We start from the raw sequence: 57,301 nt of genomic DNA, 5'->3' as shown, positions 1-57,301 counted from the left end.
GCATGTTTTACTTGAGGCCATATTTCCACATCGAGTGCAATAAAAGCTGTGTTCAAAGAACAATGGAGTAATCCCCAGCTCTTCAGGTGTAAAGTGCCTGAAAATTTCCTGTGCTTCGTAGGTACCATAATAGTCTCCTACCCCGGCATGATCCCTTCCAACAATAAAATGGGTGCAGCCATAGTTTTTTCGCACAATAGCATGGAAAATGGCCTCTCTAGGACCCGCGTATCGCATGGCAGCAGGAAATACCCCCAGAAAAGTCCGATCAGCCGGATAATAATTGTCCAGCAGCACCAGGTAGCTCTTCATACGCACATCTGCCGGAACGTCATCTGACTTGGTTTCACCAACGAGTGGGTTTAGAAACAAAGCATCCACAATCTCCATCGCGCTTTTCTGGATGTACTCATGCGCCCGGTGTACCGGATTTCGTGTTTGAAAACCGACCACTGTTTTCCAGCCTTTTTCTACAAAATAGTCGCGTGTCTGTGATGGTGTATAGTAAAACTCACTAAATTGTGTGGGCTCCGGCCGATTCAGCACTTGCACAGACCCACCAACATACGTAGAAGGTCGATCTAACAGTTTGTTTACGCCAGGATGAGCAGGGTCATCGGTCTTGAATACTCGTCTGGCTTCCTCAGCCTGATCTACCTGATAAATACTTTCAATATCAAGTACAGCATAGATAGTATCGTCTGTTTCACCCACCAAAGCCACCTGCTGACCTAATTTCAGTTCACTGGCTACACTTTCTACAACTGCAAGAGTAATGGGAATACTCCAGACTGTACCATCGGCAAGACGCATATCTGTTACCACCGACCGATAATCAGATTCATTCATAAACCCCGTCAAAGGAGAGAAAGCTCCCACTCCAATCAAATCCAGATCAGAAATGGTCCATGAGTTTACACGGATAGGAAACAATTCTCCTGCAGCCTGCAAAAGTGCTTTTTGCTCCGGTCCTGTAATGATTTTATCAACAAGTGTTCCGCCATGCGGAAGAATTGCAGTCATAATGCACTTCCCTTCTCTTCATAAATACGACTCATAGTTACCTGAATACCATTTTATTGATGGAGCCCACACTCTGTTTTCTCATTGCCTGACCAGCGACCTGCACGAGGGTCTTCACCTGGTAGAACTTCACGGGTACATTGCTCACAACCGATACTGGGATAATTGCGGTCATGCAATGGATTATACAGTACTTCATGAGTACGGATATAGTTCCATACATCCTCGGATGTCCAGCTTGCCAAGGGATTAAATTTAACGAGTCCAAACTTTTCATCATACTCTACCTTTTTTGAATTCGCACGGGTAGGGGCCTGATCCCGGCGAATACCAGTAATCCATGCATCGTATTGTGACAAAATGCGTGTCAGGGGCTCAACTTTGCGTATACCACAACATGTGTTAGGATCTGTTTTCCACAGTTCCTCTCCATGCTCAGCCGCTTGCTCTTCAGGAGTAATTAAGGGAGAGACCCTGACAAAATCCAAATTATATCTGGCTTTCATCTGATCTCGCGTATCGTAAGTTTCTTGAAAATGAAAGTCGGTGTCCAAGTAAAAAATGTCGGTGGAAGGGCTAATTTTTTGAAGCATATCTACTAGTACTACATCTTCTGCTCCGAAGCTACAAGCAAAGGTAAGATTGGGAAATGTAAGAACAGCATACTGGATAACTTCCTCTGGCGTAGCCTCTTCCAGTTCAATTGCCTTGACTCTAATCAACGCTTCTTTCTCCAATAAATTCATTATCAATGCGCCTCCATATGAAGATTCATAAATAAGTGGCATTTCAATACCGACTAAACTAATAAGATTAAATACAGTATAAAACTTTCACAATCATTGTCAATCCAAGGCAAAATGTCCTGATGTAAGCATTTATCTACCCAAATTTGCAGGAATGTTGTTCTGTCAGCATTCTTTAATGCTTTCTTGCGTATCCAACCAAGTTCATTGGCTTTATATAAAATATTCTTATACCAAACACTTGAAAATGGTCCATAGGCTCTTTTGTTACTAAAAATAACTAGTGTAGCTGAAGGAATGCTTGAATGGAGGCTTTTTACGTCAACAAAGACGGCTTGTTCTCTACTCTGCCGAAGACAAAGGCGTACCACCAGTACGCTTTTAAACAAAGGGCTTTCTCATATAACAATATATGGTAATAGTTTGGTCCTTGAAGGAATACATCCTATAGTTTTGACTTTGGAAGAGCAAGCCGAACGTGCGGATAAGCATTTTTTTGACAACCTACCTTGCTACGCAAAATTACTTAGTTGAATGATTTCTATAGCCAAAATGTATTATTGTACTATACATATGCTTGTGGATCTTCTGAGTGAAATGCTTTAGAGGCATCTAGGAGCAGCGTATCCTAATCTTGGCCTAGTGCGCGGCAGCAATGCTGAACAGCTTTGGGTTGCTTGATCAAGCAAGAACCATCTGTAGAAAAAAGCAAGCATCGTTTCTGAATCTAAGATTATCGAAGGGTGCTAACCGAGGGAATTGAAAATAACTTTAGGTTCCAAAGCTCTTATTTTGCTTTCCAAAGATGAAGTCCGTATGTGGACGAGTTCAGATGAAGGCAAACTAACCTTTACTCGAATTTTTAGCCAGATGAAATCGACTACACTATTCTGGAGCTCTGGCGTCAGCGATGCTTTCATTGTGGAAATTATAAAAGAAATAACTGCGCGCTGAACTCTTATTATGCCTCTATCCCATCCTAAAGCGCTTGTAGAGGCAATTCCCGAGGAATTGATCCACTGGACACAAGCAAGACTCTTATCGCTACTGGAAGCCTATTTAAAGCCTGTCATCAAGGAGGGTCAATTTTATGAGGGTAGACACAGTCGGACAATACATGGTGCTCCCGGTTATAGTTTGGAGCGATTGCTGTGTAGACTATTTCCATTACCAGTAACATGTAAATCGCCGTTGCCATTGCAGTAGCCTAGAAAGCGGACAGTGCCAGGCTAAAGAGCGTCCTTCTCTCAGTGCACACAAATAAAAAGAGGTATTCCTTGCCGTATCCCTAGCTGCGCCCAAAACAGCTGTACAAGAGGCATAGACAATACCAGCCAGAACATATCAAGGGACTTTACATAAACAAGTGAAAGCAAAGTATCTAGTGAAACAGCACTTAGCAGAGAATATTAAGATGAGGCTATATTGAATAGTCGAACATTATATTTTAGTCACAGGTTATAAACATTACAGAATAAACTCCGTGGAAATAGCAAACTGTATTTGTGTATAACAATATCGTCTTCAATTACATCGTGGATAACTTTTCGTGTTCCATGCATTTGCATGCGGTTATTTATGTATTCGCAGAAACATGCTGAAGCCTATGAATTTTAGAGTAGGTCTACTTATCCACATGTGGATAATAATCAGGAAATGACTAAATAAAAAAGAACCCTTTCCATAAGGAAAAGGTTCTTCTGTATTCGAAATATTAACGTTTCGAGAACTGTGGTGCACGACGAGCGGCTTTGAGACCGTACTTTTTACGTTCTTTCATACGTGGGTCACGAGTCAAGAAGCCTGCTTTTTTCAAAGCTGGACGGAATTCCGGATCTGCTTTCAACAGAGCACGGGAAATACCGTGGCGAATTGCGCCGGCTTGACCAGAGATACCACCACCATGAGCGATAACGAGTACGTCATAGCTGCCAACTGTTTCTGTCAGGTTCAGTGGTTGTTTTACGATCAGTTTGAGAGTTTCCAAACCGAAATATTCATTAATATCACGCTTATTGATGACAATGCGTCCTTCACCCGGTACGAGACGAACACGAGCTACCGAATGTTTACGACGACCTGTCCCATAGTATTGTACTTGTGCCATGAAACTGTCCTCCCTTTTAATTATCCGCGAAGTTCGTAAACTTCAGGTTTTTGTGCTGCATGTGGATGCTCAGTGCCTCTGTAAGCTTTAAGTCTCAGCTTCATTTTCTCGCCTTGACGAGTTTTAGGAAGCATACCGTGAACAGCCAATTCCAACATACGCTCAGGCTTGTTCTTAACCATTTCTTGTGCAACCGTTACTTTCAGACCACCCGGATGCAGGGAGTGACGGTAGTATTTCTTGTTCTCCATTTTTTTACCGGTTAATACGATTTTTTCCGCATTGATTACAACAACAAAATCACCTGTGTCCACATGTGGTGTAAATTGTGGCTTGTGTTTGCCGCGAATCAACGCAGCCGCTTCGCTTGCCAGACGGCCGAGCGTTTTGCCTTCGGCATCAATGATGTGCCAGTTGCGCTCAACTTCATTTGGCTTCGCCATATACGTAGTACGCATGAAAAGTATCCTCCTTAAGTTCGTTAACAGAAATCATCATTTATCTTCGTTCGTTAAGTTGCTGCATTATTGATGGATTAGATGTTAATTTAAAGTGATTATCTTAATTGGGGCTGTGGGAAAGCCATTAAGAAAACACAACTTTTATATTACAGGATAACCATCAATTCCGCAAGGGTAAAATCAATGTTTTTTGATGTTTTCGTCGTACTCTACATTCCAGAGCGTTAAAGCGTGTCCAACGGCCGTAGGTCCGGCCTTTGAACGATTTTTCGCCTCTAAAATGGAAGGAATATCATCCGACGATTTTTTGCCTTCTCCCACTTCCAGCAAAGTACCCATAATAATCCGAACCATGTGCTGCAAAAATCCGCTACCTGTAATATAAGTATGGATAATTCCCTGATCATCCGAGTCCGGACGTGAAAAGGAATGGTCTACTGTCATATAGGCTTCGTAAATAGTGCGAACATGATTCGTCTTTTGGGAACGTCGAGATGCGAACGAAGTATAGTCAAAGGTGCCAACTAAATGAGCTAACCCTTCCTCCATCGCTCTTACATCCAGACTCGTTGGATGATGGGCCTGTGTACGACGGTGAAAGATGTCCGGAAACCGGTTCGCATTAATACTGTACCGATATGTCTTCCGCTTCGCCATGCGGCGTGCATGAAAGGACAGTGGCACCTCTCTCGCATCCGTAACGATGATATCACGAGGCAACCAGGCATTAAGTGCCAGACACCAGCGCTGTAACGGAATCGGCGATTCAGTGTGAAAATTGAATACCTGCCCGTATGCATGTACACCTGCATCTGTACGGCCTGAGCCTGTAATTTTAAGACGCTCGCCCGTCAATGAGTAAATAGCATGTTCAAGGCAGTCCTGAATGGTGTTACCGTTAGGCTGCGTCTGAAAGCCATCATAGTGGGTTCCGTCATAGTTCACCTTCATGCACAAGTTCCGCATGCTTCTCACACCTTTGTAGGGGTAGTCTCTGGCCTTGCAAGGAATAACCGAACATAACAAAGGAGAAGCCCCTCAAGGACTCCTCCAAGAGAAAAAAAGGGTTGTTCAGAATCAAGCCGATTCTGTCCACCCTTCCCTCATCTTCACCTGTTTACGCGCGGTCAACCAATTCCAGATATACCATTGGAGCGGCGTCGCCACGACGAGGTCCCAATTTCAGGATACGAGTGTATCCACCTGGACGCTCAGTGTAACGTGTAGCCAATTCGCTAAACAGCTTTTGGATTGCATCCTGCTCACCATCCAAAGTTTCACGGCGAACGAACGCAGCCACTTGACGACGTGCGTGCAGATCTCCTTTTTTCGCTTTGGTGATCAGTTTTTCAGCAATAGAACGAACTTCTTTCGCTTTAGCCTCAGTAGTTTGGATACGCTCATACAAGAACAGATCGGTTACCAAATCACGAAACAAAGCTTTACGGGCACTGGAGTTACGGCCCAATTTTTGGTATGCCATGTAATTTCCCCTCCTTCACAAAAACGTTGCTGTACTATTCTTCCGTACGAAGTCCTAAACCAAGTTCCTCGAGCTTCTCTTGTACTTCTTCCAAAGATTTGCGACCCAAGTTACGGACCTTCATCATATCTTCTTCAGATTTAGTCGTGAGTTCTTGTACCGTATTGATACCAGCGCGCTTAAGGCAGTTATAGGAACGGACGGAGAGATCCAGCTCTTCGATCGTCATTTCAAGAACTTTTTCTTTCTTGTCTTCTTCTTTTTCAACCATAATTTCAGCATCTTTTGCCTCGTCCGTGAGACCCACGAACAACATCACATGCTCGGTCAAAATTTTGGCTCCAAGGCTCACTGCTTCCTCGGGACGAATACTTCCGTCAGTCCAAACCTCAAGTGTCAGCTTGTCATAATTCGTAACCTGGCCGACACGCGTATTTTCTACGCCGTAGTTCACGCGTGCAATCGGAGTGTAGATGGAGTCGACGGGAATGACGCCGATCGGCTGGTCATCACGTTTGTTCCGATCCTGCTTAACGTAACCGCGACCGCGATTGGCAAAAATACGCATGTGAAGTCTCGAACCCGGTCCGAGCGTAGCAATGTGAAGATCCGGATTAAGAATTTCCACATCACTATCCGCACGGATATCTCCTGCCGTTACAACTCCTTCGCCTTCCGCATCGATTTCGAGTACTTTCTCTTCATCCGAGTGGATTTTAAGCGATAAAGCTTTCAAGTTCAGAATGATCTCCGTTACGTCTTCCTTCACACCGGGAACCGTTGCAAACTCGTGCAGAACCCCATCGATCTGAACCGATGTGACTGCTGCCCCCGGTAACGAGGATAACAGAATACGGCGAAGCGAGTTTCCCAGCGTCGTACCGTATCCGCGTTCCAGCGGTTCTACTACGAATTTTCCATAGGTGCCATCATCATTGACGTCAACCGTCTCAATTTTCGGCTTTTCGATTTCTATCACTGCAATATCCCTCCTTCAAAACGTCGCTCCTATATGAAACATTCACCTTATCCATAGTCTATCATGCAGTATACCTAAACATCCATTCTTGGCAGTTTGTGCCGGATCTATACTACACGCAGAGGAGAAATCTCATTAGACGCGACGACGTTTTGGAGGACGGCATCCGTTATGAGGTACCGGAGTTACGTCTTTGATCAGGTTAACTTCCAAACCAGCAGCTTGCAAAGAGCGGATTGCTGCTTCGCGACCTGCACCAGGTCCTTTAACCATGACTTCGACAGTTTTCATGCCGTGTTCCATAGCAGCTTTAGCAGCAGTTTCTGCGGCCATTTGCGCTGCAAATGGAGTAGATTTACGGGAACCACGGAATCCCATGCCGCCTGAGCTGGCCCAAGAGATTGCGTTACCGTGTGGATCTGTGATCGTAACGATCGTGTTGTTGAACGTGGAACGGATGTGTGCCACGCCAGTTTCGATATTTTTACGGTCACGGCGTTTTGTACGTACAACTTTTTTCGGTTTAGCCATTGAATGTTATCCTCCCTTCTTATTTCTTTTTGTTCGCTACAGTCCGACGAGGACCTTTACGGGTACGAGCATTAGTTTTAGTACGTTGTCCGCGAACAGGCAACCCACGACGGTGACGAACACCACGGTAGCACCCAATCTCAGTCAGACGTTTAATATTCAAGGAAATTTCACGACGCAGATCGCCTTCTACTTTAACTTCTTTGTCGATCGTTTCACGTAATTTGCTCACTTCATCTTCAGTCAAATCACGAACACGCGTGTTTGCACTGATGCCTGTTTCCTTCAAGATTTTCTGAGAAGTCGTTTTACCGATTCCGAAAATGTAAGTCAAGGCGATCTCAACGCGTTTGTCACGTGGCAAATCCACACCAGCTATACGAGCCATTTTACGCTACACCCCCTTCTATTAACCTTGTTTTTGTTTGTGTTTCGGATTTTCGCAAATAACCATTACGTTCCCTTTGCGGCGAATGACTTTGCATTTTTCGCAAATAGGTTTTACAGAAGGTCTTACCTTCATGTTGATTACCTCCTCCAAGCTTTACCCTGGTAAAACTCGCTTCGTGAACATTCACATCGTTTTGCCGAGCAAAACAAGTTTTTTAAATGACATACGTTTAATAAAAACCTGCATGAATTACTTGCGGTACGTTATACGGCCTTTGGTTAAATCGTAAGGCGATAACTGTACAACCACCTTGTCGCCTGTCAAAATACGGATAAAGTGCATCCGCAGCTTTCCGGAAACATGAGCAAGAATTTGATGACCGTTCTCCAGCTCTACCTTGAACGTAGCGTTCGGCAGTGGCTCGATTACCGTACCTTCAACCTCAATGACATCTTCTTTGGCCAAAGTCAGTCTCCTTTCTCTTCAGCTTGGTATTCGGACGAGTCCAGGAAAGTTTTCACTGCATGGCGCAGCTTTCCATTCGTCACCCGACCGCTTTCGTTTAAACTGTTTACAATCTCGCTACTAATCTTTGGCTGAGGCACCAAATGAAGAACATTTTTCTTCTTCGCTTGATCAAACTTTCGTTTATCCCCATCCGCAATATATACAAACCTGCTATCTGCTACTGAAACGACAACCGCAATCTGTCCGGCACCTCTGCCTTTCAGAATCTTCACCAGCTGACCGATTTGCAGGTTTCCTTGCTGAACCATTACAATCACCTACGCACTCAGTTTCGTGAAAATGTCCATGCCGCCCGTTTCGCACGTCACCGCTTGCTCGTTATGAGCACATGAGGTTACGTTCATCGTAACGACCGTCCAGTTGTCTTCCAGCGTCCCTACATGGTGAGAACCTATCTGAATCATTGATTCAATAGCCAGCCCAATGCCGGTTTTCAGCCTCGGCCCCTGCTCAGGAATACCACGGTTTGGATTCTCAATATATTGCTGAATGGCATGCGACATTGTAAACTGGCGAGTTTTCGCGATGATATCGCCTTTGTTTAACTTGCGTTTGCCGGGAAATCCGTGCACCAGTTGTTCGTTGACTGAAGCGCAAATGCTAGCAGGAAAACCGTTATAACCTTTAAAAGACGGCACAGCTCCCTGACTGCGAATATACCGATCAGCTAAATGATCAAGTTCACCGGTCGTAATACCGGGCTCGATGTGTCCTGCCAAGAGATGATCCGTTTCCGTATCTATTCTCTTAGCTTTCCTCATAAAGCTTGATTCCGTCCCCGACTTGCAAATGATCATTACAGCTAACCCCGCAACAAGGACACGATATTTTGGGAAACCACATCAATATCCTGTTCTCCGTCAATATGACGCAGAAGATTCTGGTTCTCATAAAACGTGAGGAGTGGTGCTGTTTTATTACTATATTCGTCAAGTCGTGTTCTTACGCTATCTTCATTATCGTCAGGACGCTGATAGAGTTCCCCACCGTCTTTATCGCAAATGCCTTCAACCTTAGGAGGATTAAAGACAATATGATAGCTAGTTCCGCAGCTTTTACAAACCCGCCGTCCTGTGATTCGTGCCAACAAGTTGTCACTATCCACTTTCAGGTTGATGACGTCATCTAGCTTCGTATTCAAACGACCCAAAATTTGATCCAAGGCTTCAGCTTGAGCCAAAGTTCTTGGAAAACCGTCCAGCAAGAACCCTTTCTTGCAATCTGGCTGTTGTAGCCGTTCTTCAACGATACCGATTGTTACGTCATCCGGAACAAGTTCACCCTTGTCGATATATTCTTTAGCTTTAATGCCAATAGGTGTTCCCTGTTTCATCGCTAGGCGAAAAGCATCACCTGTCGAGATATGAGGAATGCCGAATTCCTTCACAATGACATCTGCTTGTGTACCTTTACCAGCCCCCGGAGGGCCCATGATCAAAATATTCACAATCTGTCACTCCTCAAGACGACCCCTACACAAGAAACAGCACAAAAGGTGCCGGTAAGCATGCGAACATCCTAAGCCGGTACCTATTGCCTATTTGTTGATGAAGCCTTTGTAATGGCGTTTGATCAGTTGGCTTTCGATTTGCTTCATTGTATCCAATGCTACACCAATGATGATGAGCAATGAAGTACCGCCAATTTGCACGGAACGAGGCAAGCCCGAAAGCGAACCGAAGAATACCGGCAAAACGGATATGACTGCCAGAAACAAGGCTCCTGTCATTGTCAAACGTGACATTACTCGTGTCAAGTATTTCTCCGTGGCTTTACCCGGGCGAATTCCCGGAATATAACCGCCGTTTTTCTTCATATTGTCGGCCATTTGCTGCGGATTCATCTGTACAAAGGTATAGAAGAATGTGAAACCGATAATCATTACGACATACAAAACCATGCCCAGCGGCTTGTCATAATACAAGTAAGTGGTAACCCACTTAGCCCAAACATGATCTGCCCAGAAACTCGCAATAATTGTCGGGAATTGCAGCAATGATACCGCAAAGATTACCGGAATAACGCCTGCCGCATTAATTTTCATCGGAATATGCGTATTCTGGCCACCGTACATTTTGTTGCCAACTACACGTTTCGCGTATTGTACCGGGATTTTCCGAATACCTTGCTGGATGTAGATAACACCAACAATAATCAGAACAATCACCAGGGCAATTATAATTGCCTTCAGAATATTCATAAACAGCTGATCTGCCTGAATAAACTGAGATTCTACAACCGTCCGAATATGTCTTGGAATACCCGCTGCAATCCCTGCGAAGATAACAATAGAGATACCATTGCCGATTCCCTTTTCGGTAATTTGCTCACCGAGCCACATAAGGAACGTAGTTCCTGCTGTAAGCACAATGGCAATGACCAGATAATCTGCAAAAGTGGCTCCTGGAATCATCGCTGCACCGTACAGTCGATTAAAGCCAATCGACGTTCCGAATGCTTGAATCAGGCCAAGTATTACCGTACCATAACGCGTAATTTGAGCCAACTTCTTTTTACCATGCTCTCCTTGTTTAGCCCATTCCGCAAGTTTCGGAATCACGTCCATTGACAGCAACTGTACAATGATGGACGCTGTAATATATGGCATAATCCCGAGGGCGAAGATCGAAAACTGATACAATGCGCCCCCTGAGAAGGTGTTAAGGAGTCCAAACAACTCGCTTCCTGCCTGATCCTGAGAAGTAAAGACTTGCTTGTTCACGCCGGGAACCGGCACAAAGGAGCCAATACGATATACAAAGAGTATAAACAGGGTGAACAGGATTCGGGTTCTAAGATCCTCAACCCGCCATATATTTTTCAGGGTCTTGAACATTAGATCACCTCGGTTTTACCGCCGGCAGCTTCAATTTTCTCTACCGCAGATTGAGAGAACTTGTTCGCTTTAACTGTCAATTTTACAGTGATTTCACCGTTACCCAGAATTTTGATTCCGGATTTAGCGTTTTTCACAATGCCATTGTTCAGCAAAAACTCAGGGCTTACTTCTGTACCCGCTGCAAAACTGTTCAAATCTTCGATATTCAAAACCGCATACTCTTTACGAGTAGGATTTACGAAACCGCGTTTAGGCAAGCGACGATACAGTGGGTTTTGACCACCCTCGAAGCCCGGACGTACACCACCGCCGGAACGAGCGTTTTGACCTTTATGACCACGACCAGAAGTTTTACCCGTACCGCTACTAGGACCACGACCCAAACGTTTACGTTCTTTGCGGGAGCCTGGAGCTGGGGAAAGCTCATGTAACTTCATCGTTCGTTGCACCTCCTTGATTATTGTTAAAATACTTTATTTCTTAAGCCTCAATTTCTTTAACAGAAACCAAATGGCTAACTTGATTAATCATCCCGCGAATAGCTGCATTGTCGGGTTGAACTACTTTATGGTTGATTTTACGCAAGCCGAGCGTTTTAACAGTCGTTCTCTGATTACCAGGACGGCCGATCAACGAACGAACGAGGGTAATTTCTAATTTCGCCATGATATTCCCTCCTTAGCCCAGCAGCTCTTCGATGGATTTGCCGCGCAATTTTGCAACTTCTTCAGCGCGTTTCAAGCGGGACAAACCTTCCAAAGTCGCATTGACCATATTCATGGAATTCGAAGAACCCAAAGATTTTGTCAAGATATCACCTACACCAGCAAGTTCCAGTACAGCACGAACCGGACCACCAGCGATAACTCCAGTACCTTCCGATGCCGGTTTCAACAGAACCCGGCCAGCACCGAACTTACCTGTAACAAGGTGAGGAATTGTTGTTCCTACGAGTGGAACGTGAACCAGGTTTTTCTTAGCATCTTCAATACCTTTGCGAATTGCATCAGGTACTTCGCCAGCTTTACCGATTCCAGCGCCTACCCAGCCGTTGCCGTCGCCCACTACTACCAGAGCACTGAAGCTGAAACGGCGTCCGCCTTTGACAACTTTAGCTACACGATTAATATTTACTACTCTTTCAGTCAGTTCCAAAGTATTCGGATCTACACGCAAGTCGTTAACCTCCTTTTGAGAAATGTCTTAGAATTCAAGGCCTGCTTCGCGAGCTGCATCAGCCAAAGCTTGAATCCGTCCATGATACAAGTATCCACCACGGTCAAATACGATGTTAGCATGGCCTTTTTCTTTCGCACGTTTAGCAACGAGTTCGCCAACTTTACGAGCTGCTTCTACACTACCGCCGTTTTTGATTTCGCTGCTCAGTTCTTTATCCATAGTGGATGCAGATACCAATGTTACACCAGCTACATCATCAATCAGTTGTGCGTAGATATGCTTGGAAGAGCGGAATACGTTCAAACGAGGACGTACAGCCGTACCTTCGATTTTCTTACGTACACGCAGATGTCTTCTGACACGTGCTTTATTTTTATCTTGTTTTGTAATCATCTCAAGTTTTCACTCCCTTCAGTTTGCCTTTTAAAACTTTATACTAAGACGCACTGGGTAAAAAAGAAGTACGAAGTCTTTCCTGCAGAAAGACCGCACAAAGTCGGTAAGAAACTTATTTCTTCTTACCGGCTTTACCTTCTTTACGAATGATGCGCTCGCCTTCGTATTTAATCCCTTTACCTTTGTACGGTTCAGGTTCACGAACGGAACGAATTTTAGCAGCGTAGGCACCTACACGCTCTTTATCAATTCCGCGAACGATGATTTTAGTGTTCGAAGGAACTTCGAATTCGATGCCCGCTTCCGGTGTGATTTCAACCGGGTGAGAGTATCCAACGTTCAGAACGATTTTATCTCCGGATTTGCTTGCACGATATCCGACCCCAACCAGCTCCAGAGATTTTGAAAACCCTTCAGTTACACCACTTACCATGTTGTTGACAACGCTGCGGGTTGTTCCATGCAAAGAGCGGTGAAGTTTGTTGTCCGAAGGACGAACTACATTAATTTCATTGTTTTCCACAGTAACGGACATGTCTTTATGAAGCTCACGAGTCAATGTTCCTTTAGGACCTTTAACTGTGATCGCTGTGTTGTTCAAAGTCACGTCAACACCACTTGGTACTGTGATTGGTTTACGACCAATACGGGACATATCTGTTGCACCTCCTATCTTTTAAACGTTATCTTACCAAACGTAGCAAACAACTTCTCCGCCGGCTTTGGACTGACGTGCTTCTTTGTCGGTCATGATACCTTTGGATGTTGAAATGATTGCGATCCCGAGTCCACCCAATACGCGTGGAATCTCATTGCTCTTCGTGTAAACGCGAAGACCTGGTTTACTGATTCTTTTCAAACCTGTAATAACACGCTCGTTGTTCGCACCGTATTTCAAGAAAATACGGATAATCCCTTGTTTGCTATCTTCAACAAATTCCGCATCACGAATGAATCCTTCACGTTTCAGGATGTCGGCGATTTGTTTTTTCATTGTAGATGCAGGCATTTCTACTGTTTCGTGACGAACTGTGTTCGCGTTACGAATACGAGTAAGCATATCTGCAATTGGATCAGACATAGTCATTGTGTATAAACCTCCTTCCCAAACAGGACTTTTTACCAGCTTGCTTTTTTCACGCCAGGAATCTGGCCTTTATAAGCTAATTCACGGAAGCAAATTCTGCAGATCTTAAACTTTTGCAGTACCGAATGTGGACGACCACAACGCTCGCAACGAGTGTAAGCACGAACTTTAAACTTTGGTGTGCGTTGTTGTTTGACTTTCATTGAAGTTTTTGCCACTTAGCCTGACACCTCCTAAATAGTTTCGGAGAACAGGGTGTCTTTAAAATCAGACGCCCGAAACGTTATGCCAACATTATTTTGCGAAAGGCATGCCCAGCTGAGTCAGAAGCTCACGGGACTCTTCGTCAGTTTTGGCAGTCGTTACGATAACGATGTCCATACCACGAACTTTATCAACTTGATCATACTCGATTTCCGGGAAGATCAACTGTTCTTTCAGACCAAGCGTGTAGTTACCACGTCCGTCGAAAGCTTTTGTCGATACACCATGGAAGTCACGTACGCGAGGAAGAGTAATGTTGAACAATTTGTCCAAGAAATAATACATACGCTCGCCACGAAGTGTTACCTTTACACCGATCGGCATGTTTTCACGCAATTTAAAACCTGCAATAGATTTTTTTGCGCGAGTGATTACTGGTTTTTGACCAGCAATCAGCTGCATGTCGTTGAGAGCTGAATCAAGTACTTTGGAGTTTTGGACTGCGTCGCCAACACCCATGTTGATTACAACTTTCTCGATTTTAGGCACTTGCATCACTGTTGTATAGTTGAACTTCTGCATCAAAGCAGGAGTGATTTCTTTCAAGAAACGTTCTTTCATTCTTGTTGTAGCCATGAATCATATACCTCCTTTCTTCAAAAAATAATTAGTCGATCACTTCGCCAGAACGTTTTGCAATGCGCACTTTTTTTCCGTTGTCCAAAACTTTGTAACCAACACGGGTTACTTTTCCGCTCTTCGGATCAATGTGCATAACGTTGGAAACGTGAATCGGAGCTTCTTTCTCGATGATGCCGCCTTGTGGATTCAGCTGATTAGGCTTTTGGTGTTTTTTAATCATGTTAACACCTTCCACAAGCACACGGTTTTGACGAGGGTAAGCAGCGATAACGCGACCTTTTTTACCTTTATCTTTACCTGTAATCACCAGAACAGTGTCGTCTTTTTTGACGTGAAGCTTGTTGTTATGGGATTCCAGAACTTTTTTCACTTTTGGCATTTCGTACACCTCCTACGGGCACATTTTAAGGTGAGTTTAGATCACTTCCGGAGCCAAGGAAACGATTTTCATGAAGTCCTTGTCACGAAGTTCGCGAGCAACTGGTCCGAAAATACGAGTACCACGTGGGCTCTTGTCTTCTTTAACGACCACTGCTGCGTTCTCGTCAAATCCGATGTAGGAACCGTCTTTACGGCGGATAGAACGTTTAGTACGAACAACAACCGCTCTTACTACATCACCCTTTTTGACAACGCCGCCTGGTGTTGCTTGTTTTACGGAACAAACGATCAGGTCACCAATTTGAGCTGTACGACGTCCCGTACCACCGAGCACACGGATACACATCAGTTCCTTCGCGCCGGAATTGTCAGCTACAGTCAAACGTGTAAATGGTTGAATCATTTATTTATCCTCCTTTCGGAAAAACTACATTACATTAGATTATAACAGCTTTTTCAACGATTTCGACCAGTCTCCAGTTTTTGTCTTTGGACAAAGGGCGAGTTTCCATGATTTTAACAGTATCACCAATTTGTGCAGTGTTGTTTTCATCATGAGCTTTGAATTTCTTAGTTACTTTAATACGTTTATGGTAGAGATCATGTTTTTTGTAAGTTTCTACAGCAATCACAATCGTTTTATCCATTTTGTCGCTGACTACTTTACCGACTAATACTTTACGGGCATTACGTTCGCTCATTGTTGGCCTCCTTCCTAATTACAGGCGGATTTTCCACCCGGTCTGATATCTTAGCTAATCCCAAGTTCTCTTTCACGGATCACAGTTTTAGCACGAGCAATTTCCTTACGCACAGCGCCGATCCGAGTCGGGTTATCAAGCTGACCGGTAGCGAGTTGAAAACGAAGGTTGAAAAGTTCTTCTTTAAAACCGGAGATCTTTTGTTCGATTTCAGCAGTGGTTAGGTTGCGGAATTCACTAGCCTTCATTTGCTTCACCACCCAATTCTTCACGTTTCACAAACTTAGTTTTGATTGGCAGTTTGTGAGCGGCAAGACGCATTGCTTCACGAGCAATCTCTTCCGGAACACCAGCAAGTTCGAACATAATCTTGCCTGGTTTCACTACTGCAACCCATTTTTCTACGTTACCTTTACCACTACCCATACGAACCTCAAGAGGCTTCTGAGTAATTGGTTTGTCAGGGAAAATTTTAATCCAAACCTTACCACCACGTTTGATGTAACGAGTCATCGCAATACGAGCAGCTTCGATTTGACGGTTAGTAATCCATGCAGGTTCAGTAGCTTGCAAACCGTACTCACCAAAGTTCAGTGTAGTACCGCCTTTTGCACGACCCTTCATATGACCACGTTGTTGTTTACGATGTTTTACGCGTTTTGGTACCAACATGATTAGTTGCCTCCTTCCTGAGGAGCTTGTTTCTTAGCTGGAGGAAGAACCTCTCCACGATAGATCCATACTTTTACGCCAAGACGACCGTAAGTAGTATGAGCTTCCGCTGTACCATAGTCAATGTCGGCACGAAGCGTATGCAGTGGAACAGTTCCTTCGCTGTACCCTTCGGAACGAGCGATTTCGGCACCGCCAAGACGTCCGCCTACTTGAGTTTTAATTCCTTTTGCTCCGGAGCGCATAGTTCTTTGAATCGCTTGTTTCAAAGCACGACGGAAAGAAACACGACGTTCCAATTGTTGTGCAATGCTTTCAGCAACCAGAATTGCGTCCAGTTCAGGATTTTTAATTTCAGAAATATTGATGTGTACCTTTTTACCGCCTGCGATTTTAGTAATTTCATTACGCAGATTTTCAACTTCGGAACCACCCTTACCGATAACCATACCTGGTTTCGCAGTGTGAATCGTTACGTTGACACGGTTAGCTGCTCTCTCGATTTCAACACGGGATACAGCGGAGTCTTTCAATCTTTTTTTCAGATGTTCACGAATTCTAACGTCTTCCAGCAAAAGATCACCGAAATCTTTGCCTGCATACCATTTGGATTCCCAATCACGGATAATACCGATTCGGAGTCCGACGGGATTTACCTTTTGGCCCACACGTTTTCCCTCCTTATTTTTCAGATACCACCAGAGTAATATGACTGGTGCGTTTGTTGATACGGCTTGCACGACCCATTGCACGCGGGCGGAATCGTTTCATTGTAGGACCTTGGTTTACAAAAACCTGAGATACTACCAATTTATTTACGTCCAAAGAGTAGTTGTGATCTGCATTCGCAATCGCAGAATTCAACAATTTCTCAACGACTGGAGAAGCGGACTTTGGAGTGTGACGAAGAATTGCAATCGCCTCACCAACCTGCTTACCGCGAATCAAATCGATAACAAGTTTCACTTTGCGAGCAGAAATCCGCACGGATTTAGCATGTGCTTTTGCTTCCATTGAGTTTACCTCCTCTCAAACACTACGCTGTGTTGATTATCTTCTTGTTTTCTTATCGTCATCCGTATGGCCTTTGTACGTACGTGTTGGAGCGAATTCGCCCAATTTGTGTCCGACCATATCTTCCGTTACGTATACTGGCACGTGTTTACGACCATCGTATACACCAAACGTATGTCCGATAAATTGTGGGAAAATCGTAGAGCGACGGGACCAAGTTTTGATTACCACTTTTTTGTCCGACTCGTTCAAAACCTCTACTTTTTTCAACAGGTAACCATCAATGAATGGTCCTTTTTTGAGACTGCGACCCATTTATGAATCCTCCCTTCGTTAAAACGTAGTCGTTCCTTAATATGTTAACGTGCGACTTAAGCGCACGTTTTATTACTTAGTACGACGACGAACGATGTACTTATCAGATGCTTTACCTTTTTTACGTGTCTTGTAACCAAGGGTTGGTTTACCCCATGGAGACATTGGAGATTTACGTCCGATTGGAGCGCGACCTTCACCACCACCGTGTGGGTGATCGTTAGGGTTCATTACAACACCGCGAACTTCAGGACGTTGTCCCAACCAGCGACTACGACCGGCTTTACCGATTTTCACCAGTTCGTGGTCTTCGTTACCTACAGAACCGATTGTAGCGCGGCAAACTTTCAGAATGCGGCGAACTTCACCAGAAGACAAACGAATTGTAACATACTTTTCTTCTTTACCAAGAAGTTGGGCTTCCGTACCAGCAGCGCGAACGAGTTGGCCACCTTTACCCGGTTTCAATTCAATGTTGTGGATAACCGTACCTACTGGAATGTTTTCCAATGGCAAGGAGTTACCGATTTTGATATCGGAACCTGCACCGGATACCACTTCGTCTCCTACTTTCAGACCTTTAGGAGCGATGATGTAACGTTTTTCACCATCCACATAGTGGATAAGTGCGATGTTGGACGTACGGTTTGGATCATATTCGATCGTAGCAACGCGGCCCGGTATTCCATCTTTGTTACGTTTGAAGTCAATAATACGGTATTTACGTTTGTGTCCGCCGCCTTGATGACGAACTGTAATTTTACCTTGGTTATTGCGTCCAGCTTGCTTGCTCAGAGGTGCCAGCAACGATTTCTCGGGCTGATTAGTTGTAATCTCCTCGAAAGTAGATACAGACATAGCACGTCTGGCCGGGGACGTTGGTTTATACTTTTTAATTGGCACTGAGTTTCCCTCCTTACTTTACAGTTTCAATTATACCGTTTCAAAAAACTCAAGCGGCTTACTGTCTTTGCTCAGCGTTACGAACGCTTTCTTCCACTCGCTCGTATAGCCGGAATGACGTCCGTAGCGTTTTGGTTTTGCAGGAACACGAAGCGTATTTACGTTACTTACTTTCACGTTAAAAATGGCTTCGATTGCTTTTTTAACTTCGACTTTGTTAGAACGAATGTCAACCTCGAAAACGTATTTCAAGTCATTCATCATACCAGCCGTACGTTCGGTGATAACCGGACGTTTGATAATATCACGAGGATCCTTCATTACGCGAGCACCTCCTCTACCTTCTGAACTGCTTCCTTCGTAATGATCAGTTTGTCGTGTCCGAGCACATCAAGAACATTAATGCCGTCTGCGGCTACAAACTTCACACCAGGAATATTACGAGCGGACAGTGCTACATTATCATCATAGCTAGGAGCTACGATCAATGCTTTACGATCAGCTTTAAGGTTATTCAAAATGGCTGCGAATTCTTTCGTTTTAGGTCCGTTCAGTGTAAGAGCGTCCAATACGATAATTTCATTCTCAATCACTTTGGATGACAACGCCGATTTGATCGCCAGACGACGAACCTTTTTAGGCAATTTGTAAGCATAGCTGCGTGGAGTGGGGCCGAATACAGTACCGCCACCAACCCATTGCGGTGCACGGATCGAACCTTGACGAGCGCGGCCAGTACCTTTTTGTTTCCAAGGTTTACGTCCGCCACCACGTACTTCAGAACGTCCTTTTACTTTGTGAGTACCTTGACGCAGGGAAGCCAATTGCATAACAACAGCGTCATGAAGAACGTGCTTATTCGGCTCGATACCGAACACTGCGTCGTTCAATTCAATTTCACCAACTTGGCTGCCGCTAATATTAAATAGTGCTACTTTTGGCATTTCGTGTTCCTCCTTTCTTCAGTTGTTTATTTTTTCACTGTTTCTAATACTTTAACGAAGCTATTTTTAGGTCCTGGAATGGAACCTTTCACGAGCAATACATTACGTTCTGTATCGATCTTAACAACTTCAAGACGTTGGATCGTTACCGTTTCATGCCCCATGTGTCCTGGAAGGTGTTTACCTTTAGGAACGCGGTTAGCTTGAATGGAACCCATAGAACCTGGACCTCTGTGGTAACGCGAGCCGTGTGCCATTGGTCCGCGGCTTTGTCCCCAACGTTTGATAACGCCGGCAAAACCTTTACCTTTAGAAATACCTGTTACGTCAACGAATTCGCCTTCTGTGAAGACATCAGCCTTCAGTTCTTGGCCAACCTCGTACGCAGCAAGGTCGATGCCACGAAGTTCACGAACGTAGCGCTTAGGTGCAGTATTTGCTTTTTTCGCATGCCCTGCTTCAGGTTTGTTGGATCTTTTTTCTTTCTTATCAGAGAAACCGAGTTGGATAGCTTCGTATCCATCGTTTTCCAGATCTTTCTTTTGCAGAACAACACAAGGACCTGCTTCGATAACCGTAACAGCAAGTACGTTACCTTCAGGGGTAAACACTTGAGTCATTCCGAGTTTTTTTCCTAAGATACCTTTCATGTTGACACCTCATTTCTTTTCCTAATTACATATTACAATTTAATTTCGATATCTACACCGGACGGCAGGTCCAAGCGCATCAAGGCATCCACAGTTTGTGGAGTCGGGTTAACAATGTCGATCAAACGCTTGTGTGTGCGCATTTCGAACTGCTCCCGGGAATCCTTGTACTTGTGTACCGCACGGAGAATAGTAATGATTTGTTTTTCAGTTGGCAGCGGAATTGGCCCGGATACACCTGCGCCCGAACGTTTAGCTGTTTCAACAATTTTCTCAGCGGATTGATCAAGAATTCTATGATCGTAAGCTTTCAAACGAATACGAATTTTTTGCTTTGCCATTTTAGTCCCTCCTTCTATCGCCCAATTTGGTATCGGACATACTCCGTGAAAATTTTCCGACAGCCCTCCCATGGCAAAGGGGCCGGGTGTGTCAGTAACCTCTCACATCATCGCACAGTCACAAACAACATTAGTTATTATATCGAATAGTTCTGCCTATTGCAAGCAAAAACGAAAAAACAATGCATCTTATTTTCAAAAGATACAATTGTGTTCGCAGCTTGCGATTTTCCCAAGAGAAAAGCCCCCGCACCAGGGCAGGGGCTCGTTTAGCTTCGTTCCAATACAATGTTACTCGTTCCAGTACACTGTTGCTCTATTTAAAGGCTAAAGCCTTCTTATTTGGAGATTGTTGCTACGGCACCAGCGCCAACTGTACGTCCACCTTCACGAATAGAGAACTTAGTTCCTTCTTCGATAGCGATCGGGTTGATCAGTTGAACAGTAACCGTGATGTTATCACCAGGCATTACCATTTCGGAACCTTCTGGCAAAGTAATGATACCAGTTACGTCAGTTGTACGGAAGTAGAACTGTGGACGGTAACCAGTGAAGAAAGGTTTGTGACGTCCACCCTCTTCTTTAGTCAAAACATAGATTTGAGCAGAGAATTCTGTATGAGGTTTAACAGAACCTGGTTTAGCCAATACTTGGCCACGCTCAATTTGTGCACGATCTACACCGCGAAGCAATGCGCCGATGTTATCGCCAGCTTGAGCAGAGTCAAGCAATTTACGGAACATTTCTACGCCTGTTACTACGGATTTACGGGATTCTTCTTGAATACCGATGATTTCGATTTCGTCGCCCACTTTAACAGTACCACGCTCTACACGGCCTGTTGCAACTGTACCACGACCAGTGATGGAGAATACGTCCTCGACAGGCATCAAGAAAGGCTTGTCAGTATCGCGTTCTGGAGTTGGGATATAAGTGTCGATTGTTTCGAACATTTCAACGATTTTCTTAGCATAGTCGCCCTCTGGGTTTTGCAGAGCTTCACGAGCGGAACCGCGAATGATTGGAGTGTCGTCGCCTGGGAAGTCATATTCGCTCAGCAAGTCACGAACTTCCATTTCAACCAATTCCAGCAACTCTTCGTCTTCAACCATGTCGCATTTGTTCAGGAATACAACGATGTAAGGAACACCAACTTGGCGGGACAACAGGATGTGCTCGCGAGTTTGCGGCATTGGGCCGTCAGCTGCGGATACAACCAGAATCGCTCCGTCCATTTGTGCAGCGCCAGTGATCATGTTTTTAACATAGTCGGCGTGACCTGGGCAGTCAACGTGTGCATAGTGACGGTTAGGTGTTTCATATTCCACGTGTGCAGTGGAGATTGTGATACCGCGTTCGCGCTCTTCTGGAGCTTTATCGATTTGATCGAATGCTACAGCAGCACCACCGTAAGTTTTGGACAATACAGTTGTGATTGCAGCAGTCAAAGTAGTTTTACCATGATCGACGTGACCAATAGTACCGATATTAACGTGCGGTTTGTTACGTTCAAACTTAGCCTTTGCCATTTGAACAATTCCTCCTCAATAACTTGTTTTATTTTAGGCTGCCGGATGCCCTTTTGGTAAAACCTTAAGTATACCGGTCAGCTGATACATTGTATTACTCGCCGCCTTTGGTTTTGGCAACGATCTCTTCAGCAATGCTCTTCGGCACTTCTTCATAATGAGAAAGTTCCATAGAGAACACGCCGCGTCCTTGTGTACCGGAGCGAAGTGTAGTCGAGTATCCGAACATTTCGGACAAAGGCACCTTCGCACGAATGATTTGTGCTCCACTACGGGAATCCATACCTTCAATCCGACCACGACGGGAGTTCAACATACCCATTACGTCACCCATGTATTCCTCAGGAACCGTTACTTCAACTTTCATAATCGGCTCAAGCAAAACTGGTTTACATTTGTCTTTCGCTGCTTTCAGCGCCATTGATCCGGCAATTTTAAATGCCATTTCATTGGAATCGACATCATGGTATGATCCGTCCACGATTGTAGCTTTAACGTCCACAAGCGGGAAGCCTGCGATAACGCCGTTTTTCATTTGTTCCTCAATACCAGCAAGAGCAGGTGCGATGTACTCTCTAGGAACAGAGCCGCCGACTACCTTACTTTCGAATTGACTACCAGTACCTGGTTCGAGTGGTTCGAACTCAACCCATACGTGACCATATTGACCACGACCACCGGACTGACGAACGAATTTACCTTCGACACGTGCTGGAGCACGGAACGTTTCACGGTAAGCAACCTGTGGTTTACCCACATTCGTTTCTACCTTGAACTCACGACGCATACGGTCAATGATGATGTCCAAGTGAAGCTCACCCATACCTGCCAAGATGGTTTGACCTGTTTCTTCGTTAGTATGAGCGCGAAGAGTTGGATCCTCTTCAGTCAACTTACCGAGAGCTACAGACATTTTATCTTGGTCAGCTTTGGTTTTAGGCTCAACCGCGATTTCGATAACCGGATCAGGGAAATTCATGGACTCGAGAATAACAGGACTCTTCTCATCACACAGTGTATCACCTGTACCTGTATCTTTCAAACCTACGGCAGCCGCAATATCACCAGAGTAAACTACAGTGATTTCTTGACGACTGTTCGCATGCATTTGAAGAATACGTCCGATACGTTCGCGTTTACCTTTTGTTGCATTCAATACGTAAGAACCGGATTGAAGAACACCGGAGTATACGCGGAAGAATGTCAACTTACCAACGTAAGGATCCGTCATGATTTTGAAGGCCAATGCGGAGAATGGCTCTTCATCGGAAGAGTGACGTTCAACTTCCGTACCGTCTTCCAAATGCCCTTGAATACTTGGCACGTCAGTAGGAGCCGGCAAATAGTCGAGAACAGCATCCAACATCAGCTGAACACCTTTATTGCGGTAAGAAGATCCACAGATAACTGGGAAGATTTTAACTTCTACAACACCTTTACGGAGAGCGGCTTTAATTTCGGCAACCGAAATTTCTTCGCCTTCCAGGTATTTCATTGTCAATTCTTCGTCCAGTTCAGCAACCTTCTCGATCAATTCATTACGGAGTTCTTCAACCTGATCTTTGAATTCCGCAGGAATTTCTACTTCTTCGATATCTTGACCAAGATCATCTTTGTACATATGAGCTTTTTGTTCAACGATATCGATAATACCAGTAAAATCATTTTCTGCGCCGATTGGCAATTGAATCGCAACTGCGTTCGCTTGAAGGCGATCACGCATGTCGGAGACAACATTCAGGAAGTCGGCACCAATGATATCCATTTTGTTTACATATGCGATCCGTGGAACGCCGTAGCGATCAGCCTGTCTCCATACGGTTTCGGACTGAGGCTCAACGCCTTCTTTCGCACTGAAAACACCAACTGCTCCGTCCAATACACGAAGGGAACGTTCAACTTCAACAGTGAAGTCAACGTGCCCCGGGGTGTCGATGATATTGACGCGGTGACCTTTCCAGGCAGCGGTCGTCGCAGCGGAAGTAATCGTGATTCCGCGCTCTTGTTCTTGTTCCATCCAGTCCATTGTCGCAGCGCCTTCGTGAACTTCACCGATTTTGTGCGTACGGCCTGTGTAGAACAAGATCCGCTCTGTTGTTGTGGTTTTACCCGCGTCAATATGAGCCATGATCCCGATATTACGTGTATTTTTCAAGGAGAACTCTCTTGCCATGAAATGGGTCTCCCTTCAAAATTGAAGTTATTTTTTTGAGCTGAATCCTACCAACGATAGTGAGCAAACGCTTTGTTTGCTTCAGCCATTTTGTGCGTGTCTTCACGTTTTTTCACGGAAGCGCCTGTGTTGTTGGAAGCATCGATAATTTCAGCCGCCAAACGCTCTTCCATGGTTTTCTCACCGCGGTTGCGGGAGTAGTTTACGAGCCAACGTAATCCCAGGGACGTACGTCTTTCTGGTTTTACCTCGATTGGTACTTGGTAGTTGGCACCGCCGACACGGCGTGCTTTAACTTCCAGGACTGGCATGATATTCTTGATAGCTGCTTCAAAAACTTCCATCGGGTCATTCCCCGTACGTTCTTGGATAAGCTTGAACGCATTGTACAGAATGCTTTGAGCAACGCCTCGTTTTCCGTCGAGCATGATGCGGTTGATCAAGCGGGTAACCAACTTGCTGTTGTATACCGGATCTGGCAACACGTCTCTTTTGGTAACTGGACCTTTGCGTGGCATGGATATCCCCCTTTCTTACATGTTAAACCGACATATGCGGTTTATATCTCATTAGGATTTTTTAGCTTTAGGGCGTTTTGCGCCGTATTTGGAACGAGCTTGCATGCGGTTGTTTACGCCTGCAGTATCCAAAGCACCGCGAACGATATGGTAACGCACACCCGGAAGGTCTTTTACACGACCGCCGCGAATCAGCACTACGCTGTGTTCTTGAAGGTTATGTCCAATACCTGGAATGTAAGCAGTCACCTCTACACGGTTCGTCAAGCGAACACGAGCATATTTACGAAGTGCGGAGTTTGGTTTTTTCGGAGTCATAGTACCTACACGAGTGCACACTCCGCGTTTTTGCGGGGCACTGATGTCGGTAGCTTCACGTTTCAAGGCATTAAAACCTTTTTGCAAAGCCGGTGATTTCGATTTCTCGATTTTGGCTTGACGTCCTTTACGAACCAGTTGGTTAATAGTTGGCATGTTGGTTGCCACCCCCTTCCTCAATTTTTGCTGTTACTTTACAAACCTTATCTAAGCCCACAGACCCAGGCGGTTCATAAAAGAACAAATGAAAAGTCTTTGCCGCCAAGAATAACAATTCCTTAGACAAAAACGTTCCTTACCCTATTGTTTTACGATAGCAGCCATTGCGGCTCCCACTTCAATCCCACATGCAGCTCCGAGATTTTTCATTGTGTCTACGAGAGTCACTTTGACTCCTTGCTTGTTGCACAAAGCAATGATGTTGGAAGTGAGACGCTGATCTGCGTCTTCTGCCACATATACTTCTGAGGCAAAGCCCAATTCTACCATACGAATGGTTTGTTTGGTACCGATTTTGACATGAGCATCTTGCAGTCCCTGTTCTTTAGACATATCTCATTCCTCCGAAAAGACCCAATAGCATATAGGCTGCTCACGCACCTTTGCTATATTAGCATTGACTATAAGTAATGTCAAGACAATTATAAACTATAATCCATTTAAACAGAATAGTACGATTCATTTTTGAAAAAACACCGGAGCACCGTCTGCTGTAGCTTTTATGCAAAGCTTATGTCTACGGTGTTCCGGCAATCATACTATTTTTATATTACTCGGCCGAAATAGGTTCGAGTTCCTCAGATGGAGACTGTCCCTCTTCCGGTTGGGCAAATTTCACACTACGGTAACGGTTCATACCTGTTCCCGCAGGAATCAATTTACCAATAATTACGTTCTCCTTCAGTCCAAGCAACTGATCGACCTTGCCTTTAATAGCTGCATCAGTCAGGACACGAGTAGTTTCCTGGAAGGATGCTGCTGACAAGAAGGAGTCAGTTTCCAGAGAGGCCTTGGTAATACCGAGCAGTACCGGCTTAGCTACCGCTGGTTCTTGGCCGCTGAGAATCGCTATCTTGTTTGCATTTTCATACTCATGGACATCAACAAAGGAGCCTGGAAGTAAGATCGTGTCGCCCGCATCAATGATACGGATTTTACGCAACATTTGACGAATCATAACTTCTACGTGCTTGTCGTTGATTTCCACGCCCTGGTTCCGGTATACGCGTTGAACTTCCTGAAGGATATAGTTCTGTACCCCGCGAATACCTTTAATACGCAGCATTTCTTTAGGATCAATTGAACCATCCGTCAGTTCGTCCCCAGCTTCAACAGTCATACCTTCGCTTACGCGCAGGCGGGAACCATACGTTACTGAATATGTTTTCGTTTCAGCTTCACCCTGAATGTCGATCTCACGGCGGTCTTTACCTTCGCGAACTTCTTTAACTGTACCGTCAATTTCACTAATAGTTGCCTGACCTTTAGGATTACGTGCTTCAAAAAGCTCCTGGATACGAGGCAAACCTTGTGTAATATCGTCACCCGCTACGCCGCCTGTGTGGAACGTACGCATAGTAAGCTGTGTTCCTGGCTCACCAATGGATTGTGCAGCGATAATACCAACTGCTTCACCAATCTCAACGTGTTTACCAGTAGCCAGATTGCGACCGTAGCATTTCTTGCAGACGCCATGTTTAGCACGGCAACTTAGTACAGAACGAATCTGAACTTTGTGTACACCGGCTTTAACAATCGCTTCAGCTTTGTCGGAGTCAATCAGTTCGTTACGTCTAGCCAAAATCTCGCCAGTCTCAGGATGACGTACCGTTTCAAAGCAATAGCGACCTTCCAGACGGTCATAGAGATCCTCAATCACTTCTTTACCGTCCTGGATACGACTTACTGTGAAGCCTTTATCCGTTCCGCAGTCTTCTTCGCGCACGATAACATCCTGTGCCACATCTACGAGACGACGAGTCAGGTAACCGGAGTCAGCCGTACGGAGGGCTGTATCCGCCAAACCTTTACGCGCTCCGTGAGTGGAGATGAAGTACTCGAGTACTGTCAGACCTTCACGGAAATTTGATTTGATTGGGAGTTCGATAATACGTCCGGATGGATTGGCCATCAGACCACGCATACCGCCGAGCTGAGTAATCTGTGACTTGTTACCCCGCGCTTTGGAGTCCACCATCATCATGATAGAGTTGTAGCGATCCATGGACTTCATCAATACTTCGGTAATATCATCTTTCGCTTTAGACCAAATGTCGATAATCCGGTCATAGCGTTCTTCATTCGTAATCAGACCACGACGATACTGATTCGTCACAACTTGCGCTTTGTCCTCAGATCCCTTAAGAATCTCTTGTTTTTCCACCGGCACGATTACGTCCGATACAGCAACGGTTACCCCTGCACGAGTGGAATACGTAAAGCCAAGCTGCTTGATTTTATCCAGAATTACAGCTGTTTCTGTTGTATGGTAAGTCTCAAAACAACGGGCAATGATATTACCAAGGTAATCCTTGCCTACTCCGTTAGCTTGCGGAGCGTTTTGAATGGCTTCTGTAAGATTTACACCCTTCTCGTAAACAAAGAACTCCTCCGCAGTACCATAAAGCAGGTTCGCACGGGTCGCATCATTGATGTACGGGAAGCTTGCCGGGAAAATTTCATTAAAGATAATTTTACCAACCGTTGTGATCAACATCGCTTCCTGTTGTTTTTCCGTAAAGCTCGTTTTATTCAAAGCTTTAACCGGAATAGCTACACGAGCATGAAGACCAGCTGTACCGCGTTGGTAAGCCGATATAGCTTCATTCATGTTGCGAAGGATCATATTGCTTCCTTCTTCTTCTTTGTTATCCATAGTCAGATAGAAAGAACCAAGAACCATATCCTGGGAAGGTGTAACAACTGGCTTGCCGTCTTTCGGATTCAAAATGTTGCCGGATGCTAGCATAAGCAAACGAGCTTCAGCTTGAGCTTCCGCAGACAACGGAACGTGAACAGCCATTTGGTCACCGTCAAAGTCGGCATTATATGCAGTACATACGAGCGGATGCAGACGAATCGCACGACCCTCAACCAAAATCGGTTCGAACGCCTGGATACCGAGTCTATGCAACGTAGGGGCACGGTTCAGAAGAACTGGATGCTCCTTGATTACTTCTTCCAGCACATCCCATACTTCTGCACTCACACGTTCTACTTTACGCTTCGCGCTCTTGATATTGTGCGCCAAACCTTTGTTCACTAGTTCTTTCATAACAAAAGGTTTGAACAGTTCAAGTGCCATTTCTTTCGGCAAACCGCATTGATACATTTTCAAGTACGGACCTACAACGATAACGGAACGACCAGAGTAGTCAACACGTTTTCCGAGCAAGTTCTGACGGAAACGTCCTTGTTTACCTTTCAGCATGTGGCTGAGGGATTTCAAAGGACGGTTACCTGGACCTGTAACAGGACGACCACGACGACCATTATCAATCAAGGCGTCAACAGCTTCCTGCAACATCCGTTTTTCATTTTGTACGATAATATCTGGCGCACCTAGATCTAACAGACGTTTCAGACGGTTATTACGGTTAATAACACGACGATACAAGTCGTTAAGGTCAGAAGTAGCGAAACGACCACCATCCAGCTGTACCATTGGACGAAGCTCAGGAGGAATAACAGGAAGTACGTCCATGATCATCCAATCCGGTTGGTTGCCGGAGTTACGGAATGCCTCAATAACTTCAAGGCGTTTGATTGCACGGTTACGACGTTGTCCTTGAGCTGTACGCAGCTCTTCTTTCAAGAATTCCAACTCTTTGTCTATATCCAAATCTTGAAGAAGCTTTTTAACCGCTTCAGCACCCATACCTGCCTGGAAGCCATAGCCATATTTTTCACGATAGCTACGGTATTCTTTCTCGGACAGGAGTTGCTTTTTCTCCAAAGGCGTATCTCCTGGATCGGTTACAACATAAGATGCGAAGTAAATGATCTCTTCCAGAGATCTTGGAGACATATCAAGAGCAAGACCCATACGACTTGGAATGCCTTTAAAGTACCAAATGTGCGATACAGGAGCAGCCAACTCAATATGGCCCATACGCTCACGGCGAACCTTAGCGCGAGTAACTTCTACTCCACAACGGTCACAGACAACACCTTTATAGCGTACACGTTTGTACTTACCGCAATGACATTCCCAGTCTTTCGTAGGTCCGAAAATTTTCTCGCAAAATAGTCCTTCTTTTTCCGGTTTAAGCGTACGATAGTTAATCGTCTCCGGTTTTTTGACTTCTCCGCGGGACCAAGAACGAATCTTTTCGGGGGAAGCAAGCCCGATTTTCATATATTCGAAATTGTTAACGTCCAACAAGGAGCAACCCTCCTTAACCAAATCCTGAGTTTTTAGGTTTGATACCGCCCAGCAACACCGGGCGGTATCAAGAAACCTGATCCATTCTAGAATGGATCAAGGTATATAACAAAGCTGATATGAGTCAGTCAGCAGTCAAACTACTCTACGCCAACCTCAGAGCCTTCCAGATTCAAACTCAGCTTATCGCCGGTTGTGTCATCCTCATCATCAAGCTCTCTCATTTCGATCTCTTGTTCGTCTTCAGACAGAATCTTCACGTCCATACCCAAGCTTTGCAGCTCTTTGATCAAGACCTTAAATGATTCTGGAACACCCGGTTCAGGTACATTTTCACCTTTGACAATGGATTCGTAAGTTTTAACACGTCCAACCACATCATCGGATTTCACAGTCAAAATTTCCTGAAGCGTGTACGCCGCGCCGTAGGCTTCCAATGCCCATACTTCCATCTCCCCGAAGCGCTGTCCACCGAATTGAGCTTTACCACCCAATGGTTGTTGCGTAACGAGAGAGTAAGGACCTGTAGAACGAGCATGGATTTTATCATCGACCATGTGCGCCAGTTTGATCATGTGCATGACACCGACAGTAACTTCACGTTCAAAACGATCACCCGTACGTCCGTCATACAACACAGTCTTACCATTACGCTGCATGCCTGCCTCTTCCATTGTATCGAATACGTCATACTCCTTGGCACCATCGAATACTGGAGTTGCCACATGAATACCAAGACGCATTGCAGCCATACCCAAATGGACTTCAAGCACCTGTCCGATGTTCATCCGTGAAGGTACGCCCAGCGGGTTCAGAACGACCTGTACTGGTGTGCCATCCGGCAGGAACGGCATATCTTCTTCAGGCAAAATACGGGCAACGACACCCTTGTTACCGTGACGTCCAGCCATTTTATCGCCTTCGGAGATTTTACGTTTTTGAGCAATATATACACGAACCAACTGATTTACACCTGGTGGCAGTTCATCACCATTTTCACGTGTAAACACCTTTACATCTACAACAATCCCGTCTGTTCCGTGAGGAACTCTCAAAGAAGTATCGCGAACCTCGCGTGCCTTCTCACCAAAGATTGCGTGTAAGAGACGTTCTTCAGCTGTCAATTCAGTCACACCTTTAGGTGTAACTTTACCAACGAGAATGTCACCTGCGCCGATTTCGGCACCAATACGAATGATTCCACGCTCATCCAAGTTGCGAAGCGCTTCTTCACCGACATTTGGAATGTCGCGAGTGATTTCTTCAGGTCCAAGCTTCGTGTCACGAGCCTCGGATTCGTATTCCTCAATATGGATCGAGGTGTATACATCTTCCTTAACCAGTTTCTCACTCAGCAGGATCGCATCCTCGTAGTTGTAACCTTCCCAAGTCATGAAGGCAACGACAACGTTACGTCCCAACGCCAACTCACCCATCTCTGTAGATGGACCATCCGCAAGAATATCGCCAACTTTGACAATATCTCCTCTGTTCACAATCGGACGTTGGTTGATGCAAGTTCCTTGGTTAGATCGCATAAATTTGTGTAATTTATACTTAACAATGTCGCCCTTCACTTCAGCACCATCTACAGTTTCGACACGACGCAACCAAATTTCGTTAGCCGAAGAACGTTCGATAACTCCGTTGTATTTGGATACAACGCAAACACCAGAATCTTTCGCAGACTTGTGCTCCATTCCTGTTCCGACCAATGGAGACTTCGGAATCAGAAGTGGGACAGCCTGACGCTGCATGTTGGAACCCATCAATGCGCGGTTAGAGTCATCATTCTCCAGAAACGGAATCAATGCAGTCGCGACCGATACGACCTGTTTAGGCGATACGTCCATGTAATCGACACGGCTACTAGCCATCGGAATAATGTTATCAGACTGTTTGTTATAACGGACAATGACGACCTCATCCTTAAAGGTGTTTTCCTCCGTCAATTCCGCATTCGCCTGAGCTACGATGTAGTTATCTTCTTCATCAGCAGTCAGGTAATCAATCTGCTCTGTAACTTTTCCGGTTTTTGGATCTACCCAACGATAAGGCGCTTCGATAAATCCGTACTCGTTGATGCGTGCAAAAGTGGACAAAGAGTTGATCAAACCAATGTTTGGTCCCTCCGGTGTCTCGATAGGACACATGCGGCCGTAGTGACTCGGATGGACGTCACGTACTTCCATACCCGCGCGTTCGCGCGTCAAACCGCCGGGTCCGAGTGCAGACAGACGACGTTTGTGCGTTAATTCAGCAAGCGGATTCGTCTGATCCATGAACTGAGACAGCTGCGAGCTACCAAAGAACTCTTTAATCGAAGCAATTACCGGACGTATGTTAATCAGCGCTTGTGGCGTAATTACATTAGCATCCTGAATCGACATTCTTTCACGCACTACGCGTTCCATACGGGACAAACCGATACGGAACTGGTTTTGGAGCAACTCACCTACAGAACGTAAACGACGGTTACCCAAATGGTCAATATCGTCCGTACTTCCGATTCCGTGAAGCAAGTTAATAAAATAACTGATGGAGGAAATAATATCGGCAGGCGTAATATTCTTAACCGATTTATCAATATTTCCGTTAGCAATCAGTTTTACTACTTTACCATCCTCAATTGGTGAGAATACATCGATCGTTTGAAGTGGAATATCATTGCTTTCTAGCACACCACTCGCAACATGATACGTACGATGTCCTACTGATTCCTCCAGTTGGGCCAAAATCTCGTCCAACAGGCGGCGATCTACCATTTGCCCGGCTTCAGCGATGATTTCACCAGTCGTTGTATCAATCAAAGTCTCAGCAAGTCGTTGATTGAACAGACGATTTTTGATGTGAAGCTTTTTATTGATTTTGTAACGGCCTACGTTGGCCAGATCATAACGTTTTGGATCAAAGAAGCGCGCAACTAGCAAGCTCTTTGCGTTATCCAGTGTAGGCGGCTCACCCGGACGGAGACGCTCATAAATTTCAATCAGCGCTTTCTCGGTGGAATCCGTGTTGTCTTTATCAAGTGTGTTGCGGATATATTCGTCATTGCCGAGCAAATCCAGAATCTCAGCATCAGTGCCAAAGCCCAGCGCACGCAGCAACACCGTAACCGGAATTTTACGGGTACGGTCAATCCGGACATAGATAATATCCTTCGCATCCATCTCCAGTTCGAGCCAAGCCCCCCGGTTAGGAATTACCGTTGCGGTGTATGTTGTTTTCGCATTCTTGTCGACTTTTGTGCTGAAATAGACGCTGGGAGAGCGAACCAACTGGCTGACAATAACCCGTTCCGCACCGTTAATAATAAACGTACCCGTTTCAGTCATCAGCGGGAAGTCTCCCATGAATACTTCCTGCTCTTTCACTTCCCCGGTTTCTTTATTAATAAGCCGGACTTTTACCCGAAGCGGTGCTGCATACGTAACGTCGCGTTCCTTTGCGTCGTCAACGGTATATTTGGGTTCTCCGAGAGAATAGTCGATAAACTCCAGAATCAGGTTTCCAGTGAAATCCTGAATTGGCGAAATATCCCGAAACATTTCCCGTAATCCTTCCTCCAAAAACCAATCATAGGATTTTTGTTGGATCTCAATCAGGTTCGGAACCTCGAGTACCTCATTAATACGTGCATAACTGCGCCGAGTGCGTCGACCATATTGAACAAGATGTCCTGCCAACTTAAACTCACCCCTCATGTCTACTCACTTTAAAAATACATTGCGAACCTCTGTTTGTGACCTTATAATAAGACACATACAGAAGATTCAATCTTACAAATACAGAAAAGCCCTTACTCGAATGCATTCGAAAAAAGAGCAACGTATCTGCAGAATCCTCTTACCGGAAGATCTTCATCACTTGTAGATTTGCCCAAAATGGTTGTATTATACGTAATAGAGATAAATACTATACCTACTACGCATAAATCTATTGACATTTCAACAAACTAAAGCCATGGAGGGCATCCTAATACTGACATTTTATAATAATATCACAGACCAGGATTCAAGTCAATGGTCCTATTGCATTTTCTCAAAAACTTTTTTCAGCCTTCAAAATTCGATAACCTTTATCCTTTGTAACTTCCTCTACATGACCGAAAAGGCTCTCTATCTTAGCACTCGCCGAAGGGGCCCCCTGCTTTTTCTGAATGACTACCCACAAAACTCCACCCTCGTTTAAATGCTCATAAGCAAGCTCAAAAATGGTATGCACTGTTTCTTTCCCTGCACGTATAGGAGGATTCGTCAAGATCACGTCAAAACGTTCATTCTTCACTTCCGCAAACAAATCGCTTTGCTTAATGGTGACATTCTTAACCCCATTACGTTCCGCATTCTCTATCGCTAGTTGAACCGCTCGCTCATTAATATCAACCATTGTGACGTGTCCCTCTGGGACAAGCGCGGCTGCCGCCAGACCAATCGGCCCGTAACCGCATCCTACATCCAATACCGTGGCTTGTGCAGGAAGCTGCATCGCTTCAATCAGCACACGACTCCCGTAATCAATTCCCTGCTTTGAAAAAACGCCTGAATCGCTGGCAAAACGGTATGACCGCCCCCGAAGCACTGTTTCCAGGCTCCGTCGTTCATGCGCCGTCTCTGGCCGCTTGGAGTAATAATGATCAGCCATTCATGCCCACCTCTTTCGGTTGTACTACCATCATAGCCTTTACAATAACCTTTCAGACATGCTGGTACTACCGTTTTACAGCAACAAACCCCTTGAAGATCACCTCAAGGGGTTTGTTTTAGTTCATTGTCTGCTAGAAAGCAGTCAATTATTTTACTTCTACAGAAGCGCCTGCTTCTTCCAATTTTGCTTTAATGGATTCAGCTTCTTCTTTAGCGATTTTTTCTTTCAGTGGTTTTGGAGCGTTGTCAACCAGTTCTTTTGCTTCTTTCAGGCCAAGACCTGTGATTTCGCGAACTGCTTTGATAACGTTGATTTTGGAAGCGCCAGCGCTTGTCAAGATTACGTCGAACTCGGATTGCTCAGCTTCTGCTGCGCCACCTGCTGTGCCACCTGCTACAGCTACTGGAGCTGCTGCAGTTACGCCGAATTCTTCTTCGATTGCTTTCACGAGATCGTTCAGTTCCAATACGGACATACCTTTAATTGCTTCCAAGATTTGCTCTTTACTCATGGTTGAACCTCCATTTAAATTCGTATTTTTTTTGTTTTCAACTGCTATACAGCAGGTTTAATCCCTAACTTATGCGCTTTGCTCTTCTTTTTCTGCAACAGCTTTAACTGCAAGCGCGAAGTTGCGCACAGGAGCTTGAAGCACGCTGAGGAGCATGGAAAGGAGACCTTCGCGGGATGGCAGTTCTGCCAGTGCTTTGATTTCCTCAACACCGATAACGCGACCTTCTACAACTGCACCTTTCAGTTCCAGTGCATTGTTCTTCTTAGCGAAATCGTTCAAGATTTTAGCTGCAGACACTGCATCATCTTTGCCGAACGCGATTGCAGTAGGACCTGTCAATACTGCGTCCAGTTCAGTCAATTCTGCTGCCGCAGTTGCACGGCGGAGCAGTGTGTTTTTCAGCACTTGAAATTCGATTCCGGCTTCGCGAAGCTGCTTACGCAGCTCAGTTACTTGGGCAACATTCAGACCGCGATAGTCTGCAACCACAGTTGTTACGCTCTCGCGCAATTTTGCAGCTACAACTTCAACAGCTTCTTGTTTTGCTTGAATCACCTTTGCATTTGCCAAACTGTACACCTCCTGATCAATTTATCCGCTTTGTTCGAAGCACCCGATCTGGTGATCTTACAAAGCTTGCTTTCATAAGCATGAAAAAAGCCTCCGTAGAGTACGAAGGCTTGATAAATCTACATGGACGGGACAAGCCCGTCACATGAAACGTTCTATCATAACACCTCGGTAGGAAATTAAGCCCGAAGGCACCTACTGTCTACGGTAAGCATATTCAACTTTAATGGTCAGTCACAAGGACTCACAACTTTTATAGAATAACAAATTTGATTGAGTGTGTCAATCAAAATATTATCTGTAAACAGATGCGTTCACACGTGCACTTGGTCCCATAGTCGAAGAAATAGCGATGTTTTTCAGGTATACACCCTTAGCAGCCGCTGGCTTCGCACGGTTCAAGGCTTCAACCAAGGCTTTAAGGTTCTCGTTCAGCTGTTCAGCACTGAAGGAAGCTTTGCCGATTGGCGCATGAATTTGACCGGCTTTGTCGAGACGGTATTCGATTTTACCGGCTTTAATTTCTTGAACAGCCTTGGCAACGTCGAAAGTAACTGTGCCTGCTTTAGGGTTAGGCATCAAACCTTTACCACCGAGCAAACGACCCAGTTTACCAACCTCACTCATCATATCAGGTGTCGCAACGCAGACGTCGAATTCGAACCAGCCTTGTTGGATTTTGTTGATCATATCTTGATCACCAACAAAATCAGCGCCAGCCGCTTCCGCTTCTTTCACTTTGTCACCTTTTGCAAATACCAGAACGCGTTGTGTTTTACCCGTACCATGCGGCAGAACAACAACACCACGAACAGCCTGGTCTTGTTTACGGGAATCTACGCCCAGACGAACTGCTGCTTCAACGGTTTCGTCGAATTTAGCAGTCGCAGCCTTTTTCACCAGTTCAACGGCTTCTAAAGGCTCGTAAGTTGCTTCGCTGTCAATCAGCTTAGCAGCTTCCAGGTACTTCTTACCATGTTTAGCCATAATGTTTTCCTCCTTATGTGGTATTAGCGGATATTCCTCCCACACTTGCCGGACAGTCAAACTGCCGGCACACGTAGATTAATAAAATTAATCTACGATGGTGATACCCATGCTGCGAGCAGTACCTTCAACCATACGCATTGCCGATTCTACGGAAGCTGCGTTAAGGTCAGGCATTTTTTGCTCTGCAATTTGACGAACAGCAGCGCGATTTACAGTTGCAACTTTCGTTTTATTCGGTTCACCGGAACCTTTTTCGATTTTAGCAGCAACTTTCAACAGAACAGCAGCCGGTGGAGTTTTGGTGATGAACGTAAAAGAACGATCCTCAAATACCGAAATTTCAACCGGAATAATCAGGCCTGCTTGATCAGCAGTACGAGCATTGAACTCTTTACAGAATGCCATGATGTTGACACCTGCTTGACCCAAAGCTGGACCTACTGGAGGCGCTGGATTAGCTTTCCCTGCAGGAATCTGCAGTTTTACCATTTTAATTACCTTTTTTGCCATGGATGACACCTCCTTGACTCAATAGTGGTAGACGGACCTATCGATCCTCCCACAAGAAACCTGTAAGAAAAATCTATATTTTCTCCACTTGAGTATAATCCAACTCAAGCGGGGTTTCCCGTCCAAACATGTTGACGTGAACCTTAAGCTTGCTCTTCTCAACCAAAATTTCTTCCACGGAGCCCACAAAATTCGCAAAAGGACCAACTTTAATTCGCACGGATTCCTTAACATCGAATTCAATCTTCGGTTTCGGCTCTACCATGCCCATATGCTTCAGAATCTGTTCAACTTCTTCTGGAAGCAATGGCGTCGGTTTGGAACCCGAGCCTGTCGACCCTACAAATCCCGTAACACCTGGTGTGTTGCGTACAACATACCAAGAGTCGTCGGTTTGGACCATTTCGACTAAGACATAACCAGGGTAGACTTTACGCATAACGGTTTTTTTCTTACCGTCCTTGGTTACCAGTTCTTCTTCCATAGGAACAAGAACACGGAATATCTTGTCTTCCATGCCCATGGACTCAACGCGTTTTTCCAAATTGGCTTTGACTTTGTTCTCATACCCTGAATAGGTATGAACGACGTACCATCTTTTTTCCATATCAAGCCACCTGGAACCCTTCCTAGATAATCGCTTCGATCACAGCGGAAATGCCGATATCGAGAACCCAAAAATAAATCGTGACGAACGCAATTGTCCCTATGACAATCAGCGTATAGTTGGTCAGTTCTTTACGATTGGGCCAGCGAACCTTCTTGAGTTCAGCCCAGCTTTCAGAGAAAAAGGAAAACAGAGACTTGAAACTGCGTTTCACGCCGACTACACCTCCAAAAACTATCTGGTTTCCCGATGAGAAGTCTGTTCGTTACAGGACTTACAGAATTTCTTCATCTCCATGCGGTCGGGGTGATTACGCTTGTTTTTCGTCGTTGTGTAATTTCTTTGTTTGCATGTTGTACAAGCCAAAGTAATAATTACCCGCATGATGTGCACCTCCCGAAGACATCCAACACCGGAAGTCTCATAATTGATCCTAAAAAAAACCGCGAATTTAGGCCTACCTAAAACACTTTATCACACGGGGTTTTCCATGTCAACGAATGTTTGCATACAATTCGCAGTCCCGGCTGTGGTGCATTTTAACATCTGTGCATCCTTTAAAACTGTTCTCTGAAAAGCTGCTTCAAAAATCAAGGCGATATCTATTATTCATCTTTTTTAGTATAAATCATTTGTAACACTTATAAACCTGCATAGCCTACCTATAACGAATAAAAAAAGACTCGGACTCGAGCCTTTTCCTTGTCAGCCTCTACTTTCAACTATCTCTTACTTCCAGATACTTTTCAAGTTTACGCTTGACCCGTTGCAGCGCGTTATCAATGGATTTCACATGGCGGTCAAGATCCTCTGCAATCTCCTGATACGAACGTCCGTCTAGATACAACATAAGTACCTTGCGTTCCAGCTCGCTCAGAATCTCGGACATCTTGTCCTCAAGGCCCACAAACTCTTCCTGATTGATTATCAGCTCTTCAGGGTCACTTACTTGTGTTCCGCAAATCACATCGAGCAACGTCCGGTCTGACTCTTCATCATAGATGGGCTTGTCCAGAGATACGTAAGAGTTCAGAGGAATGTGCTTTTGTCGTGTAGCCGTCTTAATTGCCGTAATAATCTGTCGTGTAATGCACAACTCGGCGAAAGCCTTGAACGAAGCAAGCTTGTCTCCCTTAAAATCACGAATGGATTTGTAGAGACCAATCATGCCCTCCTGAATAATATCCTCGCGATCAGCACCAATCAGGAAGTAGGATCTGGCCTTGGCCCGCACAAAGTTTCGGTATTTGTTAATCAGAAACTCCAGCGCTTCCCCATCACCTTCATGGACTGCTCCGACAATGTCTTCATCATTTTTGTAATCAAACTTTGACAACATGATATCCTTGAGGTCCACACTCACTAACAATCCCTCCGGCTGCAACGCAAGGTACCCGTTACTCTCTCAAATATACGACAAGTATACGCGATGTAACCTGATACCGTCAACCACAACAACCTAAAAAAGAAGAGCGCTAACAAAATTGTCAATGGTTTCAAAATGGAGGAGGGTCCAATTATTGGTTTATTCTCTTCTCCATCGTTCAAACAACTTTCGAAGCTCCGGACTCAGTTTGGCATCTAGCGAGTTACGGGACAATTTGGCACTATCCTGCTGGATTCGCTTCTGCACTTCCCTTTCGGATTCCTCAATCTCGATCAGTAATTCCCGCGCCGACACCCTGAGTGCACCTTGCCCAAATGCGACATGTTGCTCTACCTGATCGCTTGTGGCCACGTAAATACTTCTTCTTTTACTGCTCAGCTCCCGAACCAATCGCTCGATGCACTCATCAGCAGTTTCTTTTTCTCTGGTAAAATAAATTTGGACTTTGCTCTGGGCAAAGGTTTTACCTAATCCTGGCACCTTGTAAGCATCGAATACGACGATGACTCTTCTGCCGGAATACGCCTGATGATCCGCCAGCCGTTCAAGAAGTCTGTCCCTCGCTTCCTGCATACCAGATTGTACCAGTGCGGAAAGTTCGGGCCAGGCTCCAATCATATTGTAACCGTCCACAAGCAGAACATCCCGCATGTCAGCCATATCGTTAGCCCCGTGCCTGTCGTCCGCGCAATACTTCGTACATGACAACACCTGCAGCTACAGAAGCATTAAGGGAATTAATTTGCCCCGCCATTGGCAGCTTGACGAGTACATCGCATTTCTCACGGATCAAACGGCCCATCCCTTTATTTTCGTTACCAATGACAATGGCTACCGGTCCCGTGAATACTCCATTCCCAAAGACAGGGTCTTTCGCTGTAACATCCGTACCAACTACCCATACACCCTCTTCTTTAAGACGGTCAATGGTTTGTCCCAGATTGTTTACACGCGCCACCGGGACGTACTCCACAGCACCTGCCGATGTTTTGGACACCGTTACAGTTACAGCTGCAGAACGCCTTTTCGGCACAATAACACCATGCGCTCCAGTACAGTCCGCTGTACGAAGGATGGAGCCCAAATTATGAGGGTCTTCAATCTCATCCAGCAAAATTAAAAACGGCTCTTCTCCCTTATCACGAGCAGTGGCGAGCAATTCTTCCACTTCAACATAGGCAAAAGGCGCAGCTTGCGCGACCACTCCCTGATGCTGAATGCCCGGAACCATTTGATCCAGCTTACGCTTGTCCACCTGCAAAACAATGATTCCTGCTTTTTTCGCCTCAGCTGTAATCGGCAGCGTCAAATGTTTTTGTGCATTATCCGCAATCCATATTTTATTTATCGTTCTGCCTGAACGCAATGCCTCCGTTACCGAATGCTTACCGGCAATCCATTCTTCTTCCATCTCTAGCTTCCTCCCGGGAAACGGACGATGCTTGTTCCATCCAGTCCGTTCCCATTTATGATTTTTCTGTATTTTCCATTTGTGCAATTCCGAACGTAATCAACTCTCTTAATCTGTCCAAATGTCCATCACAATAAAGAGATCCAACCAACCCTTCCAGTGCAGTGGCATGCCGATACTCAAGCACATCAGCATTTTTGGGCAAACTTCCTGATTTAGCATTTCTTCCTTGTCGGACAATATCGCGTTCTTCTTCCGTCAGTACCTTTTCCAATAGCCCCAACATGCGACTCTGCGCCTTGGCGGAGACTAGCCCTGTGGCTCGCCGATGCAGATGGTTTGGACGCAGGTTAGGCTGAGCCAACAAATATTGCCGGACAGCTACCTCGTACACTGCATCACCAATGTAAGCTAGTGCAATGGGGGGCATCAAACGGGCTGGCTTGGATGCAGGGTACGGGAACCAGTTCCCCGTACCTTCCGATGCTTCTGAGTTCATTGGCTTATCACTCATTTTCGCCGCCACCGCATACCCTGCGCCGTATCTTCAAGCACAATGCCTTTTGCAGCCAACAGATCGCGAATTTCGTCAGCTCTACCCCAGTTTTTGGTCTTACGAGCTTCGACACGTTCTGCAATTAACTGCTCGATTTCGTCATCCAGCAACTCTTCACTCGGTTCCGAATAAATGCGAAGTACGCTATTCATCGAATGAAAGGTATGCAATACAGCTTGTAGTTCCGCCTGATGTACGACATCTCGCTGCAACAAATGGTTTGCTTCGCTAACCCAATCAAATACAGCAGTAATCGCATCAGGTGTATTGAAATCATCATTCATTTTTTCGCCAAACTGCTGCAAAATTCCGTCGAGCTTCGTTTGCAGTTCCGTCGATACTCCCCCATTACCTTCCAGCGCATTAGCTAAACGATGCTTCACATTGGCAACTGCATTGGCGATCCGCTCGACACTGTTCTCCGCCTGACTCATAGTCTCTTGGTTATAGTTCAACGGATTCCGGTAATGTGTCGACAACATAAAATAACGTAAAGCCTCCGGCTTGTGGTGAGCGCGCAAATCTTTAACCAAAATACCATTACCGAGTGATTTCGACATTTTTTCATTATCTATGCGAATATATCCGTTATGCATCCAGTAGCGAGATAAAGGCTTACCCGTAATCACTTCAGATTGTGCGCATTCACATTCATGATGCGGAAATTGCAGATCCTGTCCGCCCCCATGAATATCCAGTGTATCTCCCAAATAATGGCGAGCCATAGCAGAGCATTCGATATGCCAGCCTGGTCGTCCATCTCCCCAAGGGCTCGACCAATGAATTTCACCCGGCTTCGCTGCCTTCCAGAGTACAAAATCCTCGGCATTTTCCTTGCGTTCATCCACATTGATGCGAATTCCGAACTGAAGCTCTTCCAGATTTTGACCTGATAGTTGTCCGTAATCTTTGAACTTTTTGGTCCGATAGAATACATCGCCATCATTTTCATAAGCGTAGCCTTTGTCTACCAATTCCTTAATAAAATCAATAATCAGGTCCATACTCTCTGTTACACGAGGGTTCATGCTGGCAGCAGGAACATTCAATCCTGCCAGATCCTCATGGTAGGCAGCAATAAATTTCTCAGCAACTGCCGAAACATCCATATCAAGTTCCCGAGCTTTGCGGATTAGTTTATCATCGACATCCGTAAAATTCACCACATAGTTTACATCATAGCCCAAGTACTCCAGGTAGCTCCGCACCACGTCAAATACAATTACAGGTCGTGCATTGCCAATATGAATGTAATCATACACGGTAGGTCCGCATACATACATTTTAACCTTTCCAGGCTCCAGTGGCACAAAAGGCTCCCGACTCCTCGTCATTGTATTATAAATTTGAAGCGGCATTGTTATGTTCCTCCCTCATGAAAATCATTTTTCTAATTTATTCTCTTGGGTCACCTGATGTTTCTGAGCGGATGGCCCATCCTTCAAATCAGATATTTCTGCACGCAAACGTTCAATTTCCCGTTGAAGTTCTCTCATAGAGTCCACAACCGGATCAGGCAATTGATGACTAAGTCGGTCTGGCCGCCTACCATCCTGTCTGACAACTCGCCCCGGGATGCCCACCACCGTACTGTTTGGTGGGACTTCTTTGAGCACAACCGAGTTGGAGCCAATGTTGGACTGTGCCCCAATCGTAAAAGAGCCCAATATCTTCGCACCAGAGCCGATAACAACATTATTCCCAATGGTCGGATGGCGCTTCCCTTTCTCTTTCCCAGTCCCGCCGAGTGTGACCCCCTGATACAATACGACATCGTCGCCAATCTCACAGGTTTCACCGATGACAACTCCCATGCCATGGTCAATGAACAGCCGATCTCCGATACGAGCGCCAGGATGAATTTCAATGCCTGTCATAAACCTCGATACCTGGGATATAACACGGGCTAGAGTACACCAGTTTCGCAAATAAAACCAATGTGCGATTCGGTGTGCCCAAAGGGCATGAACGCCGGAATACGTAAAAATGACCTCAAGCTTACTCCGGGCGGCCGGATCATTATCCAAAACAGTCTGAATGTCGGATTTGAAATGTCTGAACATGTCGCCCTCCTATTCCCTTCATATCCTTGCCGCATCATCACAACACTTCACGTTCCGCCAATTTTCGCATCCACCAGCACTCTTCGACATTTTTTTATCTATAATGAGTCTGAGTCTGATAAAAAAGAAAAAGCGCCTCCGCAGCCTAAGCTGCAGAGACGCATGAACGTGGTCCCACTCTGCTTCGAACATACCTGCTGCATAAAAAAGCAGAGCAGTTCGTCTTTAGCGTCCTGTAACGGGAACGACTCGGCACGCCCTTGTCACATCAGCATTTGACGCTAATGAGAGTTCGGGCGCACGGCTCCCAGGCGCATTTCCTCCGCAGGTCATCTGGACGGCTCTCAGCCTGGGGTTTCCCCTCGACCGTCCTCTCTGGCAGATGCCCTTATGCAGTGTACTTCTCCTGTTCGCAGCCTTTACACGTAAATATCAATCCGTATCAATGGAGTCATTATAGCGAAAAGACAACAAATTGACAAGAAACATCAGCCTTTAATTTGTGCCTTAAGACGATCCAGTACCTTGTCACGTCCGAGCAAAAAGATAGTTTCATTCAGATCCCGTCCATGAGTTTGGCCTGTAAGAGCCACACGAATCGGCATGAATAGTTGTTTTCCCTTAAAACCGGTTTCCTTTTGAACTTCCTTGATCAGCTTAGCCATTTGTGGAGCTGTAAATTCCTCGCTCGTTTCAACTTTACCTGCAAAAGCTCTAAGTACCTCCGGAACCTGCTCTTCGGCCAATACAGCTGCTGCTTCAGCATCCAGTTCCAGATGTGAACGGAAAAACAACTCAGACAACGCTACAATATCGGATGCAGAAGTCATCTGTTCCTGGTATAAGCGAACCAGGGCCTTAGCCCAATCCAGTTGTTCCGCAGACAGTTCAGTCGGCAACAGCCCCGCTGCCTGGAGATGTGGAATCGCCATGCTGGCAATTCGCTCAGGATCAGCCTTTTTAATATAGTGATTGTTCAGGTAAGCAAGCTTATTTGTATCAAACACAGCCGGACTTTTGGACAAACGATTAGGATCGAAAATCGAAATCAGTTGTTCCCGATCATAGATCTCTTCTTCGCCTTCCGGGGACCAGCCCAGCAGTGCAATAAAGTTGAATATAGCTTCTGGCAGATAGCCCAACTTGTCATACTGCTCCATGAACTGAATAATGGATTCGTTACGCTTACTGAGCTTTTTGTGATCCTCGCCTACAATCAGCGTCATATGACCGAAGCGTGGCGGCTCCCAGCCAAGAGCTTCAAAGATCATCAACTGCCGCGGTGTATTGGAAACATGGTCTTCGCCCCGTAGTACATGCGATATTTTCATCAAATAATCGTCAACTGCTACAGCGAAGTTATATGTCGGAATACCATCCTTTTTGACGATAACAAAATCGCCGCTTTCCTTGGAATTGAATGTAATTTGACCTTTTACGATATCGTCAAACGTATATTCACGATCTTCCGGTACGCGAAAACGAATACTTGGTACACGGCCCTCTGCTTCAAATGCTTGGCACTGTTCTTCTGTTAGATCACGATGTTTCCCAGAATAGCGTGGTGTCTCCCCACGTGCCGTCTGCTCTTCACGCTCGCGCTCCAGCTCTTCTTCAGTGCAGTAACAACGGTAAGCCAAACCACGGTCCAGCAAATCCTGCCAGTACGTTTTATATATGTCCAAGCGTTCAGTCTGACGATAAGGTCCAAACTCGCCTCCCACGTCTACGCTCTCATCCCAGTCCATACCCAACCATTTCAAATATTTAAGTTGGCTTTCTTCTCCGCCCTCAATATTGCGCTTCACATCTGTGTCTTCGATACGAATAATAAATTTCCCACCTTGATTGCGGGCAAACAAATAATTAAATAATGCCGTTCTGGCATTTCCAATGTGCAGATGCCCTGTAGGGCTTGGTGCATAACGTACACGAACTTCCGTGCTCATATAATCTCCTCCAAATTGAATTACTCAAGATGATAGCATTTACCTGATAAGACAGACAACCGATTGAGCCGCGATTCCTTCACCCCGTCCGGGAAACCCGAGTTGCTCTGTCGTGGTCGCCTTGACGTTCACCTGGGATAGCTCCTCTGCTTCCAGCGCCCGAGCGATGACTTCATTCATCTGCGGAATATACGATGCCATTTTGGGCTTTTGTGCGATAATCGTAGAATCAATATTCCCCAAGCGATATCCTCGCTCTTTAGCTAGTCCCCACACATGCTCCAGTAGCTTAAGACTGTCGGCATCCTTAAATTCTGGGTCGTTATCCGGAAAATGCTTCCCGATGTCTCCCAAGCCAAGCGCGCCCAAGATGGCATCGCTAATGGCATGCAGCAGCACGTCTGCATCGGAATGGCCCAACAAACCTTTTTCATACGGTATATTCACACCTCCGATGATGCATGGCCTTCCTTCCACCAGCTGGTGGACGTCAAATCCTTGTCCCACTCTGATCACTTGATATCCTCTCCCTCTGTTTTTACCCATAACGCCGCCATATCCAAATCCTCAGGCGTAGTAATTTTGATGTTCTTGTAGCTGCCTTGAACGACAGTAACCGGAATTCCAAGCCGCTCTATCAGCATAGAATCATCTGTTCCCAAGAATCCCGACTGCTCCGCTTCCTCATAGGCTCGCAGCAGATCGGAAAGACGAAAAGTCTGTGGCGTTTGAATACTCCACAGACTTCGGCGATCCGGCGTTGCTGTAATGATACCATCCCCGTTCACTTGCTTGACTGTATCCTTTACAGGTACTGCTGCTACAGAAGCACCAGTACGCTGGGCTGCCTCAAGGCATGAACGTACAAGCTCAGGTTGAATTAGTGGACGCACACCATCATGCACCATCACCCAATCCGCTTGTAAGTGGCGCAGACCGCGATAAACCGAATGCTGGCGTTCACTGCCACCAGCCACCACCCGTACATTTTTACCGATTTTGTATTGATGAATCCAATCTCGGCAGCGTTCCACATCTCCTGTCCCAGTCACCATCACCATTTCATCCACTTCGGGCATAGCTGCGAATATTTCAAGTGTATGTATGAAGATGGGCTTGTCCCGCAAAAGCAGAAATTGCTTGCTCTCCTGCGTCCCCATACGGGAGCCGCGCCCTGCTGCCACAATGACAACTCCTACCCGATTGTTCATTCAAATAACTCCTGCCCTGATCGCACTTGGACGATCCGTATGATAACACATCTACTTCATCATACCGCGTTTATTGAGCTTTTTCCAATAATTTCGGTTTGGCAAAGATCATACGGCCGGCTGAGGTCTGAAGTACACTCGTGACCAGCACCTCCATCAGAGAGCCAATATAGTCACGTCCGCCTTCTACAACAATCATCGTGCCATCATCCAGATAGGCTACACCCTGCCCATGCTCCTTGCCGTCTTTAATAATCTGCACCATAATTTCCTCACCGGGCAGTACGACAGGCTTCACTGCATTCGCCAAATCGTTAATATTCAGCACTGATACACCTTGAAGTTCGCATACTTTATTCAGGTTAAAATCATTAGTTACAACTTTACCCTGTAACACCTTTGCCAGCTTAACCAACTTACTGTCGACCTCTGAAATTTCCTCAAAATCACCTTCGTAAATGAGTACATTTACATCCAGTTCTTTTTGGATTTTATTCAAAATATCCAGACCTCTCCGTCCACGATTACGCTTAAGTAAATCTGATGAATCTGCAATATGCTGAAGCTCCTCCAGCACAAATTCAGGAATTACAATTGTTCCTTCAATAAAACCTGTCTTGCAAATATCCGCAATACGCCCATCTATAATGACGCTGGTGTCCAATATTTTATGTTCCTCCAGCTTGCGTTCTTCTACACCCGTTCCCCGACCAAAAAAACCAGAACTCCAAAAGGATGACAGCTCGTCCCGCTTTTCTAGCCCAACCATCAATCCTACATATCCGCATATCACGGTAACAGCCGTCTGGATAAGTTGACCCGGGGCCCCCAACCATGAAAAAAGCGGGTAAACTGCTAAGGAAAGTATCAATCCCACCGCTAAACCAATCACACCTGCCATCATCTCGTTCATCGGAATTCGTACCAAGCCTTCAATGCCCTGCTGCAACCGATTCGCCACGGATGCCCCTGCGAATGAACACCCAGCCATAAATAGCACTGCTCCCGCCATCATCCAAACAATCATTCCTGGTAAAGACCCATCACTCAACCATTGCGGCATCCACGTTACAATGCCTCCTACCCGCTGGTATAACGTATAGCCAAACCATGCTCCGCACAATCCTGTAAAAGTTAAAATAGCCTTTCTCCACATTGAGTCTCTATACCTCCTTTATTTTCTTTTCATATAGTCTGCTATTTATTGGATACATAGCATTTCTCTTACCAGTATGATCCATTTTCATCATAACTAACCCTGTGTTTTCACTTTTTATGCATAAAAAAAAAGCATTTATCTCCCTGAAATGCTTCAAGGAAATAAATGCTTATTCTTATTCTTGCTTGATACTAACGCTGTGAATGACGATATTGATCGTCCTGTTCTTCCTGACTGGAACGCTCCCGACCACGTCCACGTCCACGTCTGCGTGACAGCTTACGAATGTTCAGCTTCATGCCATACAATGCATACAGCACCAGCGGTACAAAAATCAGCTTCGACAGCTGGTCAGGGAATTTAACAGCCAACACCACCGCTGCAATTACGACCCATGGAGCAACCCAGATCGCTTTTTTGGGGAGGCCGACCTTTTTAAAATTAGGATATTTCATGGAGCTGACCATCAAATAAGAAACCAGCAACATGGCAATCGACATGTATAACAATGAAATATCGTTATGGAATAAGGACAAAGTGGCTAATACCCCACCTGCTGCCGGAATTGGCAAACCCGTAAAATAACCTGGTACACCAGGACGTACGTTAAATCGAGCCAAACGCAACGCTCCGCACATCGGGAAAATGGCAGTAACCGTCCAAGCGAGAGCCGAATTCGCATCATGAAAAGCAACCATGTACATAATAACTGCGGGAGCAACACCAAAAGATATCATATCTGATAAGGAGTCCAGTTCTTTACCGAATTCGCTTTGGGCATTCAGGACCCGGGCCATCCTTCCATCCAGTCCGTCCAACAACATGGCGACAATAACCATAATAGCGGCAAGACTGTATTTTCCGTCTACAGCCAATAAAATGGCGATCATTCCGAGAAACAAGTTACCTAAGGTACACATGTTCGGAATTGATTTGGTAATCATCTCTTCACCTCAATGTATGAATTGTTCCATTATAATCCTTTCACTGTATTACATTTACATTTGCCTGTCAATGAAAACTTGTTCCTGCAAACGTTTAAGACCTTCTTTAATCGTACGCGCACGAACCTCTCCAATACCATCCACTTCATCCAGTTCTTCTATCGTTGCTGTCATGACATGCGGAAAACGTCCAAACCGCTCCACCAGATTATGAATAATCACATTCGGCAAACGCGGTATCTTGTTCAGTACCCGATAGCCGCGTGCAGCAATATACTCTTCTGATGTCGCAGCTGAAGAAGGGTAGCCTAGTAAACGTACAATATGATTCACATCCAACAATTCGTCGTCCGTAGAACGTTTGAGTCCCAATATAATTTCACGAATTTTCTCGTCGCTATCGTCTTTGGCATAATCCTTATACAGCAACCATGCTTCTTCCTCAATGTTGCTGACAAGCTCTTCCATCTGCATACTAATCAGACGGCCCTCATTTCCGAGCTCGTTAATAAATCGTTTGATCTCCATTTTGATGCGCAGTACCATTTCGATCCGCTGGATGACATTAACGACCTCCGGCATGGTAACCAGCTCTTCAAATTCAGACGCTGTCAAATTCGTAGAGGCTTGCCCCAACACGGATCTATATTTCTCTAACGTCTGAATAGCCTGATTGGCTTTCGTCAAAATAACCCCGATTTCCTTGAGGGCATACCGTAATGTCCCCTGATACAAGGTAATAATATTACGCCGCTGGGAAATAGACACCACTAGTTTGCCAGTCTGCTTTGCAACTCGTTCTGCTGTCCGGTGCCGAATTCCTGTTTCAATCGACGAAATCGAGGAGTCTGGAATCAGTTGCGTATTGGCATATAAAATTCGTTTTAAATCCTCGCTCAATATGATTGCGCCGTCCATTTTAGCCAACTCATACAAATAGTTCGGCGAAAAATCACAATTAATGGAGAAACCGCCATCCACGACTTCCATAACTTCTGGGCTATAGCCAACGACCAGAAGAGCACCCGTTTTGGCACGCAAAACGTTTTCCAACCCGTCGCGAAAGGGAGTTCCCGGTGCCACAAGCCGCAGCAAATCGTTCATTTTATCCAGTTGGCTCGCTTCTTTCATTCTCAATGCCCCCTAATCTAATGCGGCTGCCAGTGCATCTGCCACCGTTCCTACTCCTATAATTTGAATCCCTTTCGGATGTGTCCAGCCCTTCAAGCTTTTCTCCGGCATGATCACCCGTTTGAAACCTAGTTTCTCCGCTTCCCGTACTCGCTGTTCTGCTCGGGATACCGCACGTACCTCACCTGTCAGTCCCACCTCGCCAAAAATCACATCGTATGGCTTGGTAGGAGCATCCCTAAAGCTGGAAGCAATGCTCACAGCTATAGCCAAATCCACCGCCGGTTCATCCAACTTCACGCCTCCAGCTACGTTGAGATAGGCGTCCTGGTTTTGCAAAAACATGCCCATCCGCTTTTCTAGCACGGCTATGATTAATCCCATTCGATGATGGTCGACTCCTGTGCCCATTCGGCGCGGAGATGGAAAATGCGTAGCTGCAATCAATGCTTGCAGTTCAACCAATACAGGTCGGGTTCCTTCCATACTGGCTACAACAGTAGAACCCGCTACCCCCAGTGGTCGTTCAGACAGGAATAGTTCAGAAGGATTTGACACCTCACGCAAACCGCTTTCAGCCATTTCAAAAATACCAATTTCATTTGTAGAACCGAAACGGTTTTTAACTGCACGCAAAAGCCGATACGTATGATGACGCTCTCCTTCAAAATAAAGCACACAATCAACCATATGTTCCAACAAACGTGGACCTGCAATGGCCCCTTCCTTGGTCACATGTCCTACCAATACCGTAGCAATACCTAGCCCCTTGGCAATTCGCATAAAGCGTGAAGTACACTCCCGCACCTGAGCCACACTACCTGGTGCACTCGTCACCTCAGGCAAATATACGGTCTGTATCGAGTCGATGACCAAAAATTCCGGCTTCAAGCTGTCCACCGCTTCTTCAATCGTCTCCAAATTCGTCTCACATAATACGTATAGGCTGGGGGACAAGGCACCGAGCCGATCTGCACGTAGTTTCGTTTGACGGACAGATTCCTCACCAGACACGTACAGCACCTTTAAACCAGTTAAAGCTAGCTCATTAGATGTTTGCAGCATAAGCGTAGATTTACCGATTCCCGGATCACCGCCCACCAGAACGAGTGAACCCGGCACCACACCTCCACCGAGTACTCGATTCAATTCGCCAATTCCCGTCAAAATTCGTGTTTCTTTGCCACTCTCCACCTCTATAATAGGCAGTGGCTTGTCTTTTGTGCTATGAGTAAGAAGGGAAGACCCCATTCCTTGAGTTTTTACAACGCTTTCCGTTTCTTCGACCATGGAATTCCACGCCTGGCATCCAGGACATTTTCCGTACCATTTGGGCGATTCATAACCACATTCCGTACAGGAAAATTTAGTTTTCACTTTAGCCATACTTTATTCCTGGGCTCCTTATTGACGACGATAATGTCAAATTTATGTTCATACAGCCCAGAAAGAGCTGTAACAATAAAAGTTTACCATTGAAGCTTGGCGGACGTAAAGCAATATCACAAACTTTCCCAAAGCATTTACCCAACCATTTCACCGTGTTTTATACATAAAAAGGGTGTCTTCGCAATAGCTTTCCAGCCTGCGAGACACCCTTTTCTACTATTTATTTAGTAAACTGCTTTAGGACTTGGCAGATACATTATCCTTTTTCGTTACAGTCAATGCACCATTCTCCTCATCAATGAAGAGAGAGTCACCCTTAGTAATGTTGCCAGTCAACAGTTCCTCGGACAGGCGATCTTCAATATGCTTCTGGATTGCACGACGCAATGGACGCGCACCATACGCTGGATCAAAGCCTTCCTTGGCAAGGAATTTTTTAGCGTTGTCTGTCAACTCGAAGTCCACCTCATACTCATTCAGACGCTTACGCAGCTCCTCAGACATGAGTGACACAATTTCGGCAATATGTTTTTCTTCGAGAGAATGGAAAACGATAATTTCATCAATCCGGTTCAAGAACTCAGGACGGAAGCTTTTCTTCAGTTCATCCATCACTTTGCCCTTCATATTATCGTAATCCGCCCCAGCGTCCACTACAGCTGTAAAACCAAGCGTGGAGTTACGTTTAATCGCCTGTGCACCAACATTAGATGTTAGGATGATGAGTGTGTTACGGAAATCGACGACACGACCTTTGGAATCTGTTAGACGACCATCTTCCAGCACTTGCAGAAGAATATTGAATACTTCTGGGTGTGCTTTTTCAATTTCATCCAGCAACACAACAGAGTATGGCTTACGACGTACCTTCTCAGTCAGCTGACCGCCTTCTTCATATCCAACGTACCCTGGAGGTGCTCCTACCAGACGGGACGTGGAGTGCTTCTCCATATATTCGGACATATCAATACGGATAACCGCATTTTCATCTCCAAACATGGATTCAGCCAAGGCGCGTGCCAATTCTGTTTTACCAACCCCAGTTGGGCCGAGGAAAATAAAGGAACCAATTGGACGCTTCGGATCTTTCAGTCCGGCACGTGCCCGGCGAATCGCCCGGCTTACTGCCTTAACTGCTTCATCCTGTCCAATTACCCGCTCATGCAGCAACTCTTCCATATTCAACAAGCGGTGTGTTTCTTCCTCTTTCAGCTTGCTGACTGGAACACCTGTCCAGATTGCAACGACCTGAGCGATATCCTCTGGTGTAACTTCAGAATCTGTACGACCCTGTTGTTCTTTCCATTGGTTTTTCGTCACGTCTAGCTCTTCACGGATTTTTTGCTCTGTATCACGCAACGCTGCCGCTTTTTCAAACTCCTGACTTTGTACCGCTGAATCCTTTTCCTTACGGATATCTTCCAGACGGTTTTCCAGCTGTTTCAGGTTTGGCGGTACAGTGTAAGAATTCAGCCTTACTTTGGAGCCCGCTTCATCAATAAGGTCAATAGCCTTATCTGGCAGGAAGCGGTCGGTGATATAACGATCTGACAATTTTACAGCCGCTTCAATAGCCTCATCTGTGATCTTTACACGGTGATGCGCTTCGTAACGGTCACGCAGGCCGTACAAGATTTGAATCGCCTCTTCTGGAGAAGGCTGATCCACTGTAATTGGTTGAAAACGACGCTCCAAAGCAGCATCTTTCTCAATATATTTGCGGTATTCATCCAGCGTGGTCGCACCGATGCATTGCAGCTCGCCACGTGCCAGAGCAGGCTTAAGGATGTTGGACGCATCAATTGCGCCTTCCGCTCCACCAGCACCAATCAGCGTATGCAGCTCATCAATGAACAATACGATATTACCCGCTTGACGAATCTCGTCCATAATTTTTTTCAAACGATCCTCGAATTCACCACGATACTTGGTGCCTGCTACCACAGAACCCATATCCAGTGTCATTACGCGCTTGTCGCGCAACGTTTCAGGAATCTCATTTGCTATAATTTTTTGGGCCAATCCTTCGGCAATCGCTGTTTTACCTACCCCAGGCTCACCGATCAGAACCGGATTGTTCTTTGTACGGCGGCTGAGCACCTGAATTACGCGTTCAATTTCCTTGCTACGCCCAATAACAGGGTCCAGGTTGTTTTCCTTCGCAGATGCCGTCAGATCGCGTGCCAGACTGTCCAGAGTTGGCGTGCTGACATTAGCTGGAGCACCGTGATGGCTGGAAACAGCCTCGCTGCTGCCGAGCAATTGAAGCACTTGCTGACGCGCTTTGTTCAGACTGATGCCCAAGTTGTTCAGTACACGCGCTGCTACGCCTTCACCTTCACGAATAAGACCAAGCAAAATATGTTCTGTACCTACATAGGTATGGCCCAGTTTGCGGGCTTCATCCATAGACAGTTCGATGACTTTTTTGGCGCGTGGAGTATAGGCAATGTTCGTCGGTTGCTCTTGACCGCGTCCAATCAGCGTTTCCACTTCATCCTGGATTTTTTCCAGTCCCAGCCCTAAACCGATTAAGGCTTTCGCGGCTATTCCTTCACCTTCACGAATGAGGCCTAGCAAAATGTGCTCTGTGCCAATGTTGTTGTGTCCCAATCGAACAGCTTCTTCCTGAGCCAAAGCAAGCACTTTCTGTGCACGTTCCGTAAATCTTCCAAACATCATATATCCTGCACCTCCACAGTGTGTATTTCAGATCATTCTATATATTAAAGGGTTGTGCCTAATTTTTGCCGGATCAGCTTCGCCCGGTACATATCGCGCTCTTCGGTATTCATTTTATCCCCAAAGCTTTTTTGCAGGAACCCGGGTTGTGTCATCACATTCAGCTCATTCATCGCTGCGGTGGAAGGACGCTCCAAAATCCCTAAATCTACGCCAAGACGTACATCGGATAGCCGCTGTGCAGCCTCCTTGGAATCCAATACTGCTGCATATGACAAAATACCGAATGAACGCATCACCCGATCTGTAATTCGCAGCATAGATTCATTCATTAGCCTTTCTCTGGCAGAACGCTCGTGCTCAATAATTTGTAGCACCACGCCATGTAGATTCTCAATAATCTCCGCTTCGGTTTGTCCCAGTGTAATCTGATTAGATACCTGAAACAAATTTCCGACCGCTTCGCTGCCTTCACCGTAAATGCCACGAACTGTAAGACCTACCTGTGAAACAGCAGACAATATACGATTGATTTGATGAGTCATAACTAATGCAGGCAAATGCATCATCACCGAAGCTCTCATACCTGTGCCGACATTCGTCGGACAACTGGTCAGAAAACCTCTCCGATCATCAAATGCATAATCAACATGCGCTTCAAATGCATCATCAATAATCATAGCGCGTTCCCAAGCTTCCCTAACCTGACATCCCGGATATAAGCACTGGATACGCAGATGATCCTCTTCGTTTATCATAACACTAACCGATTCATCATCGCTAATTAAAACAGCACCGTTACGAGATTCGTTCGCCAAATTTGGACTAATCAAATGCTTCTCAACCAGCACCTGCTTGTCGATCTCATCCAACTCGGATATTTTCAACGTATGAAAAGTACCAAAACCGCCTAAATCATCATACTGAAGGATATCCGTCAATCGTTGAAGTGCTTCTTCCGACTGCTGATTGGTAGCAAGCATGGGAAAAGGCAGATGCTGCAAGTTACGCGCAATTCTCACCCGGCTGCTAATGACAATCTCCGAATCCGCAGCATCACCACGCATCCAGTCACTTAGCGGCTTCTCCGTAAACCGAATATTGGGCATTACGCATCCCTCCTACTCTTCACAAACTTTACTCTTCAGTCATTTCTTTTTCAAGCTCTCTGATTTGATCCCTAAGCTCAGCAGCTGATTCAAATTCTTCCTGTACAATATGCTGTTGCATCTCTTTTTTCAAATCGTCAATTTGCCGTTTAACCTTCAGTCGGCCTCCAGTGCGAACCGGAACTTTACCAACATGATTCGTACTGCCATGCACACGCTTGAACAGAGGGTCCAGACGACTATCAAAATATTGATAGCACGACGGGCATCCGAAACGTCCCAGCTTACTAAACTGTGCATAGGTCATGCCACAATCCTTGCATTGCAGGTTCTGCGGACCACTGTGGCCCGGAGACTGGCTCTTTGTACTGGAGTCAAAATCCAGCATCCCCGACAACAAGCTATGAATCGAAAAGCCGTTAGGTGTTCCAGGGATCATCTCCCCTTTTTCCTTGGCACACGTCTCACAAATATGAAACTCTGTCTTTTCGCCATTCACAATTTTGGTGAAATGCAAAGTTGCCGGCCGCATATTACATTCTTGGCACAGCATAAAAGCACCTCCTTCAATGTCAGGATTTATACCAATCCCTACATCCAAACGTTAGTCTCTTTCCACACACTATTTGGTCGCCAGCAACGAAATCAGCATAGCCTTAAGCAATCTTGCTCGCAGTTGATCACGATAGGGAAGCTTCAGTAATAATGTATCCCTTGATAAAGCAGCCTTCATTAAATTAGCTTCCCTTTTGCTTAAAAAATGGGCTTCCTCTAACTGATAAATCAGTCCTTCGGCTGCCGATTGGCTTATTTCCTCCCCGATGCTCTGATGAAGATGTGTATGGATGGCATGCTGTGCAGGCAGCTGAATTCGCTGAATACGAATGTAGCCCCCGCCACCGCGTTTACTTTCCACCACATAGCCTTTTTCCAGCGTAAACCGGGTGCTAATTACATAATTAATTTGCGACGGCACGCAGGAAAAGCGGTCAGCCAGATCATTGCGCTGAATCTCCACTAAACCTTGGGGACTTTCCAGCAATATACTCTTCAAATATTGTTCAATAATATCGGAAACATTGCGCATTTCATCATCCTCCACTAACGGAAACGCAAGTATTCAAGTACATTTCACGCTCCACAGAGTCCGCCGTATATTGAACTTAACCAAACGGTAAAGTCACGAATCTAAGCTGTATTCAGGCTATTGCCTGATCTACATCCATTGGAATTGTACCGTTTTGTCTCTAGTGTGGCCTTTATTTGCGATTAATCATACACTTCTCTTATGTTCATAAGAGTCAGCTCCTAACTATACGCAAATCATTTCGATCCTCATTTACTTCTTTGCTATCAAAATCACCTTATACAGCTAATCCATCAGCATAGTACTTCTACAGAATCGCACTAGGCTTGATTGACTTTGACTTTCTTTGACTATATTCATATTATAGCACATTATTCATTTTTGCCAAGGGGTCAATACCATTTTTCGCAATCTAATTATGTTTTATACAATACCATAAAAAAACTCTTCCCATTACAGAAAGAGTTTTGAAAATTATGATAACCACACAAGTTATGTTCCCTGAAAGATGGAGCCTAAGAAGAACTAAATGGGCCTTTATCAGAAAAAATCCAATAAGAACGTTTGTTTTACCGGTATTACACGTTTAAGGGCAGACACAGACTCACTGCTGCCTTCAATACGCCCCCATTTATACAGATCATCAGCCTGCTGGTAGCCAAGCATCAGAGTCGTCAGTGACTGAATCCCAAGTTTCAAGTCAGCTACTATGGCGTTTTCAGATAAATTGCTTATATCCACTCTCTCCAGATGTCCTTGCCCCTCCGTAGTAATCGTTAATCTCCATAATCCATCATTCCATGGAGCATACCGATCAGTCAGATTTAAGGTTAAACTTGTTTCTTCTCCAATCTGTTCAAAAGGGTATCTTTCTATAAAAGCAGCTGCATCCACAATACGACCCATAAAATAAGGCACAGTTTCCTGTTGAATTCGTGGATCATCGAGTAAAAATGGCAGATTGTCATCTGCTGGAACGTAATTAAATTTACCTTGGGCTATCATTGAGTCATGATTTGCAAAATAAGTCCATAAAGCCCGACGAGCCGTCTCATTTTCATATACCAACTCATCACAATTCAACTGTTTATCTTCAATTTTGTATAGTGCATATCCCTGAGGATCGCCTGTTTCAGAGTAATATACCGCAGTTCGATAGTTCTCATTTAAAATCCGCTCTTGCCACCATTCCTTATCTCGTACCAGCGTGCCATTATAACGAGATGCATACGCTTGATACACTTGGTCCAGTTCTGAAATATCTTTGACATCGCGTTTGACTGTACCTTCTGTTTTAAGTTTTGCAGGGAATTTATCAATGGGAATGACGTACTTTTTATATTCAATATACGTTTCCCATCCAAATTTACGATAGAAGGCAAAGGAGAATGGATGCAGAAAAGAAAGGCTTTGTCCCGCAGACTTCATTTCTTCAAGCGCATGCGTCAACAAACGTGACACCATGCCTCCGCGACGCTTTTCTGGCCATGTTGCCACACCAGCAATGCCCCCCATATCAAAAACCTGACCGTTTATGTATACCTGTAGGGGTAACAAAGTCAGTTTAGCATTCAAGTCATGTCCGTCGAATATTCCCCATGTTTGCTTTGGTTTGAATTTCTTCTTGGATTTTTCCAGATCCTCCAGGGACATTGTAAACTGAAAAGCATATTGAGATAATTCAATAGCCGCTTCAAATTCCTCACGTTGTAATTGTCTGATCTCCATAACTTCGTCACCTCGCTCGTATACTTGGGCATCCATAAAAAAGATTATACACTTAGAGTGTGGCAAAGCCTCTTCCCTCTGTCAACCTTAGAAGCAGGTGGCCATCTAAAAACACATAAAAAAAGGATGATAATCTCATTGAGATTATCATCCTTTTCACTTTTGCTTGGCGACGTCCTACTCTCCCAGGACCCTGCGGTCCAAGTACCATCGGCGCT

General features: G+C 45.3%; 70 protein-coding genes and 1 other annotated feature (1 of these 71 cut by a window edge). All 70 genes read right to left on the bottom strand.

Going from position 1 to position 57,301, the window contains the following annotated elements; translation table 11 throughout:
- Positions 1-1,023: the 5' portion of a sulfate adenylyltransferase gene (sat, locus tag NSS66_RS26495; protein ID WP_160789115.1), read on the bottom strand. 147 nt of this gene lie to the left of the window's left edge; only the first 1,023 of its 1,170 coding nucleotides appear in the window; it begins with the start codon at positions 1,021-1,023; its stop codon lies off the left edge, out of view.
- 53 nt (positions 1,024-1,076) lie between these two features.
- Positions 1,077-1,769, bottom strand: coding sequence for a phosphoadenylyl-sulfate reductase (locus NSS66_RS26490; RefSeq protein ID WP_068939394.1), 693 nt, complete (start codon positions 1,767-1,769; stop codon positions 1,077-1,079).
- Positions 1,770-1,822: 53 nt separating this feature from the next.
- Entirely contained in the window at positions 1,823-2,158 is a 336-nt protein-coding gene (locus tag NSS66_RS26485; protein ID WP_340960089.1) for a hypothetical protein, read from the bottom strand.
- 1,325 nt (positions 2,159-3,483) lie between these two features.
- Positions 3,484-3,876 carry a 30S ribosomal protein S9 gene (gene rpsI, locus NSS66_RS26480; RefSeq protein WP_013312140.1) on the bottom strand — a complete coding sequence of 131 codons (393 nt, stop codon included), beginning with the start codon at positions 3,874-3,876 and terminating at the stop codon, positions 3,484-3,486.
- Positions 3,877-3,896: 20 nt separating this feature from the next.
- The gene (gene rplM / locus NSS66_RS26475) at positions 3,897-4,334 is read right to left on the bottom strand and encodes a 50S ribosomal protein L13 (protein WP_013312141.1); all 438 of its coding nucleotides are present in this window, start codon (positions 4,332-4,334) and stop codon (positions 3,897-3,899) included.
- Between the two features lie 183 nt (positions 4,335-4,517).
- Positions 4,518-5,303: a tRNA pseudouridine(38-40) synthase TruA gene (truA, locus tag NSS66_RS26470; protein WP_023990555.1), complete on the bottom strand. Its 786-nt coding sequence runs from the start codon at positions 5,301-5,303 to the stop codon at positions 4,518-4,520.
- 151 nt (positions 5,304-5,454) lie between these two features.
- The gene (rplQ, locus tag NSS66_RS26465) at positions 5,455-5,820 is read right to left on the bottom strand and encodes a 50S ribosomal protein L17 (RefSeq protein WP_013312143.1); all 366 of its coding nucleotides are present in this window, start codon (positions 5,818-5,820) and stop codon (positions 5,455-5,457) included.
- A 34-nt stretch (positions 5,821-5,854) separates the two neighbouring features.
- On the bottom strand, positions 5,855-6,799 hold the full coding sequence (locus NSS66_RS26460) for a DNA-directed RNA polymerase subunit alpha (RefSeq protein ID WP_007432558.1): 945 nt from the start codon (positions 6,797-6,799) through the stop codon (positions 5,855-5,857).
- A gap of 135 nt (positions 6,800-6,934) precedes the next feature.
- Positions 6,935-7,330, bottom strand: a complete 396-nt coding sequence (gene rpsK / locus NSS66_RS26455) for a 30S ribosomal protein S11 (RefSeq protein ID WP_013312144.1) — start codon at positions 7,328-7,330, stop codon at positions 6,935-6,937.
- A gap of 19 nt (positions 7,331-7,349) precedes the next feature.
- Positions 7,350-7,718 (bottom strand): 30S ribosomal protein S13, encoded by a 369-nt coding sequence (gene rpsM / locus NSS66_RS26450; protein WP_007432560.1) that lies wholly within the window; start codon positions 7,716-7,718, stop codon positions 7,350-7,352.
- A 21-nt stretch (positions 7,719-7,739) separates the two neighbouring features.
- Positions 7,740-7,853, bottom strand: coding sequence for a 50S ribosomal protein L36 (gene rpmJ / locus NSS66_RS26445; protein WP_003333770.1), 114 nt, complete (start codon positions 7,851-7,853; stop codon positions 7,740-7,742).
- 117 nt (positions 7,854-7,970) lie between these two features.
- On the bottom strand, positions 7,971-8,186 hold the full coding sequence (infA, locus tag NSS66_RS26440; RefSeq protein ID WP_006212898.1) for a translation initiation factor IF-1: 216 nt from the start codon (positions 8,184-8,186) through the stop codon (positions 7,971-7,973).
- A gap of 2 nt (positions 8,187-8,188) precedes the next feature.
- Entirely contained in the window at positions 8,189-8,497 is a 309-nt protein-coding gene (locus tag NSS66_RS26435; protein ID WP_254349282.1) for a KOW domain-containing RNA-binding protein, read from the bottom strand.
- A 9-nt stretch (positions 8,498-8,506) separates the two neighbouring features.
- Positions 8,507-9,046 (bottom strand): M24 family metallopeptidase, encoded by a 540-nt coding sequence (locus tag NSS66_RS26430; RefSeq protein WP_023990556.1) that lies wholly within the window; start codon positions 9,044-9,046, stop codon positions 8,507-8,509.
- Between the two features lie 5 nt (positions 9,047-9,051).
- Entirely contained in the window at positions 9,052-9,696 is a 645-nt protein-coding gene (locus NSS66_RS26425) for an adenylate kinase (protein ID WP_013312147.1), read from the bottom strand.
- Positions 9,697-9,786: 90 nt separating this feature from the next.
- Positions 9,787-11,085 carry a preprotein translocase subunit SecY gene (gene secY / locus NSS66_RS26420; RefSeq protein ID WP_013312148.1) on the bottom strand — a complete coding sequence of 433 codons (1,299 nt, stop codon included), beginning with the start codon at positions 11,083-11,085 and terminating at the stop codon, positions 9,787-9,789.
- Positions 11,085-11,525, bottom strand: coding sequence for a 50S ribosomal protein L15 (gene rplO / locus NSS66_RS26415; RefSeq protein ID WP_013312149.1), 441 nt, complete (start codon positions 11,523-11,525; stop codon positions 11,085-11,087). The genes secY and rplO overlap by 1 nt, the downstream gene beginning before the upstream one ends.
- A 43-nt stretch (positions 11,526-11,568) precedes the next feature.
- Complete coding sequence (gene rpmD, locus NSS66_RS26410; RefSeq protein WP_013312150.1) at positions 11,569-11,754, bottom strand: 50S ribosomal protein L30; 186 nt, start codon at positions 11,752-11,754, stop codon at positions 11,569-11,571.
- Between the two features lie 12 nt (positions 11,755-11,766).
- Positions 11,767-12,264: a 30S ribosomal protein S5 gene (gene rpsE / locus NSS66_RS26405; protein WP_013312151.1), complete on the bottom strand. Its 498-nt coding sequence runs from the start codon at positions 12,262-12,264 to the stop codon at positions 11,767-11,769.
- Between the two features lie 27 nt (positions 12,265-12,291).
- Positions 12,292-12,660: a 50S ribosomal protein L18 gene (rplR, locus tag NSS66_RS26400; protein ID WP_007432568.1), complete on the bottom strand. Its 369-nt coding sequence runs from the start codon at positions 12,658-12,660 to the stop codon at positions 12,292-12,294.
- A gap of 115 nt (positions 12,661-12,775) precedes the next feature.
- Positions 12,776-13,318: a 50S ribosomal protein L6 gene (gene rplF, locus NSS66_RS26395; protein WP_013312152.1), complete on the bottom strand. Its 543-nt coding sequence runs from the start codon at positions 13,316-13,318 to the stop codon at positions 12,776-12,778.
- 33 nt (positions 13,319-13,351) lie between these two features.
- Complete coding sequence (rpsH, locus tag NSS66_RS26390) at positions 13,352-13,750, bottom strand: 30S ribosomal protein S8 (RefSeq protein WP_007432570.1); 399 nt, start codon at positions 13,748-13,750, stop codon at positions 13,352-13,354.
- A 32-nt stretch (positions 13,751-13,782) separates the two neighbouring features.
- Positions 13,783-13,968: a type Z 30S ribosomal protein S14 gene (locus tag NSS66_RS26385; RefSeq protein WP_013312154.1), complete on the bottom strand. Its 186-nt coding sequence runs from the start codon at positions 13,966-13,968 to the stop codon at positions 13,783-13,785.
- Positions 13,969-14,044: 76 nt separating this feature from the next.
- Positions 14,045-14,590: a 50S ribosomal protein L5 gene (rplE, locus tag NSS66_RS26380; RefSeq protein WP_007432571.1), complete on the bottom strand. Its 546-nt coding sequence runs from the start codon at positions 14,588-14,590 to the stop codon at positions 14,045-14,047.
- Positions 14,591-14,621: 31 nt separating this feature from the next.
- Positions 14,622-14,975, bottom strand: a complete 354-nt coding sequence (gene rplX, locus NSS66_RS26375; RefSeq protein WP_013312155.1) for a 50S ribosomal protein L24 — start codon at positions 14,973-14,975, stop codon at positions 14,622-14,624.
- A gap of 36 nt (positions 14,976-15,011) precedes the next feature.
- Positions 15,012-15,380 carry a 50S ribosomal protein L14 gene (rplN, locus tag NSS66_RS26370; protein WP_007432573.1) on the bottom strand — a complete coding sequence of 123 codons (369 nt, stop codon included), beginning with the start codon at positions 15,378-15,380 and terminating at the stop codon, positions 15,012-15,014.
- Positions 15,381-15,414: 34 nt separating this feature from the next.
- Positions 15,415-15,678, bottom strand: a complete 264-nt coding sequence (rpsQ, locus tag NSS66_RS26365; RefSeq protein WP_007432574.1) for a 30S ribosomal protein S17 — start codon at positions 15,676-15,678, stop codon at positions 15,415-15,417.
- 50 nt (positions 15,679-15,728) lie between these two features.
- A complete protein-coding gene (gene rpmC, locus NSS66_RS26360) occupies positions 15,729-15,926 on the bottom strand; it encodes a 50S ribosomal protein L29 (RefSeq protein WP_007432575.1) in 198 nt (65 codons plus the stop codon).
- Entirely contained in the window at positions 15,916-16,350 is a 435-nt protein-coding gene (gene rplP, locus NSS66_RS26355; protein WP_007432576.1) for a 50S ribosomal protein L16, read from the bottom strand. The genes rpmC and rplP overlap by 11 nt, the downstream gene beginning before the upstream one ends.
- Positions 16,351-16,352: 2 nt before the next feature.
- Entirely contained in the window at positions 16,353-17,018 is a 666-nt protein-coding gene (rpsC, locus tag NSS66_RS26350) for a 30S ribosomal protein S3 (RefSeq protein ID WP_013312156.1), read from the bottom strand.
- 13 nt (positions 17,019-17,031) lie between these two features.
- Positions 17,032-17,364, bottom strand: a complete 333-nt coding sequence (gene rplV / locus NSS66_RS26345; protein WP_013312157.1) for a 50S ribosomal protein L22 — start codon at positions 17,362-17,364, stop codon at positions 17,032-17,034.
- 36 nt (positions 17,365-17,400) lie between these two features.
- The gene (gene rpsS, locus NSS66_RS26340; RefSeq protein WP_007432579.1) at positions 17,401-17,679 is read right to left on the bottom strand and encodes a 30S ribosomal protein S19; all 279 of its coding nucleotides are present in this window, start codon (positions 17,677-17,679) and stop codon (positions 17,401-17,403) included.
- A 72-nt stretch (positions 17,680-17,751) separates the two neighbouring features.
- Complete coding sequence (gene rplB / locus NSS66_RS26335) at positions 17,752-18,582, bottom strand: 50S ribosomal protein L2 (protein ID WP_023990557.1); 831 nt, start codon at positions 18,580-18,582, stop codon at positions 17,752-17,754.
- 30 nt (positions 18,583-18,612) lie between these two features.
- Complete coding sequence (gene rplW / locus NSS66_RS26330) at positions 18,613-18,903, bottom strand: 50S ribosomal protein L23 (RefSeq protein ID WP_013312159.1); 291 nt, start codon at positions 18,901-18,903, stop codon at positions 18,613-18,615.
- Positions 18,903-19,526 carry a 50S ribosomal protein L4 gene (gene rplD / locus NSS66_RS26325; RefSeq protein WP_013312160.1) on the bottom strand — a complete coding sequence of 208 codons (624 nt, stop codon included), beginning with the start codon at positions 19,524-19,526 and terminating at the stop codon, positions 18,903-18,905. The genes rplW and rplD overlap by 1 nt, the downstream gene beginning before the upstream one ends.
- Before the next feature lie 26 nt (positions 19,527-19,552).
- Entirely contained in the window at positions 19,553-20,176 is a 624-nt protein-coding gene (gene rplC, locus NSS66_RS26320) for a 50S ribosomal protein L3 (RefSeq protein WP_013312161.1), read from the bottom strand.
- A 32-nt stretch (positions 20,177-20,208) separates the two neighbouring features.
- Positions 20,209-20,517 (bottom strand): 30S ribosomal protein S10, encoded by a 309-nt coding sequence (gene rpsJ / locus NSS66_RS26315; RefSeq protein ID WP_005544556.1) that lies wholly within the window; start codon positions 20,515-20,517, stop codon positions 20,209-20,211.
- Between the two features lie 338 nt (positions 20,518-20,855).
- Positions 20,856-22,046, bottom strand: coding sequence for an elongation factor Tu (gene tuf, locus NSS66_RS26310; protein WP_028542619.1), 1,191 nt, complete (start codon positions 22,044-22,046; stop codon positions 20,856-20,858).
- Between the two features lie 94 nt (positions 22,047-22,140).
- Positions 22,141-24,219 (bottom strand): elongation factor G, encoded by a 2,079-nt coding sequence (gene fusA, locus NSS66_RS26305; RefSeq protein ID WP_023990559.1) that lies wholly within the window; start codon positions 24,217-24,219, stop codon positions 22,141-22,143.
- Positions 24,220-24,266: 47 nt separating this feature from the next.
- The gene (rpsG, locus tag NSS66_RS26300; protein ID WP_007432586.1) at positions 24,267-24,737 is read right to left on the bottom strand and encodes a 30S ribosomal protein S7; all 471 of its coding nucleotides are present in this window, start codon (positions 24,735-24,737) and stop codon (positions 24,267-24,269) included.
- 51 nt (positions 24,738-24,788) lie between these two features.
- Positions 24,789-25,211, bottom strand: coding sequence for a 30S ribosomal protein S12 (rpsL, locus tag NSS66_RS26295; protein WP_007432587.1), 423 nt, complete (start codon positions 25,209-25,211; stop codon positions 24,789-24,791).
- A gap of 144 nt (positions 25,212-25,355) precedes the next feature.
- On the bottom strand, positions 25,356-25,607 hold the full coding sequence (locus NSS66_RS26290) for a ribosomal L7Ae/L30e/S12e/Gadd45 family protein (RefSeq protein ID WP_007432588.1): 252 nt from the start codon (positions 25,605-25,607) through the stop codon (positions 25,356-25,358).
- Positions 25,608-25,824: 217 nt separating this feature from the next.
- Positions 25,825-29,439, bottom strand: a complete 3,615-nt coding sequence (gene rpoC, locus NSS66_RS26285) for a DNA-directed RNA polymerase subunit beta' (RefSeq protein ID WP_013312165.1) — start codon at positions 29,437-29,439, stop codon at positions 25,825-25,827.
- A 140-nt stretch (positions 29,440-29,579) separates the two neighbouring features.
- Positions 29,580-33,125 carry a DNA-directed RNA polymerase subunit beta gene (gene rpoB / locus NSS66_RS26280; protein ID WP_264454481.1) on the bottom strand — a complete coding sequence of 1,182 codons (3,546 nt, stop codon included), beginning with the start codon at positions 33,123-33,125 and terminating at the stop codon, positions 29,580-29,582.
- 355 nt (positions 33,126-33,480) lie between these two features.
- Positions 33,481-34,083 (bottom strand): class I SAM-dependent methyltransferase, encoded by a 603-nt coding sequence (locus tag NSS66_RS26275; RefSeq protein ID WP_076265417.1) that lies wholly within the window; start codon positions 34,081-34,083, stop codon positions 33,481-33,483.
- Positions 34,084-34,231: 148 nt separating this feature from the next.
- Positions 34,232-34,597, bottom strand: coding sequence for a 50S ribosomal protein L7/L12 (gene rplL / locus NSS66_RS26270; RefSeq protein WP_340960086.1), 366 nt, complete (start codon positions 34,595-34,597; stop codon positions 34,232-34,234).
- Positions 34,598-34,666: 69 nt separating this feature from the next.
- Positions 34,667-35,170 (bottom strand): 50S ribosomal protein L10, encoded by a 504-nt coding sequence (gene rplJ, locus NSS66_RS26265; protein ID WP_013312168.1) that lies wholly within the window; start codon positions 35,168-35,170, stop codon positions 34,667-34,669.
- Between the two features lie 74 nt (positions 35,171-35,244).
- Positions 35,245-35,396: a sequence feature (ribosomal protein L10 leader region), on the bottom strand.
- A 68-nt stretch (positions 35,397-35,464) separates the two neighbouring features.
- Positions 35,465-36,157 (bottom strand): 50S ribosomal protein L1, encoded by a 693-nt coding sequence (gene rplA / locus NSS66_RS26260; RefSeq protein WP_013312169.1) that lies wholly within the window; start codon positions 36,155-36,157, stop codon positions 35,465-35,467.
- Between the two features lie 87 nt (positions 36,158-36,244).
- Complete coding sequence (gene rplK / locus NSS66_RS26255; protein ID WP_007432595.1) at positions 36,245-36,670, bottom strand: 50S ribosomal protein L11; 426 nt, start codon at positions 36,668-36,670, stop codon at positions 36,245-36,247.
- Between the two features lie 73 nt (positions 36,671-36,743).
- Positions 36,744-37,277 carry a transcription termination/antitermination protein NusG gene (nusG, locus tag NSS66_RS26250; protein WP_007432596.1) on the bottom strand — a complete coding sequence of 178 codons (534 nt, stop codon included), beginning with the start codon at positions 37,275-37,277 and terminating at the stop codon, positions 36,744-36,746.
- Between the two features lie 22 nt (positions 37,278-37,299).
- The gene (gene secE, locus NSS66_RS26245; protein WP_013312170.1) at positions 37,300-37,491 is read right to left on the bottom strand and encodes a preprotein translocase subunit SecE; all 192 of its coding nucleotides are present in this window, start codon (positions 37,489-37,491) and stop codon (positions 37,300-37,302) included.
- Between the two features lie 20 nt (positions 37,492-37,511).
- The gene (gene rpmG, locus NSS66_RS26240) at positions 37,512-37,661 is read right to left on the bottom strand and encodes a 50S ribosomal protein L33 (protein WP_023990562.1); all 150 of its coding nucleotides are present in this window, start codon (positions 37,659-37,661) and stop codon (positions 37,512-37,514) included.
- Positions 37,662-37,995: 334 nt separating this feature from the next.
- Positions 37,996-38,640 carry an RNA polymerase sporulation sigma factor SigH gene (sigH, locus tag NSS66_RS26235; RefSeq protein WP_016324748.1) on the bottom strand — a complete coding sequence of 215 codons (645 nt, stop codon included), beginning with the start codon at positions 38,638-38,640 and terminating at the stop codon, positions 37,996-37,998.
- Between the two features lie 162 nt (positions 38,641-38,802).
- Complete coding sequence (locus NSS66_RS26230; protein WP_075154816.1) at positions 38,803-39,324, bottom strand: NYN domain-containing protein; 522 nt, start codon at positions 39,322-39,324, stop codon at positions 38,803-38,805.
- 4 nt (positions 39,325-39,328) lie between these two features.
- Positions 39,329-40,075 (bottom strand): 23S rRNA (guanosine(2251)-2'-O)-methyltransferase RlmB, encoded by a 747-nt coding sequence (gene rlmB, locus NSS66_RS26225; RefSeq protein WP_023990564.1) that lies wholly within the window; start codon positions 40,073-40,075, stop codon positions 39,329-39,331.
- A 55-nt stretch (positions 40,076-40,130) separates the two neighbouring features.
- Positions 40,131-40,589 carry a Mini-ribonuclease 3 gene (locus tag NSS66_RS26220; protein ID WP_028542623.1) on the bottom strand — a complete coding sequence of 153 codons (459 nt, stop codon included), beginning with the start codon at positions 40,587-40,589 and terminating at the stop codon, positions 40,131-40,133.
- Entirely contained in the window at positions 40,586-41,989 is a 1,404-nt protein-coding gene (gene cysS, locus NSS66_RS26215) for a cysteine--tRNA ligase (RefSeq protein ID WP_025723808.1), read from the bottom strand. The genes NSS66_RS26220 and cysS overlap by 4 nt, the downstream gene beginning before the upstream one ends.
- Positions 41,990-42,013: 24 nt before the next feature.
- Complete coding sequence (gene cysE, locus NSS66_RS26210; RefSeq protein ID WP_013312176.1) at positions 42,014-42,694, bottom strand: serine O-acetyltransferase; 681 nt, start codon at positions 42,692-42,694, stop codon at positions 42,014-42,016.
- A gap of 488 nt (positions 42,695-43,182) precedes the next feature.
- Positions 43,183-44,643: a glutamate--tRNA ligase gene (gene gltX, locus NSS66_RS26205; RefSeq protein WP_013312178.1), complete on the bottom strand. Its 1,461-nt coding sequence runs from the start codon at positions 44,641-44,643 to the stop codon at positions 43,183-43,185.
- A gap of 39 nt (positions 44,644-44,682) precedes the next feature.
- Entirely contained in the window at positions 44,683-45,159 is a 477-nt protein-coding gene (gene ispF / locus NSS66_RS26200) for a 2-C-methyl-D-erythritol 2,4-cyclodiphosphate synthase (RefSeq protein WP_076265419.1), read from the bottom strand.
- Positions 45,156-45,854: a 2-C-methyl-D-erythritol 4-phosphate cytidylyltransferase gene (gene ispD, locus NSS66_RS26195; protein WP_053326187.1), complete on the bottom strand. Its 699-nt coding sequence runs from the start codon at positions 45,852-45,854 to the stop codon at positions 45,156-45,158. Before ispD ends, ispF begins: the two co-directional genes overlap by 4 nt.
- A 70-nt stretch (positions 45,855-45,924) precedes the next feature.
- A complete protein-coding gene (locus NSS66_RS26190) occupies positions 45,925-47,010 on the bottom strand; it encodes a PIN/TRAM domain-containing protein (RefSeq protein ID WP_023990569.1) in 1,086 nt (361 codons plus the stop codon).
- A 194-nt stretch (positions 47,011-47,204) separates the two neighbouring features.
- Positions 47,205-47,957, bottom strand: a complete 753-nt coding sequence (pssA, locus tag NSS66_RS26185; protein WP_340960084.1) for a CDP-diacylglycerol--serine O-phosphatidyltransferase — start codon at positions 47,955-47,957, stop codon at positions 47,205-47,207.
- A gap of 54 nt (positions 47,958-48,011) precedes the next feature.
- The gene (gene disA, locus NSS66_RS26180; RefSeq protein ID WP_013373290.1) at positions 48,012-49,088 is read right to left on the bottom strand and encodes a DNA integrity scanning diadenylate cyclase DisA; all 1,077 of its coding nucleotides are present in this window, start codon (positions 49,086-49,088) and stop codon (positions 48,012-48,014) included.
- Between the two features lie 12 nt (positions 49,089-49,100).
- Complete coding sequence (gene radA, locus NSS66_RS26175; protein ID WP_013312184.1) at positions 49,101-50,474, bottom strand: DNA repair protein RadA; 1,374 nt, start codon at positions 50,472-50,474, stop codon at positions 49,101-49,103.
- Positions 50,475-50,714: 240 nt separating this feature from the next.
- Positions 50,715-53,159, bottom strand: coding sequence for an ATP-dependent protease ATP-binding subunit ClpC (gene clpC / locus NSS66_RS26170; protein WP_023990572.1), 2,445 nt, complete (start codon positions 53,157-53,159; stop codon positions 50,715-50,717).
- A gap of 44 nt (positions 53,160-53,203) precedes the next feature.
- Complete coding sequence (locus NSS66_RS26165; RefSeq protein ID WP_071558181.1) at positions 53,204-54,268, bottom strand: protein arginine kinase; 1,065 nt, start codon at positions 54,266-54,268, stop codon at positions 53,204-53,206.
- Between the two features lie 28 nt (positions 54,269-54,296).
- Entirely contained in the window at positions 54,297-54,821 is a 525-nt protein-coding gene (locus tag NSS66_RS26160) for a UvrB/UvrC motif-containing protein (RefSeq protein ID WP_023990574.1), read from the bottom strand.
- Between the two features lie 69 nt (positions 54,822-54,890).
- Positions 54,891-55,355, bottom strand: a complete 465-nt coding sequence (locus NSS66_RS26155) for a CtsR family transcriptional regulator (RefSeq protein WP_013312188.1) — start codon at positions 55,353-55,355, stop codon at positions 54,891-54,893.
- Between the two features lie 540 nt (positions 55,356-55,895).
- Positions 55,896-57,083 carry a GNAT family N-acetyltransferase gene (locus tag NSS66_RS26150; protein WP_340857635.1) on the bottom strand — a complete coding sequence of 396 codons (1,188 nt, stop codon included), beginning with the start codon at positions 57,081-57,083 and terminating at the stop codon, positions 55,896-55,898.
- Positions 57,084-57,301: the final 218 nt, after the last annotated feature.

Source organism: Paenibacillus sp. FSL R10-2748 (assembly GCF_038005565.1).
Taxonomy (GTDB): Bacteria; Bacillota; Bacilli; order Paenibacillales; family Paenibacillaceae; genus Paenibacillus; species Paenibacillus polymyxa_B.
Note: the sequence above shows the minus strand (reverse complement) of the source record. Positions and strands in the feature narration are given on the sequence as shown.

Bases quoted from the DNA above. Each gene is read 5' to 3' on its own strand.
- rplO (WP_013312149.1), bottom strand. From the start codon at position 11,525: ATGAAGTTACATGAGCTTTCCCCAGCTCCAGGCTCCCGCAAAGAACGT.
- clpC (WP_023990572.1), bottom strand. From the start codon at position 53,159: ATGATGTTTGGAAGATTTACGGAACGTGCACAGAAAGTGCTTGCTTTG.
- rplD (WP_013312160.1), bottom strand. From the start codon at position 19,526: ATGCCAAAAGTAGCACTATTTAATATTAGCGGCAGCCAAGTTGGTGAA.
- NSS66_RS26435 (WP_254349282.1), bottom strand. From the start codon at position 8,497: ATGGTTCAGCAAGGAAACCTGCAAATCGGTCAGCTGGTGAAGATTCTG.
- rpsH (WP_007432570.1), bottom strand. From the start codon at position 13,750: ATGACTATGTCTGATCCAATTGCAGATATGCTTACTCGTATTCGTAAC.
- rpsK (WP_013312144.1), bottom strand. From the start codon at position 7,330: ATGGCTAAACCGAAAAAAGTTGTACGTACAAAACGCCGTGACCGTAAA.
- rplX (WP_013312155.1), bottom strand. From the start codon at position 14,975: ATGCCAAAAGTGAAAAAAGTTCTGGAATCCCATAACAACAAGCTTCAC.
- NSS66_RS26220 (WP_028542623.1), bottom strand. From the start codon at position 40,589: ATGAGTGATAAGCCAATGAACTCAGAAGCATCGGAAGGTACGGGGAAC.
- rplC (WP_013312161.1), bottom strand. From the start codon at position 20,176: ATGAAAGGTATCTTAGGAAAAAAACTCGGAATGACTCAAGTGTTTACC.
- cysS (WP_025723808.1), bottom strand. From the start codon at position 41,989: ATGCCGCTTCAAATTTATAATACAATGACGAGGAGTCGGGAGCCTTTT.
- rpsJ (WP_005544556.1), bottom strand. From the start codon at position 20,517: ATGGCAAAGCAAAAAATTCGTATTCGTTTGAAAGCTTACGATCATAGA.
- radA (WP_013312184.1), bottom strand. From the start codon at position 50,474: ATGGCTAAAGTGAAAACTAAATTTTCCTGTACGGAATGTGGTTATGAA.
- NSS66_RS26160 (WP_023990574.1), bottom strand. From the start codon at position 54,821: ATGCTGTGCCAAGAATGTAATATGCGGCCGGCAACTTTGCATTTCACC.
- rplM (WP_013312141.1), bottom strand. From the start codon at position 4,334: ATGCGTACTACGTATATGGCGAAGCCAAATGAAGTTGAGCGCAACTGG.
- nusG (WP_007432596.1), bottom strand. From the start codon at position 37,277: ATGGAAAAAAGATGGTACGTCGTTCATACCTATTCAGGGTATGAGAAC.
- rplA (WP_013312169.1), bottom strand. From the start codon at position 36,157: ATGGCTAAACATGGTAAGAAGTACCTGGAAGCTGCTAAGCTGATTGAC.
- NSS66_RS26190 (WP_023990569.1), bottom strand. From the start codon at position 47,010: ATGTGGAGAAAGGCTATTTTAACTTTTACAGGATTGTGCGGAGCATGG.
- rpsG (WP_007432586.1), bottom strand. From the start codon at position 24,737: ATGCCACGCAAAGGTCCAGTTACCAAAAGAGACGTGTTGCCAGATCCG.
- fusA (WP_023990559.1), bottom strand. From the start codon at position 24,219: ATGGCAAGAGAGTTCTCCTTGAAAAATACACGTAATATCGGGATCATG.
- rplP (WP_007432576.1), bottom strand. From the start codon at position 16,350: ATGTTGGTACCAAAACGCGTAAAACATCGTAAACAACAACGTGGTCAT.
- rpmD (WP_013312150.1), bottom strand. From the start codon at position 11,754: ATGGCGAAATTAGAAATTACCCTCGTTCGTTCGTTGATCGGCCGTCCT.
- rplE (WP_007432571.1), bottom strand. From the start codon at position 14,590: ATGGCTACAACAAGAATGAAAGAACGTTTCTTGAAAGAAATCACTCCT.
- rpsL (WP_007432587.1), bottom strand. From the start codon at position 25,211: ATGCCAACTATTAACCAACTGGTTCGTAAAGGACGTCAAGCCAAAATC.
- rplR (WP_007432568.1), bottom strand. From the start codon at position 12,660: ATGATTACAAAACAAGATAAAAATAAAGCACGTGTCAGAAGACATCTG.
- cysE (WP_013312176.1), bottom strand. From the start codon at position 42,694: ATGTTCAGACATTTCAAATCCGACATTCAGACTGTTTTGGATAATGAT.
- NSS66_RS26490 (WP_068939394.1), bottom strand. From the start codon at position 1,769: ATGAATTTATTGGAGAAAGAAGCGTTGATTAGAGTCAAGGCAATTGAA.
- tuf (WP_028542619.1), bottom strand. From the start codon at position 22,046: ATGGCAAAGGCTAAGTTTGAACGTAACAAACCGCACGTTAATATCGGT.
- rpsQ (WP_007432574.1), bottom strand. From the start codon at position 15,678: ATGAGCGAACGTAATGCCCGTAAAGTATTAGTCGGTAAAGTAGTCAGC.
- truA (WP_023990555.1), bottom strand. From the start codon at position 5,303: ATGCGGAACTTGTGCATGAAGGTGAACTATGACGGAACCCACTATGAT.
- rplQ (WP_013312143.1), bottom strand. From the start codon at position 5,820: ATGGCATACCAAAAATTGGGCCGTAACTCCAGTGCCCGTAAAGCTTTG.
- rpsS (WP_007432579.1), bottom strand. From the start codon at position 17,679: ATGGGTCGCAGTCTCAAAAAAGGACCATTCATTGATGGTTACCTGTTG.
- disA (WP_013373290.1), bottom strand. From the start codon at position 49,088: ATGAAAGAAGCGAGCCAACTGGATAAAATGAACGATTTGCTGCGGCTT.
- NSS66_RS26430 (WP_023990556.1), bottom strand. From the start codon at position 9,046: ATGATCATTTGCAAGTCGGGGACGGAATCAAGCTTTATGAGGAAAGCT.
- rplN (WP_007432573.1), bottom strand. From the start codon at position 15,380: ATGATTCAACCATTTACACGTTTGACTGTAGCTGACAATTCCGGCGCG.
- NSS66_RS26230 (WP_075154816.1), bottom strand. From the start codon at position 39,324: ATGGCTGACATGCGGGATGTTCTGCTTGTGGACGGTTACAATATGATT.
- rpsM (WP_007432560.1), bottom strand. From the start codon at position 7,718: ATGGCTCGTATAGCTGGTGTGGATTTGCCACGTGACAAACGCGTTGAG.
- rlmB (WP_023990564.1), bottom strand. From the start codon at position 40,075: ATGGAAGAAGAATGGATTGCCGGTAAGCATTCGGTAACGGAGGCATTG.
- secY (WP_013312148.1), bottom strand. From the start codon at position 11,085: ATGTTCAAGACCCTGAAAAATATATGGCGGGTTGAGGATCTTAGAACC.
- NSS66_RS26155 (WP_013312188.1), bottom strand. From the start codon at position 55,355: ATGCGCAATGTTTCCGATATTATTGAACAATATTTGAAGAGTATATTG.
- rplK (WP_007432595.1), bottom strand. From the start codon at position 36,670: ATGGCAAAAAAGGTAATTAAAATGGTAAAACTGCAGATTCCTGCAGGG.
- NSS66_RS26275 (WP_076265417.1), bottom strand. From the start codon at position 34,083: ATGGCTGATCATTATTACTCCAAGCGGCCAGAGACGGCGCATGAACGA.
- NSS66_RS26165 (WP_071558181.1), bottom strand. From the start codon at position 54,268: ATGCCCAATATTCGGTTTACGGAGAAGCCGCTAAGTGACTGGATGCGT.
- rpsI (WP_013312140.1), bottom strand. From the start codon at position 3,876: ATGGCACAAGTACAATACTATGGGACAGGTCGTCGTAAACATTCGGTA.
- rplW (WP_013312159.1), bottom strand. From the start codon at position 18,903: ATGAAGGATCCTCGTGATATTATCAAACGTCCGGTTATCACCGAACGT.
- gltX (WP_013312178.1), bottom strand. From the start codon at position 44,643: ATGAGCACGGAAGTTCGTGTACGTTATGCACCAAGCCCTACAGGGCAT.
- pssA (WP_340960084.1), bottom strand. From the start codon at position 47,957: ATGATTACCAAATCAATTCCGAACATGTGTACCTTAGGTAACTTGTTT.
- rpmJ (WP_003333770.1), bottom strand. From the start codon at position 7,853: ATGAAGGTAAGACCTTCTGTAAAACCTATTTGCGAAAAATGCAAAGTC.
- ispD (WP_053326187.1), bottom strand. From the start codon at position 45,854: ATGAACAATCGGGTAGGAGTTGTCATTGTGGCAGCAGGGCGCGGCTCC.
- NSS66_RS26150 (WP_340857635.1), bottom strand. From the start codon at position 57,083: ATGGAGATCAGACAATTACAACGTGAGGAATTTGAAGCGGCTATTGAA.
- NSS66_RS26290 (WP_007432588.1), bottom strand. From the start codon at position 25,607: ATGTCTAAAGAACAGGGACTGCAAGATGCTCATGTCAAAATCGGTACC.
- rplF (WP_013312152.1), bottom strand. From the start codon at position 13,318: ATGTCCCGTATTGGTCGTAAACCAATCACAGTACCAAGTGGTGTTGAC.
- rpmC (WP_007432575.1), bottom strand. From the start codon at position 15,926: ATGAAGGCTAGTGAATTCCGCAACCTAACCACTGCTGAAATCGAACAA.
- rplV (WP_013312157.1), bottom strand. From the start codon at position 17,364: ATGGAAGCAAAAGCACATGCTAAATCCGTGCGGATTTCTGCTCGCAAA.
- rplL (WP_340960086.1), bottom strand. From the start codon at position 34,597: ATGAGTAAAGAGCAAATCTTGGAAGCAATTAAAGGTATGTCCGTATTG.
- rpmG (WP_023990562.1), bottom strand. From the start codon at position 37,661: ATGCGGGTAATTATTACTTTGGCTTGTACAACATGCAAACAAAGAAAT.